Annotated in this window: 54 protein-coding genes and 1 tRNA gene; 27 read left to right on the top strand and 28 right to left on the bottom strand. The window is 68.9% G+C overall.

What is annotated here, in order from left to right; all coding sequences use genetic code 11:
• Positions 1–91 precede the first annotated feature (91 nt).
• From ACLF3G_RS23980 to ACLF3G_RS23970, 3 genes are all read left to right on the top strand, one after another.
• Positions 92–484 carry a hypothetical protein gene (locus ACLF3G_RS23980; RefSeq protein WP_430671920.1) on the top strand — a complete coding sequence of 131 codons (393 nt, stop codon included), beginning with the start codon at positions 92–94 and terminating at the stop codon, positions 482–484.
• A gap of 30 nt (positions 485–514) precedes the next feature.
• Positions 515–763: a hypothetical protein gene (locus tag ACLF3G_RS23975; RefSeq protein ID WP_430671919.1), complete on the top strand. Its 249-nt coding sequence runs from the start codon at positions 515–517 to the stop codon at positions 761–763.
• Positions 764–1,847: 1,084 nt separating this feature from the next.
• A complete protein-coding gene (locus ACLF3G_RS23970; protein WP_430671918.1) occupies positions 1,848–2,927 on the top strand; it encodes an acyltransferase family protein in 1,080 nt (359 codons plus the stop codon).
• Positions 2,928–3,328: 401 nt separating this feature from the next.
• On the opposite strand, the gene ACLF3G_RS23965 is transcribed toward ACLF3G_RS23970, so the two are convergent.
• Positions 3,329–3,418: transfer RNA gene (locus ACLF3G_RS23965), tRNA-Ser, on the bottom strand.
• A 962-nt stretch (positions 3,419–4,380) separates the two neighbouring features.
• Positions 4,381–5,157, bottom strand: coding sequence for an HpcH/HpaI aldolase family protein (locus ACLF3G_RS23960; protein WP_430671917.1), 777 nt, complete (start codon positions 5,155–5,157; stop codon positions 4,381–4,383).
• Between the two features lie 121 nt (positions 5,158–5,278).
• Here ACLF3G_RS23960 and ACLF3G_RS23955 point away from each other — a divergent pair, with 121 nt between their 5' ends.
• Both ACLF3G_RS23955 and ACLF3G_RS23950 read left to right on the top strand, forming a co-directional pair.
• The gene (locus ACLF3G_RS23955) at positions 5,279–6,070 is read left to right on the top strand and encodes an IclR family transcriptional regulator (protein WP_430671916.1); all 792 of its coding nucleotides are present in this window, start codon (positions 5,279–5,281) and stop codon (positions 6,068–6,070) included.
• A 69-nt stretch (positions 6,071–6,139) separates the two neighbouring features.
• Positions 6,140–7,042: a hypothetical protein gene (locus ACLF3G_RS23950; RefSeq protein ID WP_430671915.1), complete on the top strand. Its 903-nt coding sequence runs from the start codon at positions 6,140–6,142 to the stop codon at positions 7,040–7,042.
• A gap of 24 nt (positions 7,043–7,066) precedes the next feature.
• Here the strand turns inward: ACLF3G_RS23950 and ACLF3G_RS23945 are convergent, their stop codons facing one another.
• Genes ACLF3G_RS23945 through ACLF3G_RS23930 form a run of 4 tightly spaced genes read right to left on the bottom strand, consistent with a single transcriptional unit; the run spans position 7,067 to position 10,313 of the window.
• Positions 7,067–7,504: a nuclear transport factor 2 family protein gene (locus ACLF3G_RS23945; RefSeq protein ID WP_430671914.1), complete on the bottom strand. Its 438-nt coding sequence runs from the start codon at positions 7,502–7,504 to the stop codon at positions 7,067–7,069.
• A 15-nt stretch (positions 7,505–7,519) separates the two neighbouring features.
• Positions 7,520–8,503, bottom strand: a complete 984-nt coding sequence (locus ACLF3G_RS23940) for a Bug family tripartite tricarboxylate transporter substrate binding protein (RefSeq protein ID WP_430671913.1) — start codon at positions 8,501–8,503, stop codon at positions 7,520–7,522.
• Positions 8,504–8,529: 26 nt separating this feature from the next.
• The gene (locus tag ACLF3G_RS23935; RefSeq protein ID WP_430671912.1) at positions 8,530–9,339 is read right to left on the bottom strand and encodes an amidohydrolase family protein; all 810 of its coding nucleotides are present in this window, start codon (positions 9,337–9,339) and stop codon (positions 8,530–8,532) included.
• The gene (locus ACLF3G_RS23930) at positions 9,336–10,313 is read right to left on the bottom strand and encodes a Bug family tripartite tricarboxylate transporter substrate binding protein (RefSeq protein ID WP_430671911.1); all 978 of its coding nucleotides are present in this window, start codon (positions 10,311–10,313) and stop codon (positions 9,336–9,338) included. The genes ACLF3G_RS23935 and ACLF3G_RS23930 overlap by 4 nt, the downstream gene beginning before the upstream one ends.
• 170 nt (positions 10,314–10,483) lie before the next feature.
• Here ACLF3G_RS23930 and ACLF3G_RS23925 point away from each other — a divergent pair, with 170 nt between their 5' ends.
• From ACLF3G_RS23925 to ACLF3G_RS23895, 7 genes are read left to right on the top strand one after another with little or no spacing between them, the layout of a single operon-like run.
• Positions 10,484–11,488, top strand: a complete 1,005-nt coding sequence (locus ACLF3G_RS23925; protein WP_430671910.1) for an NAD(P)H-quinone oxidoreductase — start codon at positions 10,484–10,486, stop codon at positions 11,486–11,488.
• Positions 11,374–12,309 carry a DNA-binding transcriptional regulator gene (locus ACLF3G_RS23920; protein ID WP_430671964.1) on the top strand — a complete coding sequence of 312 codons (936 nt, stop codon included), beginning with the start codon at positions 11,374–11,376 and terminating at the stop codon, positions 12,307–12,309. The genes ACLF3G_RS23925 and ACLF3G_RS23920 overlap by 115 nt, the downstream gene beginning before the upstream one ends.
• Positions 12,310–12,337: 28 nt before the next feature.
• Positions 12,338–13,189, top strand: a complete 852-nt coding sequence (locus tag ACLF3G_RS23915) for an amidohydrolase family protein (protein WP_430671909.1) — start codon at positions 12,338–12,340, stop codon at positions 13,187–13,189.
• A 10-nt stretch (positions 13,190–13,199) separates the two neighbouring features.
• On the top strand, positions 13,200–14,024 hold the full coding sequence (locus ACLF3G_RS23910; RefSeq protein WP_430671908.1) for an amidohydrolase family protein: 825 nt from the start codon (positions 13,200–13,202) through the stop codon (positions 14,022–14,024).
• A 22-nt stretch (positions 14,025–14,046) separates the two neighbouring features.
• Positions 14,047–15,003 carry a Bug family tripartite tricarboxylate transporter substrate binding protein gene (locus tag ACLF3G_RS23905; protein WP_430671907.1) on the top strand — a complete coding sequence of 319 codons (957 nt, stop codon included), beginning with the start codon at positions 14,047–14,049 and terminating at the stop codon, positions 15,001–15,003.
• Between the two features lie 21 nt (positions 15,004–15,024).
• Complete coding sequence (locus ACLF3G_RS23900; RefSeq protein ID WP_430671906.1) at positions 15,025–15,798, top strand: SDR family NAD(P)-dependent oxidoreductase; 774 nt, start codon at positions 15,025–15,027, stop codon at positions 15,796–15,798.
• A 20-nt stretch (positions 15,799–15,818) separates the two neighbouring features.
• Positions 15,819–16,772: a Bug family tripartite tricarboxylate transporter substrate binding protein gene (locus ACLF3G_RS23895; RefSeq protein WP_430671905.1), complete on the top strand. Its 954-nt coding sequence runs from the start codon at positions 15,819–15,821 to the stop codon at positions 16,770–16,772.
• Positions 16,773–16,778: 6 nt separating this feature from the next.
• Here the strand turns inward: ACLF3G_RS23895 and ACLF3G_RS23890 are convergent, their stop codons facing one another.
• The gene (locus tag ACLF3G_RS23890; protein WP_430671904.1) at positions 16,779–17,843 is read right to left on the bottom strand and encodes a mandelate racemase/muconate lactonizing enzyme family protein; all 1,065 of its coding nucleotides are present in this window, start codon (positions 17,841–17,843) and stop codon (positions 16,779–16,781) included.
• Positions 17,844–18,016: 173 nt separating this feature from the next.
• Between ACLF3G_RS23890 and ACLF3G_RS23885 the strand changes: the two genes are divergently transcribed.
• On the top strand, positions 18,017–18,997 hold the full coding sequence (locus tag ACLF3G_RS23885; RefSeq protein ID WP_430671903.1) for a Bug family tripartite tricarboxylate transporter substrate binding protein: 981 nt from the start codon (positions 18,017–18,019) through the stop codon (positions 18,995–18,997).
• Positions 18,994–20,376, top strand: a complete 1,383-nt coding sequence (locus ACLF3G_RS23880; protein WP_430671902.1) for an MmgE/PrpD family protein — start codon at positions 18,994–18,996, stop codon at positions 20,374–20,376. Before ACLF3G_RS23885 ends, ACLF3G_RS23880 begins: the two co-directional genes overlap by 4 nt.
• Positions 20,377–20,384: 8 nt before the next feature.
• On the opposite strand, the gene ACLF3G_RS23875 is transcribed toward ACLF3G_RS23880, so the two are convergent.
• Together ACLF3G_RS23875 and ACLF3G_RS23870 are read right to left on the bottom strand one after the other, a co-directional pair.
• On the bottom strand, positions 20,385–21,290 hold the full coding sequence (locus tag ACLF3G_RS23875) for a DUF6282 family protein (protein ID WP_430671901.1): 906 nt from the start codon (positions 21,288–21,290) through the stop codon (positions 20,385–20,387).
• 26 nt (positions 21,291–21,316) lie between these two features.
• Entirely contained in the window at positions 21,317–22,162 is an 846-nt protein-coding gene (locus ACLF3G_RS23870; protein ID WP_430671900.1) for a DNA-binding transcriptional regulator, read from the bottom strand.
• Between the two features lie 284 nt (positions 22,163–22,446).
• Here ACLF3G_RS23870 and ACLF3G_RS23865 point away from each other — a divergent pair, with 284 nt between their 5' ends.
• From ACLF3G_RS23865 to ACLF3G_RS23850, 4 genes are all read left to right on the top strand, one after another.
• Positions 22,447–23,439 carry a Bug family tripartite tricarboxylate transporter substrate binding protein gene (locus ACLF3G_RS23865; RefSeq protein WP_430671899.1) on the top strand — a complete coding sequence of 331 codons (993 nt, stop codon included), beginning with the start codon at positions 22,447–22,449 and terminating at the stop codon, positions 23,437–23,439.
• A 15-nt stretch (positions 23,440–23,454) separates the two neighbouring features.
• Positions 23,455–24,441: a Bug family tripartite tricarboxylate transporter substrate binding protein gene (locus ACLF3G_RS23860; protein WP_430671898.1), complete on the top strand. Its 987-nt coding sequence runs from the start codon at positions 23,455–23,457 to the stop codon at positions 24,439–24,441.
• A 20-nt stretch (positions 24,442–24,461) separates the two neighbouring features.
• The gene (locus ACLF3G_RS23855) at positions 24,462–25,319 is read left to right on the top strand and encodes an amidohydrolase family protein (protein WP_430671897.1); all 858 of its coding nucleotides are present in this window, start codon (positions 24,462–24,464) and stop codon (positions 25,317–25,319) included.
• Between the two features lie 178 nt (positions 25,320–25,497).
• Entirely contained in the window at positions 25,498–25,896 is a 399-nt protein-coding gene (locus ACLF3G_RS23850; RefSeq protein WP_430671896.1) for a hypothetical protein, read from the top strand.
• A gap of 390 nt (positions 25,897–26,286) precedes the next feature.
• On the opposite strand, the gene ACLF3G_RS23845 is transcribed toward ACLF3G_RS23850, so the two are convergent.
• From ACLF3G_RS23845 to ACLF3G_RS23835, 3 genes are all read right to left on the bottom strand, one after another.
• Positions 26,287–27,264: a tripartite tricarboxylate transporter substrate binding protein gene (locus tag ACLF3G_RS23845; protein WP_430671895.1), complete on the bottom strand. Its 978-nt coding sequence runs from the start codon at positions 27,262–27,264 to the stop codon at positions 26,287–26,289.
• Between the two features lie 81 nt (positions 27,265–27,345).
• Positions 27,346–28,353 carry a hydroxyacid dehydrogenase gene (locus ACLF3G_RS23840; RefSeq protein ID WP_430671894.1) on the bottom strand — a complete coding sequence of 336 codons (1,008 nt, stop codon included), beginning with the start codon at positions 28,351–28,353 and terminating at the stop codon, positions 27,346–27,348.
• A 159-nt stretch (positions 28,354–28,512) separates the two neighbouring features.
• Positions 28,513–29,487 (bottom strand): Bug family tripartite tricarboxylate transporter substrate binding protein, encoded by a 975-nt coding sequence (locus tag ACLF3G_RS23835; RefSeq protein WP_430671893.1) that lies wholly within the window; start codon positions 29,485–29,487, stop codon positions 28,513–28,515.
• A 129-nt stretch (positions 29,488–29,616) separates the two neighbouring features.
• On the opposite strand from ACLF3G_RS23835, the gene ACLF3G_RS23830 reads away from it, so the two are divergent.
• The 4 genes from ACLF3G_RS23830 (at position 29,617) to ACLF3G_RS23815 (ending at position 33,419) form a co-directional block, all read left to right on the top strand.
• A complete protein-coding gene (locus tag ACLF3G_RS23830) occupies positions 29,617–30,633 on the top strand; it encodes a Bug family tripartite tricarboxylate transporter substrate binding protein (protein WP_430671892.1) in 1,017 nt (338 codons plus the stop codon).
• A gap of 4 nt (positions 30,634–30,637) precedes the next feature.
• A complete protein-coding gene (locus ACLF3G_RS23825) occupies positions 30,638–31,534 on the top strand; it encodes an SMP-30/gluconolactonase/LRE family protein (RefSeq protein WP_430671891.1) in 897 nt (298 codons plus the stop codon).
• Between the two features lie 29 nt (positions 31,535–31,563).
• Positions 31,564–32,295 carry an IclR family transcriptional regulator gene (locus tag ACLF3G_RS23820; protein WP_430671890.1) on the top strand — a complete coding sequence of 244 codons (732 nt, stop codon included), beginning with the start codon at positions 31,564–31,566 and terminating at the stop codon, positions 32,293–32,295.
• 431 nt (positions 32,296–32,726) lie between these two features.
• Entirely contained in the window at positions 32,727–33,419 is a 693-nt protein-coding gene (locus ACLF3G_RS23815; RefSeq protein ID WP_430671889.1) for a hypothetical protein, read from the top strand.
• On the opposite strand, the gene ACLF3G_RS23810 is transcribed toward ACLF3G_RS23815, so the two are convergent.
• From ACLF3G_RS23810 to ACLF3G_RS23800, 3 genes are all read right to left on the bottom strand, one after another.
• Positions 33,413–34,003, bottom strand: coding sequence for an NADPH-dependent FMN reductase (locus ACLF3G_RS23810; RefSeq protein ID WP_430671888.1), 591 nt, complete (start codon positions 34,001–34,003; stop codon positions 33,413–33,415). The genes ACLF3G_RS23815 and ACLF3G_RS23810 overlap by 7 nt on opposite strands.
• Before the next feature lie 342 nt (positions 34,004–34,345).
• Positions 34,346–37,525, bottom strand: a complete 3,180-nt coding sequence (locus ACLF3G_RS23805) for an efflux RND transporter permease subunit (RefSeq protein ID WP_430671887.1) — start codon at positions 37,523–37,525, stop codon at positions 34,346–34,348.
• 77 nt (positions 37,526–37,602) lie between these two features.
• On the bottom strand, positions 37,603–38,793 hold the full coding sequence (locus ACLF3G_RS23800; protein WP_430671886.1) for an efflux RND transporter periplasmic adaptor subunit: 1,191 nt from the start codon (positions 38,791–38,793) through the stop codon (positions 37,603–37,605).
• A 112-nt stretch (positions 38,794–38,905) separates the two neighbouring features.
• Here ACLF3G_RS23800 and ACLF3G_RS23795 point away from each other — a divergent pair, with 112 nt between their 5' ends.
• The 5 genes from ACLF3G_RS23795 to ACLF3G_RS23775 all read left to right on the top strand — a co-directional run bounded on the left by ACLF3G_RS23795 (position 38,906) and on the right by ACLF3G_RS23775 (position 42,869).
• Entirely contained in the window at positions 38,906–39,520 is a 615-nt protein-coding gene (locus ACLF3G_RS23795) for a TetR/AcrR family transcriptional regulator (RefSeq protein ID WP_430671885.1), read from the top strand.
• Positions 39,521–40,010: 490 nt separating this feature from the next.
• Positions 40,011–40,187, top strand: a complete 177-nt coding sequence (locus tag ACLF3G_RS23790) for a hypothetical protein (protein ID WP_430671884.1) — start codon at positions 40,011–40,013, stop codon at positions 40,185–40,187.
• A 99-nt stretch (positions 40,188–40,286) separates the two neighbouring features.
• Positions 40,287–41,540 carry a DUF5996 family protein gene (locus ACLF3G_RS23785; RefSeq protein ID WP_430671883.1) on the top strand — a complete coding sequence of 418 codons (1,254 nt, stop codon included), beginning with the start codon at positions 40,287–40,289 and terminating at the stop codon, positions 41,538–41,540.
• Positions 41,541–41,918: 378 nt separating this feature from the next.
• Positions 41,919–42,572, top strand: a complete 654-nt coding sequence (locus ACLF3G_RS23780; protein ID WP_430671882.1) for a hydrolase — start codon at positions 41,919–41,921, stop codon at positions 42,570–42,572.
• 174 nt (positions 42,573–42,746) lie between these two features.
• On the top strand, positions 42,747–42,869 hold the full coding sequence (locus tag ACLF3G_RS23775) for a MoaF-related domain-containing protein (RefSeq protein ID WP_430671881.1): 123 nt from the start codon (positions 42,747–42,749) through the stop codon (positions 42,867–42,869).
• A gap of 76 nt (positions 42,870–42,945) precedes the next feature.
• On the opposite strand, the gene ACLF3G_RS23770 is transcribed toward ACLF3G_RS23775, so the two are convergent.
• The 13 genes from ACLF3G_RS23770 to ACLF3G_RS23710 form a co-directional block, all read right to left on the bottom strand.
• On the bottom strand, positions 42,946–43,269 hold the full coding sequence (locus ACLF3G_RS23770) for a hypothetical protein (RefSeq protein ID WP_430671880.1): 324 nt from the start codon (positions 43,267–43,269) through the stop codon (positions 42,946–42,948).
• A gap of 68 nt (positions 43,270–43,337) precedes the next feature.
• A complete protein-coding gene (locus tag ACLF3G_RS23765; protein WP_430671879.1) occupies positions 43,338–44,009 on the bottom strand; it encodes an alpha/beta hydrolase in 672 nt (223 codons plus the stop codon).
• Positions 44,010–44,033: 24 nt separating this feature from the next.
• Positions 44,034–44,978, bottom strand: coding sequence for a ring-cleaving dioxygenase (locus ACLF3G_RS23760; protein WP_430671878.1), 945 nt, complete (start codon positions 44,976–44,978; stop codon positions 44,034–44,036).
• A 93-nt stretch (positions 44,979–45,071) separates the two neighbouring features.
• Positions 45,072–46,661 (bottom strand): MFS transporter, encoded by a 1,590-nt coding sequence (locus tag ACLF3G_RS23755; RefSeq protein ID WP_430671877.1) that lies wholly within the window; start codon positions 46,659–46,661, stop codon positions 45,072–45,074.
• A 1-nt stretch (position 46,662) separates the two neighbouring features.
• Entirely contained in the window at positions 46,663–48,546 is a 1,884-nt protein-coding gene (locus tag ACLF3G_RS23750; protein WP_430671876.1) for an amidohydrolase, read from the bottom strand.
• A gap of 76 nt (positions 48,547–48,622) precedes the next feature.
• The gene (locus tag ACLF3G_RS23745) at positions 48,623–49,021 is read right to left on the bottom strand and encodes a RidA family protein (protein ID WP_430671875.1); all 399 of its coding nucleotides are present in this window, start codon (positions 49,019–49,021) and stop codon (positions 48,623–48,625) included.
• A 104-nt stretch (positions 49,022–49,125) separates the two neighbouring features.
• A complete protein-coding gene (locus ACLF3G_RS23740) occupies positions 49,126–49,962 on the bottom strand; it encodes an alpha/beta fold hydrolase (RefSeq protein ID WP_430671874.1) in 837 nt (278 codons plus the stop codon).
• 161 nt (positions 49,963–50,123) lie between these two features.
• Positions 50,124–50,777: a hydrolase gene (locus ACLF3G_RS23735; protein ID WP_430671873.1), complete on the bottom strand. Its 654-nt coding sequence runs from the start codon at positions 50,775–50,777 to the stop codon at positions 50,124–50,126.
• A 215-nt stretch (positions 50,778–50,992) separates the two neighbouring features.
• The gene (locus ACLF3G_RS23730; RefSeq protein WP_430671872.1) at positions 50,993–51,367 is read right to left on the bottom strand and encodes a response regulator transcription factor; all 375 of its coding nucleotides are present in this window, start codon (positions 51,365–51,367) and stop codon (positions 50,993–50,995) included.
• A 124-nt stretch (positions 51,368–51,491) separates the two neighbouring features.
• Positions 51,492–51,839 carry a cupin domain-containing protein gene (locus tag ACLF3G_RS23725; RefSeq protein WP_430671871.1) on the bottom strand — a complete coding sequence of 116 codons (348 nt, stop codon included), beginning with the start codon at positions 51,837–51,839 and terminating at the stop codon, positions 51,492–51,494.
• A 115-nt stretch (positions 51,840–51,954) separates the two neighbouring features.
• Positions 51,955–52,578 carry a response regulator transcription factor gene (locus ACLF3G_RS23720; RefSeq protein ID WP_430671870.1) on the bottom strand — a complete coding sequence of 208 codons (624 nt, stop codon included), beginning with the start codon at positions 52,576–52,578 and terminating at the stop codon, positions 51,955–51,957.
• On the bottom strand, positions 52,575–54,194 hold the full coding sequence (locus ACLF3G_RS23715; protein WP_430671869.1) for an MASE4 domain-containing protein: 1,620 nt from the start codon (positions 54,192–54,194) through the stop codon (positions 52,575–52,577). The genes ACLF3G_RS23720 and ACLF3G_RS23715 overlap by 4 nt, the downstream gene beginning before the upstream one ends.
• A 1,262-nt stretch (positions 54,195–55,456) precedes the next feature.
• Positions 55,457–55,659, bottom strand: a 203-nt coding sequence (locus tag ACLF3G_RS23710) for a hypothetical protein (protein ID WP_430671868.1), incomplete at its 5' end; no start/stop codon positions are given.

Genomic DNA, 55,659 nt, shown 5'->3' with positions numbered 1-55,659 from the left:
TTGTGGGACCGGAAAACTGGCGGAAATCCGCCAATGTTACGGCGTTACGGTTCGCGAGCCCCCCTTTGGCGGAAGTTGAAGGTGCGGCGGCATGAACGGCCTCATCTCCGTCGGCGCGCGCCTCGCGAAGCTGCTGCCGCTGCTGGCGAGCGACCACCACGGCGAGGTGGTGGCGACCGCCGCCGCCATTACCCGCACGCTGGCGAAGGCCGGAGCGGACTGGCACGCACTGGCGGATCTAGTGGCAGGCGAAGCAAAGCGGCAGGCGGCGCCGGCCTTCACCTTCGCCGGCCTCGCCCCGAAGAAAGCGCGCAAGCAGATTGCGTTGCTTGCTTGGCGCATTGGCGTAAGTGCCGCGGACCGGGCGCGGCTGGAGCGCTATCGGGCATGGCTGCAGGGCAAGCCCGTTTCCACCCGGCTGCCGGCCGATGACGTCGCCTGGCTGGACGGTATTTGGCGGCGAGCCTTCGGCGAGACGGCATAGCCGCGGCATGAGCACGAGGAACCGGCAGCGATGACGCAGGCTGATCTGGTGGCGGTGATCGAGGTTGCCGGCATCCTGCGGGAGACCCGGCGGAAGCCGACAGCAATCGTGAGGGTCACGCTGGGGCCGCTGACAACCACCTTCGAGGTGGTGGTCCGGCGCTTTAATCAGCTTGTCCTTCGGGCGCCTCACGGGGCCGGTGGAGTGCCTGCCGCAACCGTCTCGGGAGACCTAGAGGCCGATATTATTGAGGCTGCCAGGCCGCATCTCACCCGCTGAGCGAAACGCGCGCTTGCTCGCGCGCGCGAGACCTGACACCTCGGCTGTCTGCTGCATCAACACAACCTTGCCTGCGGCGGCGCCCGTTGCAGCGCTGGGTCAAGTCTCCCGCATCATCACTTGGCCAGGTCGCGGCTGGCCCGTCCGCGTACGTCAGCCAGCGTGCGCCGACAACGGTAACGGTCGCACCGGTCTAGCCAAGCGCGGGGCTGCATCAGCCGCCCAGCCTGTAGTGGCACGGGCGGCGCGGTGAGCCTCGACCGGGCGGCAGGCGCGATGCTCTGGCGCATCCAGGCCCATCATGTGGATGGCCTCGCTCACAGTGAGGACGGAGGTGCCGTTGATGACGTCGCCGGGCTCTGCGGCGGTGGTCTGGCGCGTGGGGGCCGGTGCCAGCACGAGGAGGCCAGCACCGCGCAATCTACTCCAGCCCCTGCACTCTAGTTAATGCAAACATCTCGGCTGGTCTGCCGCCGCTCTTGATTGTGCAGCTGGGGCGTGAACTAGAATGCCTCCGCTCCGATCACTCCCCGTCGCCAGCAGATCGCGCGCAAGGACCTGTGAACACTCATGTGTTGTAGTGGTTCGGGGACGGTGTTACCGGTTGCCTATGATGTGCAACGCGCCGCCTTGAAGCCATAAATCTGGCACCCGCTAAGGGTGCCGGCTTTAGGCATCCGCAGGCTTGAAGCCTCGGACGCTTCCTGTTTGCAGGACGCATAGGCGGCCGCAGGCTACGCCCTTCTGCTTGGGGGCTGACCGCTCCGCTTCTGCTGCACATTCGCCCCGGCGCGGGCAACTGTCGGCAGTCCGGCGTTTCTGCACTTCCTGACGATGTGAAACCGGCCTGCTGCCTGCACGCGGTCCTGCCAATGCTGGCCCGGAGCACAGTTTCAGGGACTACCCGAACATGGCGGTCGGCCACGCCGCGTCGTCACCGTACTGCGTCAGCAGCTACACGGTGTAACGAGCTGGCGCTTTGTAGGACATCAGCCAAATGCCTAGCGTCGCATCATCAGCGCGCAACCAGTGGGCTAGGGCAATCTTTCGCTGCGCTCCGCCTGAAACATCCGGTGCGCCATTCTTGCATGCAAGCACCGGTCCGAGCACTACACCGCGTGTTGCGGAGCTGGATGCGCTGCGCGGCATTGCCGCTCTGGCTGTCGTGCTGACCCACTACCTCGACCGGTATGACGAACTGCATGGCCATGTGACCGATCCGCTGTTCTACCTGCCTTGGGGTGACCGGGGCGTGCAGCTGTTCTTCGTAATCAGCGGCTTCGTCATCTTCATGACGCTGCAGCGGGCGCGACATCCCATGGACTTCATCGTCTCCCGCTTCTCCCGGCTGTATCCCGGATACTGGGCGGCGATCATCGTGACCACGCTTACGGTGCACGCGCTGGACGTCGCCTATTACCAACGGCCGATGCAGGACGTGGTCCTGAACTTCACAATGCTGCAGAAGCTGTCGTTCATCCCGGCCGACGACATTGAGGGCGCTTACTGGACCCTGTATGTCGAGCTTTGGTTCTACGCCGGCATGCTAGCGCTGTTCACTCTGGGCTTGCTGCGCCACATCGAGGCGTTCCTGCTGCTCGGGCTCAGTGCCTCCCTGGCCTGGTGGGCGGGAGAAGAATGGGGCGGGGCGGGTTTCTGGGGCTGGAACCTCACCACCACCTTCGGGCTGGTGTTCAACCAAATCCCGTTCTTTGTCATCGGCATCGGGCTCTACCGGATCTACATGCAAGAGCGACCGCGGATGGCCCTGCTGATCATCCTAGCCGCGCTCGCCTGCATCACGGTGCTGCACCCACTGGAATACGTGGGCGCCGCGCTGGTCGCTATCGGCGCCTTCGCCCTAGTCCTGACCGGACGAGCCGGCTTCCTGCGCCAGCCTGTGCTGATCTGGCTCGGCGCCATCTCCTACAGCCTTTACCTCGTGCACAACTTCGCCGGTCGTGCATTGATCCTGCGGCTGCAGGAGGATGCCGGATGGTCAGCTAATGTCTCTATCGCAGCGGCGCTGGTGGCGTCGCTGATTGTGGCGACGGTGCTAACCTACCTGGTAGAGCGCCCGGCGCAGCGCGTGATCCGGCTCGCCTATGCCCACTGGCGCGGGCGCTTTAACCGGAAGCAACCGGCTATTACCGAAGCACAGTGAGACAAGCCAAAGTTGGACGCAGCGTATTCAGACGAAGGTAAAGTCGAACCGCGGCCCGTTTGACTTGCATTTCCCTAAACCCGGTTGCCAGCCGCGCCTGCGACGTGGAGAACGGTTGCAGATGATCTCTTTAACTCTGCGCCGATGACGGGTTTTTCTGTTCGAACTCAGATTAAAGGACTCGTTGCGGGCCTGCGGACGGGGCTGGACGTCGTTAAGCGCTTGGCGATTATGACAGCCGCATTCGGCTAGCCCGCACGCCGCCTGCGATCCGAGAACCGTCATGGCGCAAATCTCAATGGCCTACGGGGGCCGGCGCTGGTGGCGGTGCTGTGTTGTTGTGGACAAATTTGTGGACTTATTCGGCGCCGACCCTGAAGCCCAAGGAAATGGCCGACATTTGGCGGAGAGGGTGGGATTCGAACCCACGGTAGGCTTGCACCTACTTCGGTTTTCGAGACCGACGCGATCGACCACTCTGCCACCTCTCCGCGGGTGGTGCCGCCCTATAGACATGGGCCGCGCACAGCGCAACATCCGCTCACGAGCCTGCAGCGGTCAGCAACAGGTCTACGCCCTTGCCATGCCTGGCCAGTAGCCAGCTTTCCAATGCCACTTTGGATCCGGGACCTCGTCCCAACGGCACCCTATCGGGCTGCGGAGGTTTCCGGCTACGAGCCTGATCATCCTTGCGATAGCGGTCGGCGAGTAGCTTGGGGCGGGCCGTGACGCCCCGTTCGCCGCACCAGGCCGCCGAAAACTTCAGTGCCTGGCCCGGTCTGGCGGTGATCAGGCAGACGCTGCCGGCCGCTTCGGCAGGCGGATCAGGTTGCCGACCTCAGCGTCAGCCTCAGAGCAGAGCTACAGCCGCTGTTCAGATCGGACCGATCCGAGGGCCCGCAGCAGCAGCGCCCGCGACAGCTTCTCCGGCGCGATCGAGTCTCGCCTGCCGGTGGCAAAGCGCTTGTCGAAATCACCAAGACCCGCGCCATCGCCGCGTTCACCAGCGCGTGGATCGCCTGCCGCGGATGGTCAGGCGGCACCATTGCCGCCGGGCTGGGATTGTTGAAATCGACACGGTCTGCCGATCCGAACCGCGCATCAGTCAAGGCACCGCTGCCAACCGGCACCGCGCATCAGGTCACAGCCGTTCTGATCAGCCGAAGTTCCGCAGCCTACAAGTATCCTGGTTCCGTGGTCGCTCCGATGCGGAGGGTGCGCTGGCAGAAGCGGTGGATCGCGGTGAGGATGTCCTGGGCGGACCTGGTCCAGCGCAAGGGCCCGGGATCTGCATCGTGGGCGTCAATGAGAGCGATGATGTCGCGTTCCTGGCCCGGATTGGCCGGTGGATGCCAATTCTGGCTGATCCGGGAGGCGTTGGTCGGGGTGAAGTGGACGTGCCACCGGTGGCGCTTGGCAGCCGTCCCAGGCCAGTGAAGCGGGCCGCGCCGGGTCAGGCGATGCCGAGCCCGCGCATCTCCGCCAGCGCCTTGGCTGCGGCCGCCTTCATGAAACCCTGGTCGGAGGAATAGACGAAGGCGGTAGCGCCGATGCTGTTCAGCCACTCGGCCTCTTTCATCCCCCCGACGAAGACCATCACAGGCTTGCCGGCCCGCTTCGCGGCGGCGACGATGCGATCCACCGCATCACGGATCGGAGGGGCGTCATTGGTGGGTGCGCCGAGCGCTGCCGTCAGATCGCCGCGGCCAATGAACAGCGCGTCGATCCCCGGTGTCGCTGCGATGGCGTCGATCTCCTCCAGCGCCTCCGGGTCCTCGATCTGCGCCACGACGGTGGTCCCGGCGTCGGCCGCCTCGATGTAGTCCCACATCCGGCCGCCACCATAGCCCGCTGCGCGGACGCTGCCGGAATAGCCGCGCTTGCCGCCACGATAACGGCAGGCGGCGGCCACCTGGGCGGCCAGGGCAGCGCTGGCCACATGCGGCACCAGCACGCCGGTGGCGCCGCAATCCAGCACGGAGAGCAGGTGGTGCGGCGCCGGGCTGGGCACGCGAACCAGGCCCGCCGTGGCGGTGGCACGTGCGGCGAACAGCGCGGCATCCGTCGCGGCTCGGTCGAAGGGCGAATGCTCCTCATCCACCACGACGAAGTCGAAGCCGATGCTGCCGAGGATCTCGGTGGCGTGCAGCGTGGGCGTCTTGATGAAGCTGCCCACCAGGCGATCACCGCGGGCAAGGCGGGCGCGGAAGCTGCTGTCCAGGTCTGGCATCGGTCGGTCCTGCGAAGTGGGTTGACGGAGAAAACGTGTTCTGTTTATCAGAACATCTCTCCGTTCTTAGAAACACTGTCACGCCGGCGGCCGCTGTCAAGCCAGCCGAGGGAGGCACGCCATGCCGCGCATCGACGGACCGCAACGTGGGGAGGGGCTGCAGGCCGTCGCCATGGCGTTGCTGATCCTGGAACACCTGGCCCGCCAGCGCGGCGATGTCGGCGTCACCGAGCTCGCCCGCGCGCTGGAGACGACGAAAAGTCGCATCCACCGGCATCTGCGCACGCTGCTGGAGGCCGGCTACATCGTGCAGGCGCAGGAACGCTACCGCATCGGCCACCGGCTGGTGACGCTGGGCCGCGCCGTCTCGGAGAATTTCGACCTGGCCACGGTCGCGCGGGAGGAGATGCGCGCGCTGCGCGACCAGGTCGGGCAGACCGTGGTGCTGAGCCGTGCGGAGCCCGCTGGCGCCGTGGTGCTGGCGACTCTGCCGGGCCAGGATATGATCGAGATCTCCGCCAAGTCCGGCGCACTGATGGCGCTGCACTGCACGGCGCAGGGCAAGTTGACCCTGGCGCATGCGGACGCCCCGCTGCGCGAACGCGTGCTGCTCTCGCGCCTCGACCTGCGAACGCCGCACACCATCACGGACCCCGAGCAGCTGCGGCAGGAGCTGGAGCAAATCCGCGCGCAGGGCTGGGCGACGGCGGCGGAGGAAAGCCTGGTCGGCGTCAACGCACTCGCCGCGCCGATCTTCGAAGGCGGCGGCGGCATGGTCGGCGCCATCGCGCTGCTCGGCTCCATCCAGTTCATCCCGCGGCAACCCGCGGCGGCGCTGATCCGCGCCGTGCAGGGCGCGGCGGCGCGCATCTCCGCGCGGCTTGGGCAGGTTCTTGACAGCGATCGCCGCTGACCACCAAAGTGGATTTATGAAAGGAACGATGTTCCGTTCAGCAGAACAATTTTCAGTGGAGCAAACGCCATGGCCTATGATGCTTCCGACCCCCGCGCGGCGCTCGCCCCGCCCGCCGCGACGAAGATCGTGGATGGGCCCTACGCACCCGCCGACTACGCCAAATTCTACGAGACGCCGCCGCAGGAAGACGCCGACGGCATCCGCACCTGGCTGGTGCGCGGCCGCAACTTCATCATCGCCTATTCCGAAGTGACGGAAGGGGCCGTGCTGGCGCGGCGGGACCAGCCGGACGAGTATGTGCTGCTGCTGCCCGATCCCGGCCTTTCCGCGACGGTCACGGCCGGCGCCGAAACAAAGACGGTTGAAGGCAACTCGCTCGTCTTCATTCCGCCCGGCGAAAGCCGGATCACGGTGAACGGCAAGGGCCGCATCGTGCGCCTGTTCACGCCGCGCTCCACCGACCTCGCCGCGCGCTGCAGCAACGCGGCGCGCTACGAGGCCACGGACCCGCGCATTCCGCCGCTGCAGGATTGGCCGACCCCGCCCGATGGCTTCCGCATCCGCGACTATACGCTGGACGTGCCGAAGGAGCCGGGCCGCTTCGGCCGGATCTGGCGCTGCACCACCTTCATGGTGAACTACCTGGAACCCGCGCCCGGCCCGCGCGACATCCGCAAGCTGTCGCCGCACCACCATGATGATTTCGAGCAATGCTCGCTGGTGCTCAACGGATCCTACACCCACCACATCCGCTGGCCCTGGACGCCGGACCAGACCCTGTGGCGGGAGGATGAGCACGAGTTGTGCGGCGCCCCCTCCGTCACCGTCATCCCGCCGCCGAGCATCCACACCTCCCGCGCCGAGGAAGCCGGGCAGATGGTGGACATCTTCTGCCCGCCGCGACGCGACTTCTCCAACAAGCCGGGCTGGGTGCTGAACGCGGCGGACTACCCGATGCCCGGCGAGTAGCCACGCGCCCATCCCCGGCCGGCCTCAGCCCGAGGTCGGCCGGCTGCCCTTGAACAGCGGCTTCGTGGTGCGCGCGGCATAACGCCAGCGCCCATCCGGTCCGCGCACGCATTCATCGGTCACGGCGCCGATCAGGATCGGCGGCTCCGACAGCAGCGGTGGCGTGCCGTCCTCCGCATACAGGCACATGGTCCACTCGGCCGTGGCGTGGTCGGCATCCCGCACCGTGACATGGAAATTGTGGATCAGGTGCCGCGCCACGCGGTCGCCACGCCCCTCGCGTTCCGCATAGAAGACGCGGATCGCCTCCCGCCCCTGCCGCGCCTTGTGGCTGGTGGTGTAGATTCCATCCTCGGTGAAATGCTCATGCGCATTGCGACCCCAATTGGAATCCACATCGTGCCAGAAGGCGATGTTGAGGACCTCCAGCTCCTGCCGGATGCGCAGCTCGTCGACAGTCATGCAGTCCACTCCTGTTCAATCGACCGAGATGTTGGCGGCGGCGATGATCGGCCGCCACAGCTCGATCTCCGCCGCCATCCGCCGCGTTAGGTCGGCCTGCGTGCCACCCAGGGGCGTCAGGCCGAGCGGCTGCAGCAGCGACCGCGTCTCGTCCAGGCCGAGATAGGCGTTGCTCGCCGCGTTCAGCTTGGCCACCGCATCCGCCGGCATCCGCGCCGGTCCGAGCAGCGAGATCCAGCCGGTGGCGCGATAATCCGCCACGCCCTGCGCCTGCACCGGCGCCACGTTCGGAAGCTGCGGAATCGCCTCGGCCGCAGTGACGCCGAGCGCGCGCAGCGTGCCGGACTCGATATGCGGCAGATAGGTGGTGACCAGGTCGATCCCCATATCCACGGCGCCCGCCAGCAGGTCGTTGGTCAGCGGCGCGGAGCCGCGATAGGGCACCAGGTTCAGCCGGATGCCGGTGCGGTGCATCAGCAGCTCGATCGCCAGGTGCGCGGCGGAGCCCAGCGGCGGCGTGCCGCAATTGACCTTGTCAGGATTCGCCTTCGCGAATGCCACCAGCTCCTGCACGTTGCGGTAGGGCATCTGGCTGCGCGCCGCGATGACGATCGGCAGTTCCGCGAGCAGCGCGATCGGCGCCAGATCGGTGGAGGGATTGAACGGCATCGACTTGAACAGCAGCGTGTTGTTCGTGATCGGGCCGTTCGTGGTGACCATCAGCGTGTGGCCATCCGGCGCGGCGCGGGCGACGGAGGCGGCGCCGATATTGCCGTTGGCGCCGGAGCGGTTCTCCACCACGAAGGGCTGCCCGAAGCGCTCGGAGAAATTGCGGGAGACGGAGCGCGCCAGCACGTCGGTGGACCCGCCGGCCGGCCATGGCACGACGACGGTGACGGGACGGTTGGGCCAGGCCTGCGCGAGCGCCGGCCGCGCGGAGGCCGCAAGCCCGGCGCCGAACGCCAGGCCGCCGAGCCGCCGCCTTGTGAGAATGGACATGGTCGCTTCCCTTCGTCTTCTTGTTCTCAGGCGCTAAAATACAGCCGCATCGGCGTCTCGCCGGCGATCAGCCGCCGGGTCGCCGCATCGGGCACCCAGTCCCTTAGATCCGCGATGGTCTGCGCGTAGCTCACGCGGTCCTCGAAGGCGGCAAAGGGCCAGTCGCTGGCCCACATCAGGCGTTCCCCGCCGGAGACGCGCAGCAGCGTCTGCGCGGTGCTTCGTGCGGACTCCGGCGACGGCATGCGGAAGCCGCCGGACATCTTCACCCAGGTGCGCCCGCGTTCCACCGCCGCCAGCAGCGCCTTGAAGCCCGGGCAGTTCACGCCGAGCGTCTCGTCCGGTTTGCCGAAATGGTCGATCACCAGCTTCACGCCGGCGCCTTCCACCGCCTCGATCACCTCCGGCAGCATCGGGCTGCTGACCAGGGTGTGCACATGCCAATCCAGGTCGCGCACGCGGCGCAGCAGCAGCCGGTACTCCGGGCTGCGCAGATCGGGCGGGTCGGGCACGCGGCGGAAGAACAGGCGGATGCCGACAACGCCATCCGCCTTCATCCGCTCCAGCGTGTACATGTCCGTCTCCGGCTGCACGAAGACCGTGCCGCGCAGTCGCTTGTGCCGGCGGAGCGACCGGATGACGTAGTCATTGTACTGGCCGTGCAAGCTGGCCGCGGCGATCACGCCGAAGCCGATGCCGTGCTGGTCCATCACCTCGATGAACCGCTCGGCGGAGGCATCCTCCGGCGGGTGGTGCCACGCCCAGGAGGTCAGCGGCATGTCCTTCAGATAGACGTGGAAATGCGTGTCGACGAGCGGCGTATCGGTCTCGGTCATTCGCGTGGGATTCCTGCGCGGGTGGCAATGGATTGCCAGAGCGGCACCTCGGCCCGCATCCGCGCGGCCAGCGGCTCCGGCCCATCCAGCAGCGTCTCGGCGCCCAGCTCCGCCAGGCGGTTCGCCAGAGGCACGCCGGTGCGCAGCGGCGCCAGGTCCCGCATCAGCGTCGCCACCGCCTGCTGCGGCAGGTCGCGGGAGCCGAACAGGCCGAACCACAGCTCCACGCCGTCATAATCCGGCACCAGCTCCGTGATGCTCGGCATCTCCGGCAGCAGCGCGCTGCGCCGGCGCCCGCAGGTGGCCAGGGCGCGCAGGCGGCCGCCGCGGATATGCGGCAGCACCTCGATCGGGCTGAGGAAGCCGGAGGCAACCTCCCCGCCCAGCAGCGCGGTGGCGGAGGGGGCGGAGCCGCGATAGGGCACGTGCAGCAGGTCCAGCCCTGCCCTGGCGCGCAGGACCTCTCCAGCGAAATGCACCGTGGTGCCGATACCTGCGGTGCCGAAGCTGACCCGGCCCGGCTCCGCCTTCGCCCGCGCCAGGTAGTCCGCCAGGTCGCGAAATGGCGAATCCGCTCGCACCATCAGCAGGATCGGCGAGGCCGCCGTCTGCGTGATCGGCACCAGGTCGGCCAGCGGATCGAAGCCCGGGTCGCGTTGCAGCGCCGGCAGGATGGCGACGGCCGAGGTGGTGTGCAGCAGCAGATGCGTATCGGCCGCCTGCGCCACCGTGCGGATGCCCAGCGCGCCGCCGGCGCCGGAACGGTTCTCCACCACGAAGGGCTTACCGAGGCTTCGCGCCAGATGGTCGGCGATGATGCGCGCCGGGATGTCCGTGGTGCCGCCGGGCGCGAAGGGGACGGTGATGCGGACGCCCCGCGCCGGCCAGGCCTCCTGCGCCCAACCCGGCGTCGCGAAGGCGGCGAGGCCGGCGGCCAGCAGGCTCCGTCGGCGGCAGGGCGCACGGTACGGCATGAACGTCCTCCGCGGCGCGTTTTCCCGCGCCGTTCCAAGCAAGCTAGCGACTTCGCGCGCGCCATCCAGCGCGCCGAGCGTGCGTTCCGCATCTCGGAATGGCGCGCATCGCGGACCTGAAAGGGCGCAGCGCCATGCTTAGCTGAGGCGACGATGGAGGATGCCGACGCATGCGGGTGATCGAGATCAGGGGCAAGGGCGGGCCGGAGGTGCTGGCAGTGGCGGAGCGGCCCATCCCCGCCTGCGGAGCCGGGGAGGTCCTGGTCCGCGTGGCGGCCGCCGGGGTGAACCGGCCGGATGTGCAGCAGCGCAAGGGCCTGTACCCGCCACCGCCCGGCGTCACGGATATTCCAGGCCTGGATGTCGCGGGCGTGGTGGAGGCGGTGGCGCCCGACGTCACCTGGCCACGCCCCGGCGACGCGGTCTGCGCGCTGGTCGCCGGCGGCGGCTACGCCGAATACTGCGTCGTCCCCGCGCCACAATGCATGCCGATCCCGCGCGGCTTCAGCTTCGCCCAGGCGGCAACCTTGCCGGAGGTGTTCTTCACCGCCTGGAACAACGTGTTCTGGCTCGGCCGGATCGCGGAAGGTGAGACGCTGCTGGTGCAGGGCGGCACGAGTGGTGTCGGCATGGCGGCGATGCAGATGGCGCGGGAGCTGCGCGGCGCCACCGTCATCGCCACCAGCAGCTCCGCCGCCAAGCGTGCCGTCTGCCTGGACTACGGCGCGCATCACGTAGTGGATTACCGCGAGGCCGATTGGCCGGACCAGGTGCGCGCCCTTACCGGTGGCGCCGGCGTCGATGTCATCCTCGATGGCCAGGGCGGCGACTACACGCCGCTGGAGATGGCGCTGCTGGCGCCCGACGGGCGGCTGGTGCTGATCGCCAGCCACCGTGCGCCGAAAGCCGAAATCAGCACGCGGGACATCTACATCCGTCGCCTGACGCTCACCGGCTCCACCCTGCGTGCGCGCCCGGCCGCCTACAAGGGTCGCATCGCGCAGGAGCTGGTGGCGCAGGTCTGGCCGCTGCTGGAGGCCGGGCGCATCCGCACCCATATCTGCGCCACGCACCGGCTGGAGGATGCCGCGGCCGCACAGGCGGTGCTGGATGCCAATGCGCAGATCGGCAAGCTGGTGCTGACCGTCTCGGACCTGGCGGAGACGGTCCCCTGACCGAGGCGCCGGTCCAGTCCGTGCTGCGCGCCCTGTCGATCCTGCGCGAGCTGAACAGGCAGCAGAACACGACGGTGGACCAGCTGCACCGTGCCACGGGCCTGCCGAAGCCGACGGTGCTGCGCCTGCTGGGTACGCTGGCCGGGGCCGGGCTGGTGATGAAGGGCGAGCGCGGTATCGGCTACCGCGTCACCTCCGACGTGCAGGCGCTGAGCGCCGGGCTGCAGGGCGGGCCGCTGGTGGTGGAGGCCGGGCGCCCCTGGGCGGCGGAGCTGACGCGACGGCTGCGCTGGCCCGCGGCGATCGCGGTGCGGGATGGCGGCCGCATCGCCATCCGCCTCAGCACCGCGGCCAGCAGCCCGGTCTCCCCCTTCCACGCCACCATCGGCATGCGCCACAGCCTGGTGACCCGCGCCCTGGGCCGCGCCTATCTCGGCTGCTGCCCGGAGGCGGAGCGGCACGACCTGCTTCGCCTGCTCGCCGCCTCCACCGACCCCGAGGACCACCCGCCCGGGCTGGAGCGTGTGGTGCGCATGATCGTGGCGATGGTGCGCCGCCAGGGCTACGCGCTGCGCGACCCGAATGTGGAGCCGCGCAGTTCGAACACCGTCGCCGTGCCGATCCGCCTGGGGGACGCCGTGGCGGGCACCATCGGTCTGAGCTTCTTCCGCTCCGCCATCAGCCGGCAGGCGCTGGTGGAGGAGCTGGTGCCCGCGCTGCAGCAGGCGAGCCGGGAGATCAGCGCCGCGATGCTGCGGCTGCATTCCGGCATGCGGAACAGCGGCAGTTCCTCCTTCTGCCCCGGCACGCCGCCACACTAGCGTCCGCGCGACAAGCCGGGGGAAACACATGCAGGCCGAAGGCCAGGATTCCGCGCCACGCCAGGCGCGCTTCGCCGTACCGCCGCTGACCTGCGACGCGCATTGCCACGTCTTCGGCCCCGCCGCGCGCTTCCCCTATGCGCCCAGCCGCCGCTACACGCCGGAGGACAAGCCGAAGGAGGTGCTGGCCGCGCTGCACCGGCGGCTAGGTCTCGGCCGTGCCGTGATCGTGCAGGCGAGCTGCCACGGCACCGACAACCGCGCCATGGTCGATGCGCTGCGCAGTGATCCCACGCGCTATCGCGGCGTCGCGATGATCGACGACACCACCCCGGATGCCGAGCTGGAGGCGATGCAGGCGGCCGGCGTGCGCGGCATCCGCTTCAACTTCATCAAGGCGCTCGGCGGCGCGCCCGACATGGCCGTGTTCCACCGCGCCGTGGAGCGGGTCCGGCCGCTCGGCTGGCACATCGTCCTGCATGTGCAGGGCGAGGGCGTGGCGGAGATGGCGCCGGTGATCCGCGCGCTGCGCATGCCCGTGGTGATCGACCATATGGGCCGCGTCGATCCCAGTTTGGGTGTCGACGGTCCCGCCTTCCGCACGCTGCTCGACCTGCTCGCCGACGAGCGCATCTGGGTAAAGCTGAGCGGCGCCGAGCGGATGACGCTGTCCCCCTTCACTGAGGCCCTGCCTTTTGCGCGCGCCCTGCTGCGCGCCGCGCCGCATCGGGTGCTGTGGGGCACTGACTTCCCGCATCCGAACCTGACCACGCCGGTGGATGAGCTGGAGCTGCTGAACCTGGTCCCGGATTTCGCCCCGAAGGCCGAGGACCGCCAGCGCCTGCTGGTCGACAACCCTGCCACGCTCTACGGTTTCTGAAAGGCAACGCATGCCGGCCGTCGACTCCCACGCCCACGCCTTCGACCTGCGCCGCCAGGGCTGGGGCGGCGATCGCGGCTTCGACATCCAGCCGAACGAGCTCGGCACTGCGCCGCAATTCCTGCACATGCTGTCCAGCCACGGCTTCACCCATGGTGTGCTGAGCAATCCGCTCGGCGGCTATGGCGCCAACAATACCTACATGCTGGAGGCGATCGCGGCATCCGCCGGCCGGCTGAAGGGCGTGGCCCTGCTGCCGGATGCGACGCCGGAGCCGGAGATCCACCGCATGGTGGAAGGCGGCATCGTCGGCATCCGCTTCAACCTGGATTTCCCGACCAGCCCGCCACTGCTCGGGCCCGCCGGCGACCGCGCGCTGGCGCGTGCGCGGGAGGTCGGCTGGTTCGCGCAGCTTCACTATCACCACGGTGACTCGCTAATCGCCGCGCTGCCGACGCTGCGCGCGGCGAAGCTGCCGGTCGTCATCGACCATTGCGGCCGGCCGGAGCTGGCAGGCGGGCTGGACCAGCCGGGCTTCCGCGCCCTGCTGGAACTCGGCCGGAGCAGCGATGCCGTCATCAAGCTGTCCGGCATCTTCCGCTTCAGCGCGACGGACTCGCCCTATGCCGACACGGACCCCTTTGTTTCAGCGCTGATCGAGGCCTTCGGCACCAGTCGCTGCATCTGGGGTTCCGACTGGCCCTTCCTGCGCGCCCGGGCGCGCACGGATTTCGGCCCGCTGCTCGCCGCGCTGCATCGCGTCCTGCCCGATGCGGCGGATCGAGAGAAGGTGCTCTGGACCAATCCGGCGCGGCTGTTCCGCATGTCGGCCTGACCGGCAACAAGGGGAGGATCGCATGATCACGACGCGGCGCAACGTGCTGGCGGCGACGGGGCTGGTGCTGGGGGCTGGCCCCGCGCGGGCGCAGGCCTATCCGGATCGCGCGATCCGCGTGATCGTCCCCTATGCGGCGGGCGGCGCGGACCAGTTCATTCGGCCCCTGCAGGCCCGGCTGACCCAGGCGCTCGGCCAGCCCATCGTCATCGACTCCGTCACCGGTGGCGGCGGCGCGATCGGCGCCAACCGCGTGCGCGCCGCCGCGCCGGATGGCTACACGCTGCTCTTCGCCGGGACGGGCGCGCTGACGGCGGTGCCTCGGCTGCAGCGGCTGAATTATTCCATCGCGGATTTCGCGCCGATCGCGAACCTGATTGCCATCCCCTACGTTCTGGCGGCGCGGCAGGGTGCCCCCTTCACCGATTTCGCCGGCTTCCTGCACGCGGCCCGCGCCAGGCCGGAGGCGCTGAGCTACGGCACGCCCGGCGTCGGCAGCACGCCGCATCTGGTGGCGGAGGCGATGGCCAAGGCGGCCGGTGTGAAGCTGCTGCACGTGTCCTATTCGGGCGTGGCGACGGCGGTTGTCGGGCTGCTGGCCGGTGACATCGACCTGGTGATGGGCGCGCCCGGCAACATCATGCCGCTGGTGGATCGCGGCGTGGTGCCGCTGGCGCAGACCGGCGCGCGGCGCATCGCCGTGCTGCCCGACCTGCCGACGCTGCGCGAGGCGGGTCTGGCGGTGGACCTCGTCACCCGCTTCGGCTTCTTCGCGCCGAGGGGCACGGATGCCGCCGTGCTCGACCGCTGGTCGCGCCTGCTGCTGGAAGGCGGCGGCGACCCTGCCTATGCGCAGGCCATGCAGCGCGCCTTCAACGAGGTGGAGCTGCTGGACCGGACCCGCTTCCAGGGCTTCCTGGCGGCGGAGGACGCGGCCACGGCGGAGCTGCTGGCCGCCCTGAACCTGGCAGCCGGCTGAGACAGCACAAGGATCGCGCGGATGACCGAACTGAACCAGGGTGCCCTCGGCCCCTACAATCTGCAGGGCAAGGTCGCCGTCATCACCGGCGGCAGCAGCGGCATCGGCGCGGCCTCCGCCCGCCGGCTCGCCGAACTCGGCGCGACCATCGCCATTGGCTACAATAGCGGGCGCGAGCGGGCGGAGGCGCTGGCGGCGGAACTGCCCGGCGGCGGTCACATCCCGCTGTACCTGCCAATGGCGGATACCGCCGCCATCCGCGCCGCGGCGGCGGAGGTGGAGTCCCGGATGGGCCGCGCCGATGTGCTGGTGAATTCCGCCGGCACCACCCGCGCCGTGCCGCATGCGGATCTCGAGGCGCTGGATGACGAGACCTTCGACCGCATCCTGATCACCAATGTCCGCGGCCCCTATTCCACCATCCGCGCCTTCGCGCCGCTGCTGAAGCGCGGCGGCGATGCGGTGGTGGTCAACATCTCCTCCCTCGCCGCGGTGAACGGGCTGGGCAGCAGCATCGCCTACTGCGCCTCCAAGGCGGCGCTGGATGTGATGGGTGTCTCGCTGGCCCGCGTGCTGGGGCCGGAGATCCGCGTCATCGGCGTCTCGCCCGCCGCGGTGGATACCGGCTTCGTGCCGGGCCGCAGCCGCGATGCGGTGCTGAAGCAGGCGGCGCTGACGCCGCTGAAGATCGTCTGCCAGGCGGATGACGTGGCGCTCGCGGTGATTGCCGCCGTCACGCACCTGCGGCTCACCACCGGCACCTCGCTGCTGGTGGATTGCGGCCGGCATCTCTAAGCCAAGGAAGGACAGACCCGATGCCGCTCACGCGCCGTCACGCCATTGCCACCCTGGGCGCCGCGCTCGCCGCCCGCCCCGCCCTTGCCCAGGATTTCCCGAACCGTGCCATCCGCATCATCGTGCCCTATGCGGCCGGCGGAACGGACCAGTATGTGCGCCTGCTGCAACAGGATATCGCGCAGCGCCTGGGCCAGCCGGTGCTGATCGATTCCGTCGTCGGCGGTGGCGGTGGAATCGGCGCCAACCGCGTGCGGAGCAGCGCGGCGGATGGCTACACCCTGCTGTTCGCCGGCACCGCCGCGATCACCGTGGTGCCGCGCATCAACAAGCTGCCCTATTCCGCGGCGGATTTCGCGCCGATCTGCAACCTGGTGGCGCTGCCGATCATCGTCGCGGCGAAGCGGGACTTCGCGCATCGCACGGCACAGGACATGCTGGCCGCGGCCCGCGCACGGCCGGAGGGCATCTCCATCGCCTCCCCGGGCATCGGCAGTTCGCCGCATATGGCGGCGGAGGCGATGGCGCGGGCGGCGGGCGTGAAGCTGCTGCACGTGCCCTATCCGGGCATCGCGCCGGCGATGACGGCGCTGCTGGCTGGCGATGTCGATCTCGTGGTGGGGGCGCCCGGCATCATCCTGCCGACCGTCGAATCGCACGGCATCCTGCCGCTGTTGCAGACCGGCGCCACGCGCAGCGCCGCGCTGCCCAATCTGGTCGCGCTGCAGGAGATCGGGCTGGATGTGGATTTGGTGACCCGCTTTGGCTTCTTCGCGCCGAAACAGACGCCGGAGCCGGTGCTGGACCGCCTGGCCCACGTCTTCATGGCTTCCGCCGCGACGCCCGAATACGCCCAGGCGATGCGGCGCGCCTACAACGAGGTGCTGCTGCAGGATCGCGCGCAATTCGCCCGGGCCCTGGCCACGGAAGACGAGGTCAGCGCTCGGCTGGTGCGGGACCTCGGCCTGAGCTGAACCGCCTCAGGCATAGACGATGCCGCAGCCAGGGCCCGGCGGCACAGCGATCATGCCATCCGTGATCGGCAGCGGCGTGAAGGGGTCGTCGAGGATGTGGTCGTGCTCCGACAGTTCGCAGGCGAAGGGCAATTGCCGCAGCGATGCGGCGGCATGGGCGGAGGCGCCCTGCAGCAGCGCCGGGCCAAAGGCGGCGCCCATCCGCGTGGCGACCTGCCCGGCCTCCAGGATCCGCGCCGCGGTGACGAAATTGCGCACGCCACCGAGCTTGGTGAGCTTCAGGTTCACCACATCCGCCACCCGGCCTTCGACAACCCGCAGGACGTCGGCAATGGTCTCGACGCTTTCATCCGCCTCGATCGGCACCGGCAGGCTGCGCGTGACCAGCGCGAGCCCGGCCCAGTCCCCGGCCGGCACCGGCTGCTCGACCAGCGCGATGTCGTGCCGTTCCATCTGCCGCCAGGCGGAGAGAAAGCCCTTGGCGCTGTAGGATTGGTTCGGGTCGAGCGTCAGCGCCACCTCCCCCCCCACCGCCGCACGCACCTCCGCCACGCGCCGCCCATCCAGCACGGCATCGCCGGCCAGCTTCAGCTTCAGCGTGCGGTAGCCCTTGGCCACCAGCGCCGCCGCCGATTGCGCCATCTCAGCCGGCGCCTTGATCGGCAGGATGCGTGATTGCGGAATACTCTCCCGAAAGCGCCCGCCGAGCAGCGCCGAGAGCGGCAGGTTGGCACGCCGCGCCAGCAGATCGTGCAGCGCCATGTCGATGGCCGCCTTGACCGAGCGGTTGCCGACCAGCGTCGCCTCGACCAGATCCATGATCGCGCCGGCCTCCGCCGGATCGCGCCCGATCAGCAGCGGCCGCAGGAAGTGCAGCGCCGCCTCCGCGCCCGGCCCATGCGTGGTGATGGCGGGAATGGCATGGCAGTAGCCCAGGCCCGCCACGCCTTCCGCATCGGTCAGGATGATGACCCAGCCCTGCAACTCCGCCACCGTCGCGCGGGCGAATTTCCAGCCGGGATCGGCCTGCCGTTGCCGGCAGGGGCGCAATTCGGCCGTGACGATCTGCATCGCGATTCCCCCGATGATACGCCGTGGAAGCTGCCATGGCCGGGCCGCGGGACTCCCCCTGATTCCAACCGTTTTCCGGCAGGCGGAATGGCGGGAGATTGCCGGGCCGGCCAGCGAATCCCGTTCTAGATTGCGGCGGCGCATCCCCCCTTGCCCCCAATGGAGCGTCCAACATGCCCGTCCGAACTCCCTTGCCGCGCCGCTCCGCCCTGCTGCTGGGCCCGCTGCTGCTCTCGGCGGGCCTGGCGCGGCCTGCCTTCGCCGCCTATCCCGACCGGCCGGTGCGCCTGATCGTCGCCTATGCCGCCGGCGGCACTGGCGACCTGGTGGGGCGCCTGGTGGGCGAGGGACTCGCGGCGCGGCTTGGCGTGCCCGTGGTGGTGGAGAACCAGGGCGGCGCCGGTGGCGCCATCGCGGCGCGCGCGGTCAGCCGCGCGGCGCCCGATGGCCACACCATCATGCTGGCCGGCAACGCGATCTTTGCCATCCTGCCGCACCTGGCCAACGTCGGCTTCGACCCGGTGAAGGATTTCACCGCCATCGCCAACATCAGCGAATCGCAGCGGCTTCTCGCCGTGCGCAATACGCTGCCTGTCAACACGCTGGCGGAACTGGTGGCATACGGGAAGCGCAACCCGGGCAAGCTGAACTACGGGTCCGCGGGCATCGGATCGACCCTGCACGTGATGACGGAGATGTTCCGCCGCGAGGCTGGCTTCGATGCCGTGCACATTCCCTTCCGTGGCTCCGCCCCCGCCGTGCAGGCCATGCTGGGCGGGGATGTGGACTTCATGATCGACACGGGGGTGATCCAGCATGCGCAGCAGGGTCGGCTGCGCGGCCTGGCCGCCGTGGGCGACCGCCGCCTGCCGCAGTTCCCGGATCTTCCCACATTGGCGGAACAGGGCTTCCCGAATGTCCGCACCTCCGGCTGGCAGGCGCTGATGGGCCCGGCGAACATGCCGCGGGAGGTCGTCACGCTTCTCGCCGGCCATGTCGAGGCGATGCTGCGCGAGCCCACCTTCCTCGACCGCCTGTCCCGCGTCGGCGTGGTGCCCAGCTTCCGCTCGCCCGAACAGCTCGCTGGCGACCTGGCCGAGGATACGCGGCAATTCGGCGCCATCATCCGCACGGCCGGAATCTCCGCCGAATGAGCGACAGCCTGAACCGCCGCGCCGCCGATTGGGCAGCCGGCCTGACGCTCGACCGGGTTCCGGCGGAGGTGGTGGAGAGCACGAAGCTGCGCGTGCTGGACCTGATCGGCGTGATGCTGGCCGCGAAGCCGCTGGAACTGGTGGCCGCCGCGCGCCGCGCCGCGCTGGCGCTGGAGGGCTGCGGCGGCGCGCGCATCCTGGGTGAGGCGGAGACGGTGGCGCCGATGGCGGCCGCCTTCGTCAACGGCGTGATGACCGCGGTGCTGGAATTCGACGATACGCACATCGAAAGCTTCATCCACCCCACCGCGCCCTGCGTTTCCGTCGCCTTCCCGGAAGCCCAGCGCCGCCGCCTGTCCGGCCGCCGGCTGATCGAGGCCGTGCTGGTGGGCAGTGAGCTGACCTGCCGGCTCGGCCGCATCACGCCGGTTCGGCTGCACAATCTCGGCTTCCATCCCACCGCGGTTTTCGGCGTGTTCGGCGGTGCCTATACGCTGGCGAAGCTGCGCGGGCTGGATGCCGGCATCGTCGCCGATGCGATAGGTGCGGCAGGCAGCCTTTCGGCCGGGCTCAACGCCTCGTTCGAGGATGGCAGTTCGACCAAGATGATGCATGTGGGCTTCGCCGCCACCGGCGCGCTGCGTGCGGTGGCGCTCGCCGAGGCCGGCATCTCCGGCCCCGCCCCGGTCTTCGACGGCCGCTTCGGCTGGTTCCGCAGCCATGTGCAGGGTCGCGAGGATCTGCGCTTCGATGCGCTGTGCGACAGGCTTGGTGAAAATTGGGAAGTGCTGAACATCGCAGCAAAGGTGCATCCCTGCGCCTTCACCATGATGCCGCATATCGAGGCCGCCATCGCGCTGCGCAACACGCATGATCTGCGGCCGGAGGATATCGCGCAGGTGGTGGCGCGCATCGGCAAGCGGTCCTTTCCCACGATGTGCGAGCCGGTGGCCGACAAGCGCCGCCCCGCCACCACCTGGCATGGCCGCATCAGCCTGCAGCACACGGTGGCGGAGGCGCTGGTGCGCGGCCGCATGGACAAGGACGCCTATGCCGAGGCCAACCTGCGCGACCCGGTGATCAACGCGCTGGCCGACCGCGTTCTGCACGAGGACGACCCGGCGACCGAGGCCACAAGGTCCGGCGGCACCGTGATCGTCCGGCTGCACGATGGGCGGGAATTGACGCACCGCATCGACGACATGCGCGGCACCCGCGCCAATCCGATGTCACGCGATGACGTGGTGGCGAAGTTCCGCGCCAATACGCGCGGTGTGCTGAAAGCCGGCCAGGCCGATGCGGCGATCGACGGCCTGCTGCAGCTCGACACGCAGGAAGATGTCGCCCCGCTGTTCGAGGGGCTGTGCCCCTCGCGCTGATGCCGCCGCTACGCCGCCGTGTTGGCACCGATGCCGGCAAGCTGCGCGGCATTGGTGGAGACCATCTTCCGTACATCCTCCGGCGAATAGCCGATGGACAGGCACAGGCCGATGATCTGTCGGAAGCCTTCCACCGGCAGCGGCGCATTGGCCTGGCCGAGGTCGGAGCCGAAGAAGGTGCGGTCCACGCCGGCGGCCTCGACCAGCGCCTTCAGGAAGGCCTCGTCATAGACCTTCATCCGGTTCGGGATGAACATGCAGATCGAATGCTCGATCCAGGCGCCCATGCTCACCAGCTCCTTCACATCGGATAGTGACGCGCCGACGGTGTAGCTGGGGTGGTTGACCAGAAGCCGGTTGCAGCCGCGCTTCTTCGCCTCCTCGAACAGCGGCCAGACCTCGCTGATATGCAGATGGCCGCAGGACAGCACCACATCATGCTCGGCGATGATGTCGAGCACCTGCTTGACCGGATCCAGCAGGTCGCCACGCGCATCCTGCACGGAAAGCCCCACCTGCTTCAGCATCTTGCCCTTGGTCGGTAGCAGGGATTTGCGATGCCCCTCGCGGATGTGGTTGGCGGCGGAGACGGTGGGCATCCATACCACGCGGGCGCCGGTCTTCACCGCGGGCTCGACGGCGAAAGGATTGATGCCGCCGACCGAGTTGTTCAGCACGATGCTGCCGATCGGCTCCGCCTGCGTCGCCTTGCCCGCATCCTTCAGCACATCCACGAAGGGGCCGGTCGGGTAGTAGTGGTCCTTGAACAGTACGGCGCGCATGCCGGCCGCGGCACCTTGCTCCAGCGCCTGCTCATGGTTCACCGCGCGGGCCATGACGGAGGGGCCGCTGTGGCAATGCAGGTCGATGGCGCCTTGCATCAGGCTGTCGATCAACTGCGGGTCAGCATGCATCGAAAGGCTCCTTTTTCGCCGCGAGGCTAGGAGCGGCCGGCGCTGGCGGGGAGCATATTCTCGGCCTGTTCCGCATCGCGAAACGCAGCCGCCGGCGCCGCCTGCTGCAGCCTTTCCATGGAGGCGGTGATCTGCCGGCTGGCCAGTTGCAGCGCCGGCACCAGCTCCTCCGTCAGCACCGCATGGCTGACGACGGAGCGGAAATAGCTGAGGCCGAGCGTGCCGGCGACGGAATCGCCCAGAAGGATCGGCACCGCCACGGTGTTGGAATTGCGCGGCTCCACCTTCGGGTCGCGCTGCGCGTAGCCCTGCCGGCGCACCATGGCGACCATGCCCTGCACCACACGCTCGAGGTTCGGCGGGTTGTCCTCCGGGTCCGGGGATGCGGCGAGCAGGCGCAGCAGGATGCGGCGCTCCTCCTCCGGGCAGAAGGCGAGGTAGGCGCGGCCGATGGCGCGCGTCACCAGGCTGAAGCGCACGCCGACCGTGGCATGGAAGGGGGAGACGGCGCTTTCCGCCATGGTGCTGACGCTGATCACCACACGCCCCTGGTCCGGCACGGCAATCGCCACCGGCCATTTGAGCCGCCGCGTCAGGTCCACCGCCCAGGCACGCCCGGCTTCCGCCACCAGCGGCCCACCGTGGAAGCCGGAGCTGAGCGCCGCCACCTGGGAGGTGATGCGGTAGCCCAGCCCGCGTTCCCCCTTCGCCACCAGCCCGGCGGCGGCCAAGGTGCCGAGCAGGCGCATGATGGTGGGCTTGGGCAGGCCGGTGGCGCGGTGCAACTGGTCTACCGTGGTGTGGCGCTGGCGGTTCAGCTCCCGCAGCAGCTCCAGCGCCCGCAATACCGATTGGACGGGGGGGCCGCTCATGCGCTGCGCCGCGGCCTGGCGGTCCCGCGCGTGGTCACCTCGACTGGCATCGCTTCCTGCCCATTTCCCGCTACCGGCGCCTTCGTTTCGGACTCCGTGGCCCTTTGCCCCATTCCGATTCCCGGATGCCGCCCGAGTCAAGCTGGCCTTGCCTTCCACGATGCGGAATGCGGGCAGAGGCTGCTTGTCTCCGCCGCGGCGGGCTGGACAGGCTGCGGTCGGGCGGAAGGCACGGCGGGAAGACCGTGCCCGCCGCGCCCAACAACGTCCCGGGAGGACATGACATGACGCCGTCCCCAGCACCGACGTACGGCCGCCGCCGCCTGCTCGGCGGCGCCCTGCTGGGCGCTGGCCTGCTGCACGGCGCGCCCGGCCGCGCCGCCAGCTTTCCCACAGGCCCCATCCGCATCGTCATCGGCTTCGGCCCCGGCGGGCTGGCGGACCTCACCGCGCGGCTGGTGGGGGAACAGCTGTCGCAGCGGCTGGGCCAGCAGGTGGTGGTGGACAACCGCCCGGGCGCGGGCGGCGCGGTCGCCGCCCGCATCGGCGCCACGGCGGAGCCGGATGGCCAGACGCTGATGATCCTCAGCACCGGCAACGCCATCAACAAATCGCTGTTCCGATCGCTGCCCTATGACCCGGTGGCAGATTTCACCGCGATCTCCGCCATGGTGTCCTTCGACCTGCTGCTGCTCACCGGCGCCAATTCGCCGCTGCGCAGCGTGCAGGATGTGCTGGCGGCGGGGCGCAATGGCGGGCGGCTGGCGATCGGCACCATCAGCCCGGGCAGCACGCAGAACCTGGCAGCCGAATGGCTGCGCGTCGCCGCCGGGCTGGATGCCACCGTCATCCCCTATCGCACCACGCCGGAGGTGCTGACCGCGGCGCAGCGTGGCGATGTACAGATCGCCTTCGAATCCTACGCGGCGGCCCGCGGCGCGCTGGAGGGCGGTGTGCTGCGCGCCATCGCCGGCACCGGGGAAAGGCGCTCCCAGCTTCTGCCGGACCTGCCGACTCTGCGCGAGGCCGGGCTGGCGGATTACGCCGTCACCGGCTGGAACGGCCTGTTCGCCCCGGCGCGCACGCCGGCGCCCATCATCGCCACGCTCAACGGGCATCTGCGGGAGATACTGGCCATGCCGGCCATCCGCACGCGACTGCTGGCGCTGGGGGTGGAGCCCGCGCCCAACACGCCGGCCGAGATGGACGCGCTGCTGAAGCGCGACATCGGCATCTGGGCGCAGGTGATCGAGCGCGCCGCCATCGAGCGGCAATAGGCAGGGAGAGGCAACATGCCCATCACCACCCCCACCCGCCGCGGCCTGCTGGCCGGCGGCGGCGCGCTGGCGACCACGCTCGCCGCGCCCGCGGTCCATGCCGCGGGCTACCCGAACCAGCCCATCCGCCTGATCGTCCCCTTCCCCCCCGGCGGCACCGTGGATGTCACGGCGCGGCTGGTGATGGGCAAGGTGGCGGAGCTGCTGGGCGGCAACGTCATCATCGACAGCGCGCCGGGCGCCGGCGGCAATGTCGGCACCCAGCGCGTGGCGCGTGCCACGCCGGATGGCTACACGCTGCTGTTCACCGCGCCGAACCACACCATCAACCCCAGCCTTACGCCGAACAGCGGCTTCGACCCGGAGCGCGACTTCATCCCCGTCTCGCTGGTGGCCCAGATCGCGGAGCTGCTGATCGCGCCGCGCGCCGCGCCCTTCACCACCTTCGCCGACTTCGTGACCCATGCGCGCGCCAATCCCGGCAAGCTGACCTATTCCTCCGCCGGCATCGGGTCCCATCCGCATGTGACGATGGAGCTGATGCTGAAGCGGCTGGGGCTGGAGGTGCTGCACGTGCCCTATCGCGGCGCCGCGCCGGCCTTCACCGATCTCGTCGCGGGTCGCGTGCAGCTGAAGCTCGACAGTCTGGCGACCTCCGCCGCCAGCCTGGCGGAGGGCTCGATCCGGGCCCTGGCGATCGCCAGCAAGGAACGGTCGCCGAAGCTGCCCGATGTGCCGACCATCGCCGAGCACGGCCTGCCGGGCTTCGAGGGGATTCTCTGGATGGGGGTGGTCGCCCCCGCCGGCACGCCGGCCGAGGCAATCGCCGCGCTGTCCCGCGCGCTGATGGCGGCCGCCCGCGACCCGGAGGTGATGGCGCGGCTCGACCGCTCCGGCGTCGAGCCGGTCGGCACCACGCCGGAGGAATTCCGCGCCATCATCGCGCGTGAGATCCCGCTGTGGCGCCAGGTGATCCGCGACGCCAACATTCGCCCGGAGTGAGAGAGCCTTCCATGCCCCCAATGACGCCGCCGCCCGACCCGAACCCCGGAACGCCGCGCCTGGTCTGCCCGCCCGGATCGGTGGATGGCCAGGTGCATCTGTTCGGACCGGCCGCGCAGTACCCGTTCGATCCAGGCAGCAAATACATTTCCGAGGATGCGCTGCCGGAGACCTGCATCGCGCTGCACAAGGCGCTGGGGATCGACCATGCCGTGATCGTCAGCGGCGGCGGCTACGGCATGGATACGACGCATCTGGAACACACCCTGGCGCGCTTCCCGCAGCATTTTCGCGGCGTCGCGCTGCTGAGGCCGGAAACCAGCCAGGCGGAGATGGCGCGGCTGCACGGCCTTGGCGTGCGCGGCCTGCGTTTCGTCAGCCCGCATCACGGCGCGCATCTGCCGCATCTGTCGGAACGCGCAGCGGCGATGGCGGCGGAACTCGGCTGGGTGGTGCAGTTCTACCCCTCCCCGCGGGACCTGGAGGAATTCGCCGATCGGCTGATGGCGCTGCCCGGCCCGGTCGTACTGGACCATTTCGGTGCGGTGCCGGCCGCCGGCGGCGTAGACCAGCCGGCCTTCCGCACCATGCTGCGGATGCTGGACAGCGGACGCGTCTGGGTCCGGCTGTCCGGGCCGATGCGCTGCACGAAGGAGGATTTCCCCTATGCTTCCGTCACGCCCATCGCCCGGGCGTTGGTCACCCATGCGCCGGACCGGCTGATCTGGGGCTCCGACTGGCCGCATGTGAACATGCAGGGCCGCAGGATGCCGAACGATGGCGACCTGCTCGACCTGCTGCTGGACTGGGCGCCGGAGGAGATGGTGCGGAACCGCATCCTGTCAGACAATGCCCGCCGGCTGTACGGCTTCGCCTGACCCGCCGTCTGGTCTCGCCGGGCCCCGCTGAAACAGCGTGGGGTCCGGCGACCCGGAAGGGAACCCGCACCACCACCTGCGGGATCGGGCTGACGAGCAGTACCGCCTTGATGATCTGCTGCGCGATACTGGCGAGGGCCATGACGTGCGGGCCACTGTCTTCGTCCGGAGTGGGGTGATGTATCGCGCCACAGGCCCCGAGGAGGCGCGCTCCTTCGGCGAAACCGGGTTCGTCAACGGCATCGCCGCCGCGAGCGCCAGTGGCGCCTCCGGACCCACGAGGGCCTGTGCAGGCATCATCGGCTTCGCGGCCCTCTCGCTCGGCGCGCGCGTCGCGGTTCGAGGCGCACCTTGCAACGGCGCGGGCGAGGTTCCGAAGCGTCCGCATCCGTACGGCCTGGCAGCCTGCGTCGCAGTCGCGGTCCACCTGCTCACGCCGCCACCGGGTTCCTCGAAGATCCGCGCTTCATCAAAGGGGCGCGGCATCTCGCGGCACGCGGTCTCGTTCTCGATGGACGAGCCGACCAGACCCGATTGCGGCTCGTCGGGGCGGTCGCGCGGGCCGTGCCGGACCTGACCGTGGTGGGCGATCACTGTGGCGGACCGCTCGGCGTCAGCCCCGGGCGCTGCATGTTCGAGAGCAACGAAACCGCGGAAAAGAAGTATGTGCGACTACGGGGTGCTCTGAAACGCCTTCAAGCGCCTCGCCGCCCGCGCCGGAGAAGATGAGCGCGCCGCGCTGTTCGCCGGCACGGCCACGCGCATCCACCGCCTGCATTTCGCGGCCTGAGGCTCGATCGGGTGCGGTCGGTCGCTGCCCCGGAGCGCCCGCTCAGGGACAGCGCGCGAAGGCTGCGGCGATGTCGCCCGCAGCGGCATAGTTGGACGGGCCGAGCCGGCTCGTGATGCAGGGCCCGGACAGTTTCACCCGGGTGTTGCCGCGCACGGCGGCGCATCACGTCGCCACTCACTGCCACGGCGTCCGCTGCCAGATCCCCTGGTAGCGCGCGAATTGCGCCGGCATCTGCGCCTCCCACTCGGCGCCGCGCAGGAAGGACATCGCAAGTTCCAGCTGGCGCACCTTCTCAGCCCATTCCGGCGTGGCGATGACCTTCGCGATCGCATCCTCCAGCCGCGTCGCGACCTCGTCCGGGATGCCACGTGGCGCACCGAGCCCCCGCTCGCTGGTCATCTGCACGTCGTAGCCCTCCTCGCGGAAGGTCGGCACGTCCGGCATCAGCTCCCAGCGCCGCTCGCCCATGCCGGCGATGGCGCGGAGCAGCGGATTTTCCTGCCCCAGCATCCCGATCTCGCCGAGGTTGAGGCCAGCGATGTCGATCTGCTTGCCGAGCACGGCATTCCGCACGGGTCCCGCACCGGCGAAGGGCGCGTGGATGAACTCGGTGCCCGACGCGGCCTCGAACAGCGTCAGGCCGAGGTGGTCGTCGGTGCCGATGCCGGAGGAGCCGACGCTGATCGTGCCGGGCCGGCGCTTCGCGGCCTCGACCACGTCCTTCAGCGTGCGAAACGGTGAATCGCGGTGCACGACGAAGGCGCTGGGATCGTCCACGAGGCGCGCGATGAGGCGGATCTGGGCACGATCGTAGCGGACCCGGCGCTGGATGCCGAGCGATACGTATCCCGGCGTGTTGATGGTGCCGAGCGTGTAGCCGTCCGGGCGGGCGGCCTGCAGCGCGACATAGGCCGTCTCGCCTCCCGCACCGGGCCGGTTCGAGACGACGAAGTTGGCGCCGGGCAATTCGGCGGGGAGGAACTGTGCGAGGGCCCGCACCATGACATCCGTCCCGCCGCCCGGCGCGAAGCCGACAACGACTTCGATGGGTCGGCCGGCCGGCCAGGCGGGCTGCGCCAGCGCGGGCGTGGCCAGTGAGGAAACGCCGGCGGCAAGGATGCCGCGGCGCGTGAGGGCGGTGTGCGTGCTCATGATTTCCTCTCCATGTGGAACTGTTGAAGGGCAGGGAGACGCGCCGTCAGCGGATGGCGCGGCGCCTCGCTCGCCATCGTGTCAGGCCGCCGCGCGCAGGCCACCGGGGATCACCACGGCGCCCGGCAGGGCCGGCAGCCGGCCCGCCAGCACCGCGACGATGCTCTCGGCCGCGCCCGTGGACATGCCGACGGCGCCGAGCGGTGTGTTGGCCGCCAGGTGCGGCGTCGGCAGGACGCGCGGGTGGCCACGGAGCGGGCTGGCCGTATCCAGCGGCTCCTTCGCGAAGACGTCGAGGCCGGCCCAGGCGATGTGGCCGGAGTCCAGCGCTGCCAGCAACGCCGCCTCGTCCACGATACCGCCGCGGGCCGTGTGCACCAGGATGGCGCCGCGCGGCAGCACCGCCAGTTCCGCCGCGCCGATCATGCCGCGCGTCGTCGCATCCAGCGGGCAATGCAGCGACAGCACCTCCGAACGCGCCAGCAGGGTGGTGAGGTCGGCAGCGCGATCCCCGGGGCCTGGCAGCGGGCCGGCCGGCAGCAACGGGTCATAGGCGGCGATCCGCATGCCGAAGGCATCCGCGAAGCGCGCGACCTTGGACCCGATCGCGCCATAGCCGACGAGGCCGAGCGACACGCCCTCCACGTCGCGGGTCATGCGGGAGGTCTTCTCCCACAGCCCCTCGCGCATGCCGGAGGCGACCGAGGGCAGGTCCTTCAACAGCGAGAGCATCAAGGCCATCGCATGCTCCGCGACGGAGCGGGAATTGGCGCCGGCGGCGCGGGTCACCGTCAACCCGCGCGCCTCGGCGGCGGAAAGGTCGATGCCGTCGACGCCGGCTCCGTGACGCGCGATGACGCGCAACGCGGGCGCTGCCGCATCCATGACCGTGCCGTTGATGATCCCCTGCCGGTGCAGCAGCGCGACCGGACGGTGCTCGGCGATGGCGGCCAGTAGCTCGACCTCGGATGGGTAGCCGGAGGTGCAGGGCACGGCATAGCCGGCCGCCTCGAGGATCGCGACCGCCTCCGGAGCAAGCTTGGCGGCAGTGACGAGAACAACGGGCTTCGCGGCATCGGGCTGGGACATGAGGGATACTTTCGGAAGAGGTCGGTGCGCGGTCAGGGGAGGCCGTCGCGGTCCAGGCGGCGCTAGGTTGCGCCAACCGGGGCTATGACAGTTCTCTCCGCCCGATGGGCAAGTCGCAGAGCTGAGTCATCTTATGAAACCTGATTGCAGAATCGGCAGTCACTCTTTCCACGGACGCCGGGCCCAGAGCGCGCGGAGCGCCGCCTCGCCACCGAGCGCCGCCTCGCGATAGGCTGCGCCCACCAGGGGCTTGAGCGGCAGGCCGGCACGGGCGGCCGCCGCGGACCAGGCCGGATCGGCGAAGGTGGCCGCGAAGGCCTCCTCGATTTGCGCGCGGACCGCGTCCGGCAGGCCTGGCGGCCCGAAGATGCCCCGCCCGGCGGAGAAGACGACGTCCACCCCGCCCTCGCGGTAGGTCGGGATGTCCGGCGCGGTCGGGTCGCGTGCCGCGCTGGCCAGCGCCAGGCCGCGGATGGCGCCGTCGCGCAGCAGGGGTAGCGCTTCGCTGATGTTGAAGGCACCGACCTCGAGCTGGCCGCCGAGCAGCGGCACGAGGAGCTGCGAGGTGCCGTTGAAGGGGATGTGGTTCAGCCGGACGCCGGCGGCCTCCTCCAGCAGCAGGGTGGCGATATGGTCGTCGCCGCCGATGCCAGCGGTGCCATAGGGCAGGTCGCCCGGCCGCGCCCGCGCCGCCGCCAGCAGATCCGGGAGCCCCTTGAGCGGGCTGTCGGTACGGACAAAGAGCCCGCAGGCATCCTCGACGACCTGCGCGAGGTAGGTGAGCTCCGCCGGCCGCCAGCGGACCGGGCGTTCGATGGGTTGGCTGAGGATCGTGGGCGTCGCGCAGGCACCGAGCACATGGCCGTCCGGCGCGGCGTTCGCCACCACCTCGGTCCCCAGCTGGCCACCGGCACCGGCCCGGTTGCTCACGACAACACGGGCGCCTGGCAAGCGCGCGGCGAGGAAGGGCGCAACGGTGCGCGCCATGGCATCCATGCCGCCACCCGGCGCGAATGGCACCACGATCTCGATTGGGCGGGCCCCCGGCCAGCCGCGCTGGGCGAGCGCTGGGGTGGCCAAGACGGCAACGGCGCCGAGGAGGGCGCCACGACGGCCAATCTGGGTTTCTGGCATCCCGGAGACCTCCTTCCCTCTGCCCCGCCATTTCTTGACAGAGCCGGGCTGCGATCGCTTATAACGAAACGCGATTTCAAAATGCAAGCCTTCGTACAGCAGGGCACCCTTGGGAAGGAACCGCGTACCATGCTCTCCCGTCGCAACATCCTCCGCGCCGGCCTCGCCGCCATGCCGCTCACGCTTGGGGCGCTGCCGCGCTCCGGCCTGGCCCAAGGGAGCCAGGCCGGTGAAGCCTGGCCTTCGCGCCCGCTCCGCATCGTCGTCGCCTGGGCGCCCGGCGGCGCCGTGGACACCATCGCGCGGCGTCTCGCACCCAAGCTCTCCGAGAGCCTGGGCCGGCCGGTAGTGGTGGAGAACAAGTCTGGCGCGACCGGCACGATCGGCGCTGCCGACGTCGCGCGCGCCACGCCGGACGGGCACACGCTGCTGGCGATGGACAACACCTACGCCATGCTGCCCTATCTGTTCCAGCGCCTGCCCTTCGACCACGCGAAGGCCTTTCGCCCGGTGACGGTCAGTGCCTTCTCGCCGGTCATGATCGCGGTGCACCGCGACGCGCCCTGGCGTGACCTCGCCGCGCTGATCGCGGCCGCGAAGCGCGAGCCGGAGAGGATCACCTACGGCACCGGCGGCATCGGCAGCGCGCCACACTTCGCCACCGCCGCCTTCGCCCAGGCCGCTGGCATCCAGATGCTGCACGTGCCGTTCCGCGGCGCCGGCGAGGCGGTGACCAACGTGCTGTCGCGCCAGGTGGACGTCGTGATGGTCTCGCTCGGCTCGGCGCTCGGCCATGTGCAGGGCGGCCTGCTGCGGGTCCTCGCGATGAGCGGTGCGGAGCGCACGCCTGTCCTGCCGCAGGTCCCGACCTTCAAGGAAGCCGGCCTGGCCAACCTCGGCCCGAACGGAACGGGGGTGGTGAACTGGTCAGGAATCGCGGCACCGGCGGGAACGCCGGACAGTGTGGTCGCGCGGTTGCACGCGGCGGTGGCGGAGGCGCTGGAGGCGCAGGACATGCGCGACTTCCTGGCCTCGCTGGCATCCTCGCCGGGCGGAATGCCGCCTGCCGCCTTCGCGGCGCTGCTCGCCGAGGAGACGGCGCTGTGGCGCAATGTCGCCGCCACCAGCGGCATCGAGCGGCAATAGGCCGGTGCCCTTCTTCGCGCCGCCGCCGCGCATCGGGACCGAGGTCTTCACGCGGCTGCCGGACCGCTTCCGCCGGCCGCGTGCGACCGAATGGGCACGCTGGAACCGCGGCGGGCGCGAGATCGACAGCTTCCTGGAAGGCCCCAGTTTCGACGCCGACGGAAGGCTCTATGTCACGGATATCCCCTTTGGGCGCATCTTCCGCATAACGCCGGACGGCGAGTGGGATCTCGTCGCCGAGTATGACGGCTGGCCGAACGGCCTGAAGGTGGCGGCCGACGGCGCGCTGCTGGTCACCGACTACAGGCGCGGCCTGATCCGCGTCGATCCGTCCAACGGTGTGATCACGCCGGTGCTGGAGACGGCGCGTAGCGAGGGCTTCCGGGGGCTGAACGACCTGGCCCTCGGCGCCGACGGCAGCATCTTCTTCACTGACCAGGGGCAGACCGGCCTGCACGACCCGACCGGGCGCGTGTACCGCCTGCGCCCGGACGGCAGGCTCGACACGCTGATCGGCACGGTCCCAAGCCCGAACGGCATCGTCGTCGCGCCCGACCTGTCGCATTGCCTTGTGGCTGTCACCCGCGCCAACCAGATCTGGCGCCTGCCGCTGCACGGCGATGGCGCGGTCACGAAGGCGGGAATCTTCATCCACCTGCATGGCGGGCCCGGCGGCCCGGACGGGCTGGCCTGGGACCGGGACGGGAACCTGCTGGTCGCCCATACCGGTGTCGGCACGGTCTGGCGCTTCAATCCACGGGCGGAGCCGACGCTCGCGATCACCTCCTGCGCCGGCGCATCCACCACAAACCTCTGCCTGGGCGGGGCGGACGGGCGCGACCTGTTCATCACCGAGAGCGAGACCGGCAGCATCCTGCGCGCGCGGCTGGAATCGGCTTAAATGAGGCCGCAAGGCCGGAGGCGACCACAATGGAGAAGGGAAAGCAAAGACCGGCACTCGAGGGCGTTGCCTCGGCTGACCGTGCCCTGACAGTGCTGTCTGCGTTCCGCAAGGGAGACCACGCCCTTTCCCTGGCGGAGCTGGCGGAACGGACGGGGTTGGTGAAGAGCACCATCATGCGCCTCGCCATCTCGCTCGAGGAACATGGCTATCTCGCGCGCGAGGATGACGGTGCCTATCGGCTGGATGCCGAGGTTCTCCGCCTCGGCACGATCTACACCCAGGCCTTCCGGCTGGAGGCGCACGTCATCCCGGTGCTGGAGGAGCTCGTGGCGCGCACGGGGGAAACCGCGGCCTTCTACGTCAGGCGTGGCGAGCAGCGGCTTTGCCTGTATCGCGTGGACAGCCCGCACCTTCTGCGGATGCATGTCCGGGTTGGCGACGCATTGCCCCTCGACAGTTCCGCCATCGCCCAGGTGCTCCGCACCTTCGCCCCGCGGCCGCTGCCGCCCTATGTCGCGACGCTGGACCTGCCGATCGTCACTATGGGCGCGACGGATCCGCACACCGGGGCGATGGCCGCGCCGGTCTTCGGGCCGGGCGACAAACTCGCCGGGGCCCTCGCACTGTCCGCGCCGGTGATCCGCTGGACGCCCGATGCCCAGGCAGCCGCGCGACCGATTCTCGCTGAGGCGGCCGTGGCACTGACCCGACGGATCGGTGGCGAGATGCCGGAGTGGCCGCGCGTCGCGGCGGAGTAGGTCCGTCCAGTGGTCATCCGACACTGCGCGCACGCCAGAGAAGGTGGAAACGAGGTCCCACCGCTGCTCCAGTCGGTCTTCCGCCTCGTCCTGCCTCCTGCGTCGGATGGCGAACGAAGGTCCTCTGCACCACATGCTGGTGGACAGTGGCCGGAGCGGGGTGGCCGGCCCCCTATGGGCAATTCACGGATCATGAGGGACCTGGCGCGTGTTCTGGCCTGACCGTGCTGGCGTGGCGCCGCCAGCGCTCGCCTGACGATGCTTCTGCTTCTGGTCGCGGTGGCGTGCGCGGACTGGATCGGCGGCAGCGGCGGCACGTACCAGACCATCGGCAGCGTGCGGTATTCCGGGTGCGGCGGAAACGCGACGCCCCATTTAATCGCCATCTTGTAGACCGGCGAGCGTCGTGCGGCGTCCATGCGCAAATCAGCGTGCCGGTCAGCGCGATCGCGCTGATGGCGGAGTTGAAGCCAATGCTCATGGCGTTCTCGCGTTCGCCCCGCGCCCGCCGCTCAGCCGCGGTCGCGTCCGGCATCAGCCGTGACATCTCCCGCCCCATGATCGCGGGGATCATTTGGAAGGTGGAAGCGTTGCCGATGCCGGTCAGGGTGAACAACACCAGGAAACTGGCGAAGAAGCCGATGAAGGCGCCCGGCTCCTGCTTCGCGCCGAGGAAGTGGACGGCACGCAGCGTGCCCAGCACGATGCCGACGACGACCCGGAAGGTGACGCGCCCAGCGACCGGAAACCCAGCCGGTCATCGACCGAGCCAGCGCGCCGACCAGTGGCCCGAGGAATGCGAGCGACCGCACGTCCAGATATGGCTGCCATGCGCCGCGACCTGCCGGTCACCGGCCATGGCGCCGAACACGCTCATGGAAACCGCGAATTGCAAAGCGCTGACGCCGAGATTGCCGAGCCCCGCATTCGGCGCCAGCGAATTCCCCTTCTGCCGCTTCGGGAAGAAGAAGGCGATGGTTCATGTCCCGGTCAGGCTTGGTCGAGCGGAGGCGGAGATCCTGCATGAGATGCTCGACCTTGCTGCCGCGTGGATGCGATCCGTCACCGCGGGAACCAGGCGAGCACCCTTTCCTGCCCATTCGGCTCAGAGCCTCCCTCAATAGGGCGGCGCGCGATGATTGCGCTGCCGGCGTGCCGCCTCGGCCCACCATTCCAGATCCTCGGCAAAGCGTGGGAACGCCCGCATGAGCGCCGCGCCGCCCTCACCGGTTGGTGCTCCCGCCTCATCAAGCGATGTGGCAATCGGCCCGACCAGGAGCGTGCTCGAGATGACAACCATGCCCATCTCGGAAAGGGTGCCGTGCCAGACGAGATTAGAGCGAGCCCCACCCAGTCGGCCGGCGGAGTAGCTGGCGATGGCGGCCGGGCGCCAGAACCACTCCTCAAGGAAGTGATCCGTCAGGTTCTTCAGCCCCGGCTGAACACCCCAGTTGTACTCGCCGGCGACGAAGACGTAGCCATCGGCACCTCTGATTTTCATCGCCAGGCTTTCAAGCGCCTCAGGTGCCGCCCCAGGCGGATGCTCCTTGTACATCCGGTCCAGCATTGGAAGCCCGACCTGCTGCGCATCGATCAACTCGGCCTCCGCTCCACGCGCTGCAAACGCGGTGACGAGGAAGCGGGCGAGCCGAATGCCAGTGCGGTCGGAGCGATAGGAACCGTATAAAACGAGAAGCTTGGGGGCCATGGTGTCTCCGGCTTCTGGTTGCAAGTTCCCTAAGCTGTTGATGCGCCGCGTGGTTGCAGACGCGTCCGCCGGGACCTTCAAGCGCGATCGTTGGCCCGCGCCGTGCACTGAATGGCACGGTAACCCCGGAGCCAATCCCTGACGAAGAAAAAGATCGTGTCAGCATAATCTACGCGACAGTCCGTCGAGACGTCACCCGGCCATCGGCTATCGCAGCCCCGTGGCGTTCGGCCGCTTGGCCAGTTCGCACTGAACGTGTTGTCTTTGGAACCGGCAGCGGGTCAGGAGGGCACTAACGCCCTCCCGGCACGTCGTGATGCGGCTGTACAAGCGTTCGCCGCCTCACGCGCGTTGATGACCCTCTTCCGCGGAGGGGCCAGGCACGGTCGCGCCACGCCGTCGCGCCATGGCGCGCGCGACGACGTAGAAGACCGGCGTGAACAGCAGGCCGAACATCGTGACGCCCAGCATGCCGTAGAACACCGCGACACCCAGGCTCTGCCGCATCTCCGCCCCCGCGCCCGTGGCGATGGTCAGCGGCAGGACGCCCAGGATGAAGGCCAGGCTCGTCATCAGGATGGGCCGCAGCCGCGTACGGGCAGCCGCCACCGCCGCATCCCAGCGGCTTGCCCCGTCATCCTCCGCCGCGCGGGCGAATTCGACGATCAGGATGGCGTTCTTGGCGGCAAGTCCCACCAGCACCACCAGCCCCACCTGCACAAGCACGTTGTTGTCGAGCCCGGCGTAGCGCACGCCGAACAGCGCGGCGAATACCGACATCGGCGCGATCAGCACGATCGCGAGCGGCAGCAGCCAGCTTTCGTACATGGCCGCCAGCACCAGGAACACGAACACCACGGCAAGGCCGAAGGCGATCGGCGCCGTGTTGCCGACCAATTTCTCCTGCAGTGCGATCTCGGTCCATTCATAGGTGAAGCCCTCCGGAAGGCTCTCCGCCAGCACGCGTTCCATCAGTGCTATGGCCTGGCCCGTGGAGACGCCCGGCATCGCCGCACCCTGCAGTTCCACCGCGGGGAACAGGTTGTAGCGCGGCATGCGATAGGGTCCGGACGTCTCCTGGAACGTGGCGAGGCTGCCGAGCGGCACCATCGCGCCGGTATCGCTGCGGGTGCGCAGCCGTGCGATATCCTCGGCCCCGGTGCGATATTGCGCGTCGGCTTGGGCGGTGACGCGCCAGGTGCGGCCAAGCAGGTTGAAGTCGTTCACGAAGGCGGAACCGAGATAGATGCCCATCGCCTCATGCACGCGGTTGACCGGCACGCCCAGCATTTCCGCGCGCGTGCGGTCGATTTGGGTGCGGATCTGCGGCGTCGCCGTGTTGAACAGGCTGAAGGCGAAGGCGATTCCGGGCGTCTGGTTCGCCGCGCCCATCACCGCGTGCAGCGCGGATTCCATCGCCTGCGGGCCACGCCCGGCGCGGTCCTGGATCATCAGCTTGAAGCCGCCGCCGGTGCCGATGCCTGGCACGGAGGGAGGCGCCAGCACGAAGACCAGCGCGTCAGGGTCGGCCATCAGACGGCCCTGCAGATCGGCCAGGATGCCGTCCGCGGTGAGGCCTTGCGCGCTACGCTCCTCGAAGGGGGTGAGGCTTGCGAAGATCACGCCGGCATTTGGCGCGTTGGTGAAGGTGGCGCCGTCGAAGCCGACGAAGGCGATCGCGCTCTCGACGCCAGGCGTGGCCAGGATGGCGTCGGAGGCGCGGCGGACCACTGCATCGGTGCGCGCCAGGTTGGCGCCCGGTGGCAACTGGAAGGCCGCGATGAAGTAGCCACGGTCGAGCGGCGGGATGAGGCCCGTGGGCGTCGCCGTCACCATCCAGCCGGTCGTGGCCAGCAGGCCGCCATAGATCAGCATCAGCAGCACGGGAAGGCGCACCAGCCGCCGCGTCAGCCCGCCATAGCCGATGGACATCCGGTCGAAGAGCCAGTTGAAGCCGCGCGCGAAGGCGCCGAAGGGCCGTAGCAGAAGCGGGCGCGGCCCGGCGTGATGCACATGCGGCTTGAGCATGATCGCTGCCAGCGCCGGCGACAGGGTCAGCGACACGATGGCGGAAAACACGGTCGCCACAGCGATGGTCACGGCGAATTGCTGATAGAAGGCGCCGGCGATGCCGGGGATGAAGGCGGTAGGCACGAAGACCGCCACCAGCACCAGCGCGATGGCAATCAGCGCGAAGCCCACCTCATCCATGGTCTTGCGCGCAGCCTCCAGCGGCGACAGCCCATCGGCCATGTGCCGCTCGACGTTTTCCACCACCACGATTGCATCGTCCACCACGATGCCGATAGCGAGGATCAGGCCGAACATGGTCAGCGTGTTCAGCGTAAAGCCGAGCATCAGCAGCACCGCGAAGGTGCCGATGATGGAGACCGGGATGGCCAGCAGCGGGATCACCGCCGCGCGCCAGTTCTGGAGGAACAGCACCACCACCAGCACCACCAGCAGCACAGCCTCGGCGAAGGTGATGAGCACTGCCTCCATGCTCTGCGCGATGAAGCGCGTCGGATCATAGACGATGCTGTAGCCGATGCCGGAGGGGAAGCTGCGCGCGGCCTCATCCATGGTCGTTCGGACGGCGGCGGCGGTGTCCAGCGCATTGCTGCCCGGGCGCTGGAACAGCACGATGGCGGTGGCGAGCTGGTTGTTCAGCAGCGCGTTCACCGTGTAGTCGGCGGCCCCGATCTCAACGCGCGCGACGTCACGCAGGCGAAGGGGTGCGCCGGCTTCGCCGGTCGCGATGACCTGCTCGCCGAACTCCTCCGGCGTGGCTAGCCTGCCCTGGGTCAGCACCGCGAATTCAAACGCGCCCGCCGCCTCGGCGCGCGGCGCCTGGCCGAGCGCGCCGGCCGCGACCTGCACATTGGTCTCACGCAGCGCCTGCACCACCTCCCCCGCCGTCAATCCACGTGCGGCGATGCGGTCCGGGTCGAGCCAGACGCGCATCGCGTAGTCGCGCGCGCCGAACATCTGTGTGTCGCCGATGCCGTCGATGCGCGCCAAGCGGTCGCGGATGTTCAGCGTCGCGAAGTTTGAGATATATTCATGGTCGCGGCTGCCATCCGGCGAGGTCACGTGGATCACCATCAGGAAATCCGGGCTCGCCTTGCGCACGGTAATGCCGAGGCGCCGGACTTCTTCGGGCAGGCGCGGCTCGGCCACAGCCACGCGGTTCTGCACCAGCACCTGCGCCGCGTCGCCGTCGACGCCCTGGCGGAAGACGACCGTCACCGTCAGCCGCCCGTCGCCGGTCGCCTGGGAGGAGACATAGAGCAGGCCGTCCACCCCGTTCACCTCCTGCTCGATAGGGCCGGCCACGGTCTCGGCGATGGTCTCGGCGGTGGCGCCCGGGTACATCGCGGTGATCGTCACGCTGGGCGGCGCGATCTCCGGGTATTCGGACACCGGCAGGCGGAAGGCGGCGATGCCGCCGACCAGCATGATGGCGATGGAAATCACCGCGGCGAAGACCGGGCGGTCGATGAAGAAGCGGGCGAAGCGCATGGGGACGTGCCTTTGGCGTGACCGCGCTGCGCGGCCCTGGTTGGCGGGTCAGGTGATGGAAGCGTTGCCGGGCCGCCTCAGCGGATGGCGCCCTGGGTCACGGCAGCGAGTGGGCCTGGGCCGATGCTGCCGGGCTCCGCCATCACGCGCATGCCGGGCCGTGCACGATGCAGGCCGCCGATGATGACGCGGTCCTCGGCCACCAGCCCGCTGCGGACGACGCGCAACCCATCGCGGAGCTGGCCGAGCCGCACCTGGCGGGGGGTGACGGTGCCATCGGGTGCCACGGTCAGCACCAGCCGCCCGGTCTGGTCCGCCATGACGGCGGCATCGGGCACCAGCAGCGCGGGTTCCTCCCCCGTCGAGAGCCGGAGTCGGGCGAAGCTGCCGGGCGTCAGGAACAGGTCAGGGTTCGGCATCACCGCGCGGATGCGAATGGTGCCGCTGCGCGGGTCGAAGGCGCTGTCGACGAAATCCACGCGGCCTTCGCGGCTGAACTCGGTCTCATCGAGCAGACGGAGCTGGATCGGCAGGCTGGCGCCACGCAGGCCGGTGCGGGCGGAGCGGGCCTGGCGAAGATACTCGGCCTCGCTGGCATCGAAGGTCACATAGACCGGGTCGAGCGCAAGCAGCGTCGTCATCGCCGTCTCGCCCTGCTGCACGAGGTTGCCGGCATCCACCCGGCGGTCGCTGACGCGGCCAGGGCGCGGGGCGCGGATCTCGGTGAATTCGAGGTCCAGCGCCGCCTGGCGCTCGGCAGACTGCGCGGCCGCCAGTCCGGCCTGGGCCTCGCGCAGCGTCGCCCGGCGGGTGTCGAGTTCCGCCTGGGGGGCGATGCGGCTGGCGGCCAACGGCTCGTAGCGCGCCACCTGTTGCCGCGCGAGCAGCAGACGCGCCTCGTTGCGCGCCACCTCCGCCCGGGCGTTGTCGAGCGCGATGAGGTAGGGACGCTGGTCGAGCGTGAACAGCAGGTCGCCGGCGCGCACAATGGCGCCATCCGTGAAGTGCACCTCCGCCACCTGGCCGGACACCCGGGCGCGGATCTCGACGCGGGCGGAGGCTTCGATGCGAGCGGTGTGTTCCTGCCACTCGGTCACGGGTTGGGACAGCGGTGCGGCGACCGTGACGGACGGGACGGCTGGCTGTGCCAGTGCAACTGGCGCGGCGGCCATCAGGGCGGCGCCGAGGGCCGCACCGTTGAAGCGGGCCAGCCATGGCAGCCAGAGGCTCTGGTGGGGCGCGGTGGCCTTGCAGGTGGGGGGGGTCATGACCTATCTCCTGATGATACCGACCGGTTCGTACCTAAGTAGAGCGACCGGTCGGTATCATCAAGTGACCGATGATGCGTCGCCGCATGAACTTTTGTCAGGGAGAAACGCGATGACCGGCGCCACCGCCGCCAAGCCCGCCTCTGCAAAGCCCGCTTCCGCGAAGTCCAGGGCCGCCGAGCGCATCCAGGACGCGGCAAGGGCGCTGTTCGAGCGGCAGGGGATCCGTGCCACCGGCGTCGAGGAGGTGTGCCGGGTGGCCGGCGCCACGAAGATGAGCCTGTACCGCAGCTATCCCAGCAAGGATGCGCTGGTCGCCGCCATCCTGGCCGAGGATGCGGCCGGGCATGATGCCTGGCTCGAGGAATCGCTGGCGCAGGCCAAGGACGCGGAAGGACGGCTGCGCGCCCTGGTCGAGGCGACTGCGATGCAGGTCGAGACCCCCGGCGTGTGCGGCTGCCCCCTGCTGCTGGCGCAGGCCGAGTTCCGTGACCCGGAACACCCGACCTACCAGGTTGTCGCGGACTTCAAGCGAGGCGCTCACGCGCGCATCCGTGCCCTGGCGGAGCAGGCGGGCGCGCAGGATCCGGTGGCGCTGGCGGATCACCTCACCATCGTCATCGAGGGCGCGATCGCGGCACGAGGCTACCTGGGCGAACCGCGTGCGGCGGCGGCCCTCCGCGAAAGCGGGGCTGCGCTGATCAGCGTGGCATTGCCGCGGTCCTGACGGTGCTGGAACCAGGCTAGCAAGTACGGCGCCAGCCCGCAGCAGGAATACGGCCGCGTAGTCCTGGCTTCCGTCCTGGATCACCGCCGGCCGTCCGCCTCGTGCCGGGCGGCCACGAGGGATGCACCGACCTCGGCCAGCGCCGCATCCCGCCAGCATCGACCCAGGCAAGCTCGGCGCCAGCTGCGAGCAGCTGGCAGGGTGCTGGCAGTCAGGAACCGCTCATGCGGGCGCCGGCCGGCGGTCGTGCCGCTGGCACCGTCGAACACCGCGACGCCAAGCCGACCTCCGTGCGCCGCTTCGATCCTGCGCAGGCTGCCTTCAAGCTGCGCCGGCTTGCCGCGCGACGCGGCGCACGGTGCGACGGCGACCGCCCTGTGGACCTGCTGCCTCGCGAAGACCGGCCAAGCGGTCGGTCGGCGAAGCCAGCGCGCCCGTCGTGGACTCAGGAAGGATCGCCGCTGGTTGTTCCGACGAGGTCGGAAGCAACTTGATCGAATACCTCATTGCTCCACGTGCCCGGGATCGTGGGGGCTTCGAAGTTCGGCGTACCTTGCCTGTGCCGCAGCGGCAGATGGTTGGGCCGTTCATCTTCCTCGACCAGGCGACAGGTTCACCGTGGCGGCCGGCCGATGACCGCGACGAACACATCCCACTGGCGGGCTGACCGGCGCTGATGGAAGGATGGACCGCATGCATCCGGGTCAGCCCAGGACGGCATGACCGGCTCTCATGCAGAACTGATGCTGGATGGAGAGGAAGTGCGATGAGCAACAAGTGGCCCCGCCTTGATTACCTCAGCTGGCGCGAGACGTGCTCGGCGCTGCATCTCTATCTGCAGATCGCCGGCAAGTACCGGCTGGCGCATTCGCCGTGGCTCAACCATTCGTGGAATGCGACCTTTTATGTCACGCCAAGAGGGCTGGTATCCTCGCCGATCCCCGATGGTCCGGGCATCGAGATCGCGTTCGATTTCCACGACCACATGGTCGTCGGCACGTGCGGCAGCGGTCGTACGGCATCGTTCGCGCTTGGGCCGACCACGGTCGCGGCGTTCCGCGCGAACTTCGTGCAACTGATTGCCGACCTCGGCGGCACGCCGACCTTCAACGACACGCCGAACGAGGTGCCCAACCCCATCCCTTTCAGGGAGGATCATCGCGACCGGCCCTACGACCGGGAAGCTGTGCAGCGCTACCACCAGGCCCTGGTGGCGGCCGACAGGGTCTTCAACAGGTTCCGTACCTCGTTTCTTGGCAAGTCCAGTCCCGTTCACCTGTTCTGGGGGGCTCTGGATCTCGCAGTCACCCGCTTCTCAGGCCGGCGCGCACCGCTCCACCCCGCCGGGATCCCGTCCCTGCCGGACAACGTGGCGCAGGAAGCCTACGACCGCGAAGTGTCCTCGGCCGGCTTCTGGCCGGGCGGCAACGGCATCGACTATCCCGCCTTCTACGCCTACGCCTATCCGGCGCCGAACGGCTATCGGGGCGCGCCGGTCCGGCCGGATGCGGCATTCTGGCACGACGGCCTTTCGGAGTTCATGCTGCCCTACGATGCCGTGCAGTCGGACGCCGATCCCGATGCGGCGCTGATGGCATTTCTCGTGTCGACCTACGAAGCTGCTGCGGACCTGGGATCGTGGGACCGCGATCTGCTTGAATGTTCGCCGGGACAGCCGCGCAAGGTGCGGGCGCCGGATGCCGAACGGGCGAAGGTCTCGCCGGTGGCCACCGACGCTCCGGTCGAACGGGAAGATGGCGCATCGAAGGGACGCTACAGAATGATCCTCGACGGCGTCGAAGCGGAGATGACCTACAGCCGCGCCGGCGACGGGCTGATCATCATCGACCACACCGAAGTTCCAGCGGCGTTGCGTGGCCGCAAGGTGGGAGAGCGGCTGGTGCAACAGGCGGTCGAGGATGCCCGGCGCGAAAAGGTCGCCCTCATTCCGCTCTGCCCATTTGCGAAGGCGCAAATCGGCCGTCATCCGGAATGGCAGGACGTGTTGCGCCAGTCATAGCCTCACGACGATCGAGAATCGGCAAACCGACAGCAGGTCATGCAATCCTGCTGGAAATCGATCCCGCCCATGCGGATCTCATCGCGCGGCGTCGGTCCTGGAAGGCGCTTGCATCTTGGCCGATGTCGCGGCGGCGCGCGGCATCGTCGGTCATGATGTGATCCGGATCGCCGACCTGCAGAAGTCCTGCGCCGCCGCACCTTGCTTGGCACGCATCGCAGCGCAGCGGGTGTACCGGCCATGGCTGAGGGTTCATGGCGCCCGATACCTTCATACAATTGTCCCGCCCCAACCTGCTTCGCCACTTTCCGGCCTGGTCAGAAGCGACCCGGGCGAGCACGCCCGCGCGCAACTGCACCCGCAGCAGAGGGTAGAACCATGATTTTTCGCAACGGCCTCGCTTCGCTTCTTCGCCCCGAAGACTCGGTGCTCGTCCTGATCGATCACCAGCCCTACCAGCTCGCCAACCTGAACAGCCACGATCCGCACCTCGTGGTCAACAATTCGACCGCGCTGGCAAAGGCCGCCAAGGTCTTCAACGTCCCGACCATCCTGACGAGCGTGGTCGCTGATCGTGGCGGCCGCATCTTTCCGCAGATCACCGATGTCTTCCCGGGCCAGGAGGTGATCGACCGCACCTTCATCAACACCTGGGAAGATCCGAAGGTGGTGCACGTGGTGAGGGAGACCGGTCGAAAGCAGGTCATCATGGCGGGTCTCTGGACCGAGATCTGCGTCGCGATGCCGGCGATCCAGGCCGCGGGCGAAGGCTGGGATGTCACGGTCATCACCGATGCATCAGGGGCGGTTTCCGTCGAGGCCCATCAGGTCGCGATCCAACGCATGATCGCCGCCGGTGTGAACATGATGACCTGGATGGCGCTGGCAGCCGAGTGGCAGCGCGACTGGGCGCGGGCGGAAACTGCCCTCGCGCTGAACGCCGTGGTGCTTCAGCACGCGGCCGGCAGCGGCATCGCATATCTGTGGGAGCAGCAACTGCTCAACACGCCGGTGCCGCGCAACGCAGGCTGAGCTGAGCGGCGGTGATCTTCGCCAGCGGGCCAATCGCCTGCTGACATCGCGCAGTCGGCTGCGGTCTGGCGACCCGCTTCATCGCCGGATCGCCGTGGGCTCGGGGTGACAGGCTCAGGCATACGGTGCGGACCTTGCACGAGGCTGTGCGGTTGGGCCGCACAGGACGGGCCGTTGGCCCGCACCGAGACGGTTGCCATCGACGTCATGCCCCTCGGCAACAGCCTCTTCGCCGTGAGCTGGCAGGAGAAGGACGGCGCCACGGTCCGTCTGTCCAGGACCATGCTCGTGGCCTGATCCATTCGGCTGCCACCCTGCCTGACATCCGCTTCCTGCGAATGACCGGAACAGTCGTGGTCGCATGGCCCGCAGATCACGCCTCCGATGATTGCCCCCAACGCAACAGGCGCTGGTGCTGGAGGCGATGACCGCGCTGTTCCAGCGTCATGATGCATCGACCGTCGAGCGGGTTTTCCTGCCGAACTACATCCAGCACAAGCCCGACATTCCCCAGGGGTGCGAAGTGCTGCGCGCACTCGTTGCCGACCTGCCGAAGGGCGTCCACCAGGCCGTCATCGATCTTTTCCGCCTTGAGGATGGCAAGCCGGCCGGGCATTGGGACGTGCTGCAGAACGAGGTCCCGCCGGCAGCAGCCCATGGCGACATCTCGATGTTCGATTCCGATGAAGGCGTACATGCGGAAACGCACGCCGCGGGCATCCCGAGGTGCCGCGCGTCGCTGCGCGTGCATCGGACCCGTCGGCGTCAACCGCCGGTCCGTCCTGCCGACAGCTGCGCCAGCAGGTCCCGGATGTGCGTCACCTCGTCATCGTTGATGCCGTGCCCCATGCCCGGGTAGATCCGCTCCGTGACGGTGCCGCCGAGCCGGCGGAGAACGCGGGCGGTCTCGTGTACACGGAGCAGCGGGATGTGCGGATCGACGTCGCTGCAACCCAGCAACACCGGCGTGCCACCAAGGTCGCCCGCATGGTCCCGGGCCGTCCCATCCGGCCCGATCAGGCCACCGCTCAAGCCGACCAGGCCGCCATAGCGCCGCGCCCGTCGCGCAGCGTATTCAAGCGCCAGGCAGGCGCCCTGCGAGAAGCCGAGCAGGACCACGCGCCCGGGCGCGATCCCGGCCACCGAGAGATCCTCGAACAGCCCGTCCAGCATACCAAGCGCCGAACTCAGGAAGGGCTGGTTGCGTTCGGTCGGCGCCAGGAAGCTGTAGGGATACCAGGTTCCGCCCGCAGCCTGCGGCGCGAGATAGGCGAGGTCGGGCTGCGCGAAGACCTCGGCGAGGGAAAGCATGCCCGCGGCATCCGCGCCGCGGCCATGGACCATCACCACCGCCCCCCTCGCCTGGCCCAATGGCGATCCCGCCATGACGATCGGCTGGCCGGCATGCGGCCCGGTTCCTGCGGTCGTGTCAGACATCGCCCATTCCCCGCTCCCGGCGCATCAGAGCGGCTTCAGGCCACGCTCGATCGCGGCACGCTGCGGCTCCAGGAAGGGCGGCAGCGACAGGCGCTCGCCGAGCGTCTCGAGCGGCTCGTCCGTGGCGAAGCCCGGACCATCGGTTGCGAATTCATAGAGGATGCCGTTCGGCTCCCGCGTGTAGAGGCTGCGGAAGTAGAAGCGGTCCACCGGCCCGCTGGAGGGGATGCGCAGCCGCTTCAGGCGCTCCACCCAACCCTCGTACTCATCATCGCGCACCCGAAAGGCAACGTGGTGGACACCCCCTGCGCCCGGCTGCGCCTGCGGCAGGCCTGGCTCGACACGGACATGCAGTTCGGCCGCGGGGCCGCCCTCGCCCATCTCGTAGACATGGACGGCGGTGGCCGGCGCGTCCGCCGCCGCGTATTGCCGCACCGGGCGCATCGCCATGACATGAATGAGGAACTGCTCGGTGGGGCCGAGGTCGGGCACGCTGATGGTGATGGGGCCGAGGCCGCGGATCTGGTGCTGCTCGGGCACGGCGCTGCGCGCCCAGGGGTGGAAGGGGCCGGCGCCGCCATCGTCGAGCAGTGTCAGCCGTTGGCCTTCCGGATCCTCGAAATCGAGTTGCAGCCGCCCATCCACCTCACGCGCCGGGCCGTGCGCAACGCCGGCCTCGGTGAACCGCGCGGCCCAGTAGTCCAGCGCGGGCTGACCGGCGACGCGCAGGGCCGTCCGCACGATGGCATGCGTGCCACGACGTTCCCGCCCCACCGGCCAGTCGAAGAAGGTGAGGTCCGTGCCGGGCCTGGCCGCGCCATCCGCGTAGAACAGGTGGTAGGCGCTGGTGTCGTCCTGGTTGACCGTCTTCTTCACCAGCCGCATGCCGAGCACGCGGGTGTAGAAGTCGTGATTGCCGCGCGCATCGGCCGAAACGGCTGTCAGGTGGTGGAGTCCGTGAAGATGCATCGTGCCCTCCCTTGTCGCGGCCTTCGCCGTCCGCGCTGATGTAGGTGGCGTCAGCGCAACGGCATCGCAAGCATCCGCGTGGCCACGCGCCGCTCACAGCGCGATCAGGTGCATGACGCGCGGCGGTTCCGTCCCCTCGTGCAGCGCCCTGACCTTTTCCTGCAGTGCCTGGTCGGCGATCGTCACGCGATGATGCTGGCGCATGTGTTCGGCCCAGCTGGCGACAAGGAACCATTCGACGACGCGGTCCGGTGTTTCGACATCTGCAAAAACGCCCCAGGCCAGCGCACCATCCCGCCGACGCATCGCGCCGAGCGGTGCGATCGCGGCATGAAAGGCGGGCTGGCGGTCCGGTGCCACTCGATAGGCGATCTGCACGGCAACAGGCCCCCGGTCCGGCTCCAGCGGCATCGCGGCCTCGGGCTCCGCCCAGTGCCGCGACGGATCGAGGCTTTCGCCGCCGGCGGGCAGCGGCAAGGCCCGCATCGCGAGCGCGGCTGCGGCACCGAGGGTCGCCGCGGCCAGCAGGGCAGCGAGAACGCCGGTCAGCGTTGCCACCTGCCCCCACGCAAGGCTGCCGAGCGTCATGCCGCCCGAGAAGACGGTAAGGTAGATCGCCAGCCCGCGCGCCCGCACCCAATTGGGCAGGACAGCCTGCGCCGTGGTATTCACGGTGGTCAGCACTGCGATCCAGGCAACACCGGCCAGCACGCACAGCAGCACCGCCACGGCGCCGGACGTGGCCAGTGCCAGTCCCGCCTGTGCGGCGGCACTGCCGAGGGCGCCGGCCAGCATCAGCCCCTCCGCGCCACCCAGGCGCTGCCGCAGCCAGGGCAGAGCCAAGGCACCTCCCACGGCGCCGGCGCCGATCCCTGCGAGCATCACCCCGTACAGCGCCGGCCCGCCGCCCAGCACCTGGCGCGCCAGCAGCGGCAGCAGCGCCCAATGCGCGGCGCCGAAGATGAAGAACACGGCCGAGCGCAGCAGCACGCGGCGCAGCGGCGCTGAATTCGCCGCATAGCGCAGCCCGGCCCGCATCGCGCCCGGCAGCGTCTCGCGCGGGCCTTCCACCTCGGGTGCCTGCCGATGCCACCAGAGCAGCGCCGCGATGACGACGACGTAGCTGAGCGCATCCACCAGATAGGTCGCCGCGACGCCGAGCGTCGCAAGGATCAGCCCGCCGAGCGCCGGGCCGATCGCGCGGCTGACATTGATCCCCATGGAGTTCAGCGCCACCGCCGCGCCGAGGTCGGCGCGCGGCACCATCTCCGGCACCGAGGATTGCCAGGCCGGCGCCGCAAGCGCCGCGCCGACACCACCCGCGAGCACGAACACGATCAGCAGCCATGGTGCCATGACGCCCAGCGCCGTGAGGATCGCCAGCGACAGCGACACGACGCAGAGCAGGACCTGCACCCAGATCAACAGCAGTCGGCGGTCCAGCAGGTCGGCCAGCGCGCCGGCCGGCAATGCCAGCAGGAAGACTGGCAGCGTACCTGCGGCCTGGACCAGCGCCACCATCACCGGCGACGGCGCAAGGGTGGTCATCAGCCAGCCGGAGCCGACATCGCGCATCCAGGTTCCGACATTGCCGATGATCGTCGCCGTCCACAGCACGGCGAAGACGCGGTGCCGCAGCGGCGCGAGCGCACCCCCGGACGGATTGGCGAGGCCTGCGCTCATCTCAGGCCGCCCAGCAGGCGCAGCCGAGGGCGCCCCAGAATCCTCGCTGGTCGCGCACCGGTGCCTCCGGGCGGGCCCAGGCATGGGCGTGGCCATGGATGCCGCAGGCGTTGCCGCAACCGCACGCCGACGCGGCGCCGACACTTTCGGCGAACAGATTTCGGCGCGTAGTCCCGGTACGGCGCTGATAGCCGCCGAAGGTCCGCACCGGTGACCAATCCGGCAGCACCGGTGGCGGTGGCGGCGCCAGCGAGGCGAAGTCGCCGGCGCCATACACCACCTCGCCGCCGAGGATCGTCAGCACCGATTCAAGATGCGCGATTTCGCCCTCCGGCACGCCGAAATAATCGGCCGAGAGCACGGCAAGATCGGCGAGCTGCCCGGCGGCGATCCGGCCCTTCTTGCTGCTTTCGGTCGAGAACCAGGCATTCGCCTCGGTCCAGAGGCGCAGCGCCTCCTCACGGTCCAGCCGATTGGCAGGCGGATAGATCCGCAGCCCGCCCACCGTCCAGCCGGTCACCAGCCAGGCTAGGCTGACCCAGGGGTTGTAGGACGCCACGCGCGTGGCATCCGTCCCGGCGCCGACCGGCACGCCGGCTGCCAGCATGCGCCGGATCGGCGGTGCGCGCCCTGCCGCCTCGGTGCCGTAGCGCGCGGCAAAATCCTCGCCCTGATAGGCCATGCGGTGTTGCACCGCGATGCCGCCGCCGAGTGCGGCGACGCGGTCGATGTTGCGGTCGCTGATGGTCTCCGCATGGTCGAAGATCCAGTGCAGGTCACCGATGGGCTGGTCGCGGTTGACCTTCTCGAACACATCGAGCGCGCGGGTGATCGTCTCGTCGTAGGTGGCGTGCAGGCGCCACGGCCAACGGTTCTCGACCAGCTTGCGCACCACCGCCTCGAGCTGGCCTTCCATGGCCTCCGGCAGTTCGGGGCGCGGTTCGCGGAAATCTTCGAAGTCAGCGGCGGAGAAGACCAGCATCTCGCCGGCGCCGTTGTGGCGGAAGCTGTCGTCGCCCTGGCCGGGGCTGACCATGCGGCCCCAGCGGGAGAAATCCTCTAACTCCTCGCCGGCCTTTTGGGTAAAGAGGTTGTAGGCGATACGGAGCGTCAGCTCGCCATCGGCATGCAGGCTGCGGATGATCGCGTAGTCGTCCGGATAGTTCTGGAAGCCGCCGCCGGCGTCGATGACGCTGGTGATGCCGAGCCGGTTCAGCTCCCGCATGAAGTGGCGCGTCGAGTTTCGCTGCGCGTCGGGATCCAGCTTCGGCCCGCGCGCCAGCGTCGCGTAGAGGATGACGGCATTGGGCCGAGCCAGCAGAAGGCCTGTCGGATCACCGGCCGCATCGCGCTGGATTTCACCGCCCGGCGGGTCCGGCGTGTCCCGGGTGTAGCCCACGGCGCGCAGGGCGGCCCGATTGAGCAGCGCGCGATCATAGAGATGCAGGATGAACACCGGCGTGTCGGGCGCAGCCGCGTTCAGCTCATCGAGTGTCGGCAGGCGCTTCTCGGCGAATTGGTGCTCGGTGAAGCCGCCGACAATGCGCACCCAGTGCGGCGGTGGTGTCGCCTGCGCCTGGCGTCGCAGCATCGCCATGCCGTCGGACAGCGAAGGCACGCCGTCCCAGCGCAGTTCCAGATTGTAGTTGAGGCCGCCGCGGATCAGATGCGTGTGGCTGTCGATCAGGCCTGGAATGACACGCCGCCCGCCGAGATTGACGCTCCTCGTCCGTGCCGCGGTGAGCGCCATGGCCTCGGCATCGCCTCCGGCGAGAAGGATCCTCCCATCCTTGATCGCCACGGCCTGCGCCTGCGGGTTAGATGGGTCGAGCGTCGTGATCCTGCCGTTGAACAGGACGAGATCGGCGTCGAAAGTCTCCCGCACGGTCTGAGTCTCCAGGAATGGGCGGAATGGTCCGGCCGAGCCGACTGACGGCGCGGCGCGGGCAGTTACGGCATGACTATGTGCGGCCCGGGATGCGCGCGATCACCTTGATCTCGAAGTCGAACCCGGCGAGCCAGGTGACGCCGACCGCGGTCCAGCTTGGGTAAGGCGGTCCACGGAAGGCCTGGCTCTTGACCTTCATGACAGCCTCGAACTGGGCTTCAGGGGCGGTGTGGAAGGTGGTCACGTCGAGAATGTCATCGAAGCCGCAACCGGCAGCCTCGAGCGTGGCCTGGAGGTTGTCGAAGGCGCGCTGGACCTGACGTTCGAAGTCGGGCTCGGGGTTGCCATCCTCCCGACTGCCGACTTGGCCAGAGACGAAAACCAGGTCGCCGGATCGGATCGCTGCGGAATAGCCGTGCTTCGCGTACAGCGCGTGACGGCCGGGCGGAAAGATCGCTTCACGCGTGGCCATGAGCTTACTCCTTGGTCTGTTCCCGGCAGGGCGGCGCTGCGGCGACACGAGAAGGAGAACGCGGCCAGGGCCGAGGCACCACCCCCGCCCCGTCTGCGTTCTGGTCAGCCCCTGACGAAAGCCAGCAGGTCACGGTTCAGCACATCGGCGTTCACCGTAAGCATGCCGTGCGAGAAGCCCGGATAGGTCTTCAGCGTGCCGTTCTTCAGCAGCCGGACCGCGATCCTGGCCGAGTTGTCGATCGGCACGATCTGGTCGTCCTCGCCATGCATCACCAGCGTCGGCACGGTGATGGCCTTCAGGTCCTCGGTCTGGTCGGTCTCCGAGAACGCCTTGATGCCCTCGTAATGTGCCTTGGCGCTGCCGCTCATGCCCTGGCGCCACCAGTTCTGGATCACGCCTTCATGCGCCGCGGCGCCGGGTCGGTTGAAACCGTAGAACGGCCCCGCCGGCACATCCCGGAAGAACTGCGCACGATTGGCCGCCAGCGCATTGCGGAAGCCGTCGAACACCTCGATCGGCAAGCCGTTCGGATAGGCTTCGGTCTTGAGCATGATCGGCGGGATTGCGGAGACCAGCACGGCCTTGGCGACGCGGCCGGCGGGTTCGCCGTGCTTGGCGACATACCGCGTGACTTCGCCGCCGCCCGTGGAATGCCCGACATGAACCGCGTTGCGGAGGTTCAGGTGCTCGGCCACGGCGAAGGCATCCGCCGCGTAGTGGTCCATGTCATGGCCTTCGGAGACCTGGGCTGAGCGGCCATGGCCCCGCCTGTCATGCGCGACGACGCGGTAGCCGTGCTGCAGGAAGAACAACATCTGTGCGTCCCAATCGTCCGACGAAAGCGGCCAGCCATGATGGAACACGATGGGCTGCGCATCGCGCGGCCCCCAGTCCTTGAAGAAGATCTCGACACCGTCGCGGGTCGTCACGGTGGGCATGGTGGCTTGTCCTTCCGGGTTGGTGTTGCTCTGTGCTCCGGCAGCGCACGGCACGCCGGCGAGAGCGACCATCGCGGCCACTCCCAATTCGATGACCTGGCGTCGTGTCGGCGCCTGGCACATGGCGCAAGCCTGGTGTTCTGCCGGCATCGCGCCTCTCCTCAATGACCTTCCGAGGCGCCGAACATGGTCTTGGCGTAGATGATGCCGAGGCCGTAGGCGCCGCCGAGCTCGCGCGCGATGCCGGTCGTCAGCGCGTAGGTCTCGCCCCGTGCCCAGTCGCGCTGCAGTTCCAGCAGGTACTGCAAGGACGTCATGGGCCGGGCACCGGCCTGGATCATGCGCTCCATCGCGCGGTCATGCGCCTCGTCCGAGATGTCGCCGCAGGCATCCGCGATGAAGTAGACCTCGAAGCCCTGGTCAAGCGCCGAAAGCGCCGGGCCGACGATGCAGACCGATGTCCAGAGCCCGGCAAGCACGATGCGCTTCTTGCCGAGGCGGTTGACCTCGGCGACCACGGCCGCGTCCTCCCAGGTGTTCATGCTGGTGCGGTCCAGCATCGGCTTGTCCGGGAAGGCCGCGGCGATCTCGTCGAACATAGGGCCGGAGAAGCTGCTCTCCGCAACCGTGGTCAGGATGGTCGCGACGCCGAAGCCCTGCGCCGCGCGCGCGATGAGGGCCGCATTGTTGCGCAGCGCCACGGCGTCGATCGACTTCGTCGCGAAGGCCATCTGCGACTGGAAGTCGATCATGATGAGCGTGTGGTCGTGCGGCGCGAGCAGCAGCGCCCCAGGTTTGGTCGTGGCTTCCGGCATCGCCCGCATGCAATCGCTCCCTGATCGGAGAAGCGGGCGGACGTGCCCGGCCGCGGCGCTTCTGCATGGGGCGGAGCCTGGGGCAGCAGGTCGGCGCGGGACAATTATATGGTGGTATCGTGCGCCCTGGCCTTGGGGTTATCGACAGCCCGCTGCCGCAGCCTCCGCCTCCGCCTCCGCCTCCGCCTCCGCCAGCAACACGAAGATCGGCGCGCTCACGCTCTGTTCGCAAGCGCCTTCAGGATGCAGGCGAGCAACGCCTCCGGCTCCAGCGGCTTCGGCAGATAGCAGCAGACACCCGCATCCAGCGCGCTGGCTCGGCCCGCCTCCGTGGCGTGCACGGTCACGATAATTGTCGGCACCATCGTGCCGGCGCTGCGCAGGTGCTGATGCAGCGCAAGCCCCGTCATACCTGGCATCCACATGTCCACGAGCAGGCAGGCGGTCTGCGCAAGGCTGTCGGATTGCAGGAAAGCCGCCGCATCCGCGAATTCCGCCACCAGGAAGCCGAGGGATCGGACGAGGGCGGCGATGGCCTCGCGTGCCGATTCATCATCGTCAATGATCGCCACAAGCGGTCTGCTTCCCATCGGTCCCCTAGCCGATCGCGTCGGGCATCACGCGCGGTCGCGCGAGATCCCGGTCAAGCGCACACGGACCATCCACCTGCATCGGCCTCGGCGCGGAACCGTATTCCGCGCGGATGGCGGTCCTTCATCCTTCCGCAATCCGCCAATGCGGATAGGTGACATAGGCGGTCACCGTTTCTTCGCGGGCTTCGATCTTCACCGTCTCGCCCTTGGGCATGTGGACGATGTCGCCGGCGGCCGCCTCGACCGTGGCGCCATCGAAGGAAACGGCGAGCCGGCCCTCCAGAAGGATCATCACGTCATCCACCGCGAGGGTCAGCTCCAGCCGCTGGTTCTTCCCCCACCGGCCATAGCCGATGGTGATTGGACCGCCGTCGCGTTCATCGACCAGATTTCCCGTGAGGATGTCGCCCGACTGGCCCGGCGATCGCTCCATGACGGCGTCCTGCCGACTGAATTTGCGGATTTTCATCCTGTCCTCCTGGCGTGACGCCGCTCCTGCCGGGCCGCTGCCACGCGCGACAATCCCAGCGACATATCCTTGGTCGGCGGCTCAGGCAGCGACAATTATACCAAGGTATCGCGCGCTAGGCTTTCGGGCGGTCGGTGGACAGGCGGTCCGCCATGCGGACCAGCTCCGGCAAGGACCTTGCATGCATCTTCGCCATCACTTGGGCGCGGTGGACCTTCACCGTGACTTCCGCAAGCTGGAGCTCCGCGGCGATCTGCTTGTTCAGGCGTCCGGAAACGACAAGCGCCAGGACCTCGCGTTCCCTGGCCGTAAGCGAGGCGAAGCGTTCCCGCAACGCGGCCTGCGCCGTTGATGCGGCGCGGCGAAGGCTGTCGAGTTCAAGGGCACGATGGACGGCATCAAGAAGATCCTGGTCGCGGAACGGCTTGGTGAGGAACTCGATCGCCCCCGCCTTCATCGCGGCAACCGACATGGGCACATCGCCATGCCCTGTGATGAAGATGATCGGCAACAGGATGCCGGCGGTTGCAAGCTCTCGCTGAAGTTCAAGTCCGCTCTGCCCCGGCAGCCGTACGTCCAGTACGAGGCATCCCGCCGCCTCCGTCATGCGCTGACGCTGTTCGAGCAGGTCACGTGTGCAGGCGAAGGCTTCCACCTCGTGGCCCACCGAGCGCAGCAGGCTGTGCAGCGCCTCGCGTATCGCCAGGTCATCATCGACGACGTAGACGACGGATGTCATCTGACCGGCTCCTCCGCTGCTGGGTGCGGGCCTCTATCGCAGGGCAGCGTGAACTGGAAGATCGCGCCACGCGGCGCGTTGTCGGTGGCCCAGAGGCGCCCTCCATGTGCTTCCAGGATGAGCCGGGACACGGTCAGCCCCACGCCCAGGCCACTGGCCTTCGTCGTGAAGAAGGGCTCGAAGAGCCGATCGGCACGCGCCGGAGGCAAGCCGATTCCGGAGTCCGCAATTGCGACAAGCGCCTCGCCGCCGTCCAGCGCTGCGGAGCGGACCAGAAGCACCCGCGGCCCATCCGCCAGAGAACGCATGGCATCGATTGCATTCGTCACCAGGTTGCAGGCGACCTGTTCGATCTGCACGCGGTTGGCGGACACTTGCTGGAGATCCGGATCGAGCTCCGTCTGGACCGTCAAATGTGCCGTCCGAAACTCGTGCTGGTAGCGGTCGAGTACCTCTCGTAGGAGCGGGTTGAGGTCGAGCCGGGCGTGGTCCTGTGCGCCCTTGCTGAACGTGGCATGGATGCCTTTGATCACCTGCCCGGCGCGCTGCCCGTCCCTGGCGATGCGGGCCAGTGCTGCGCCGGCCTCGTCCAGGTCGGGCTCATTTCGCGCAAGCCAGCGCAACCCGGCATGTGCATTGGTGACCATGCTCGCCAGCGGCTGGTTGATCTCGTGCGCGATCGAGGCGGAGAACGCCTGCAGGGTCACCAGCCTCGCCTCCTGCGCGCGCCGCTCGGCCGCGACGGACCTGGCAAGCCGCGCCGCCAAGGAAGCAGCCTCGGCGAGCAGCACGAGCAGCACCACGCTGGCGGCGGTCAGGCTATAGAGCCGCCCGGCCCACCAGCCGACGCTGAGGCGCGTGCCGGAGCTGAGGAACGAAAGCAGGAAAAGGTCGATCGCGAGGGCGCAGATGACCACCGTCAGCCAGAGATCCAGGACCGACCGGCCGAACAACCCGAGCAGCACCACCAGCAACGCATAAAGGACGAGGGCAACGCCGGGGACATACATCCAGAGATCGGTGATCTGCCCGCTATCATCCGTGAAGTGCGGGAGCAGTTCCTGGTTTTCGAAGATGAACCAGGTGATGCCGACGACCGTCGCTGCGACCGATACGATGCAACCGACGATCAATGCCGGGACCAGCCTGCCTGGACGCAACTCCCTGCTCCCGCGCAGCATGGCGTAGGTCAGCAGGCAGAGGGGACAGCCGATGCGTCGGATCGCGGCAATCGAGGCCGTCGTCTGCTGCCCTGCCTCGGCGATGCCCATCGGGGCGAGCACGCCGGGGAAAGACAGGGCCCAGGGCACGGCCATGAAACCCGAGAACAGGTAGGCGGTCGCGAGCACCAGCAGCGCTGGAGACCGCTGGATGGCAAACAGCGACAGTAGCAGTGCCGCGGTGACGAGTTCGGTCGTGAAGACGGATGCCGTATAGGCCAGCACCAGGGGCTCGGTGCTTTTCAGCTCGTTCCGCGCAAACGGCGCGACCAGCAGCATCGCACCAAGCAGAAGGGCGATCACACCGGCAGCAACGAGTTTCTGCTGCTTGTTCGGTGGGGCGGTGGAAAGCAGCAGCGCGCGCTCAGTCCCCGGCCCTTGGCTGGCTGGTTCCACCCGGACCCCCGGTCTTGTGGTTCCGATCCGTCTGTCCGCCGGCAAGCCGCCAGCACCGAGGACCACGGCTATACAATGTTGATGACCCACGGCCAATAGATCAGCCTCGGCGCTCATCGGCATCCGTCGGGGCTGGCGTTCCAGACCTTCGCCGGGTGGCCATCGGCCGGTTTGGTGGGTGCCCGAATCTGGTTTTCGCGCGTATCAGGCCCTTGTATCGGACGAGGGCCGCGCAGCCGCGCGTTCAACCTCGATGCGGTGGCGTTGGTCAGTGATCGCGGGGTTGCGGTGGCGCTCAGGCCTGTCGCGACCTCGAGATCGCGGAGAGCGCGCTGCGCCGCCCAATGCGGGAGACCGAGGCTGACCCGCGACACGGGTTTGCTAGGCTTGGCCAGGTGAAGCGCGAGCAGCAGGAGATGGACCATATCCGCGGGCGGTCGCTGAGCTCAAGGCGACGCGTGACATCCTGGAAATCTTGTTGCGGGCCCCTATCGCGCCTGCGGGAGCAGAAACTGTGGTGCCAGCCTGGCCAGTGGGCTTCTCGTTGGAACAACCTGATAAGACGGATTGTCCATAGGGTCCTGCGCAGTCGAGAGTGATGACGCCCCCGCTGTGCTCCGGCTCAGGAAGTTGATCTTCTCGCGCAGCCCGATGAACTGCACCGAATTCGCCGGAGGCGGCGGCATGAACGACACCGAGCACCAGACAAGTTTCGCTCGCTGCGCCGAGTTGTGCCTGACGGCGGTGGTGGAGGTTCATCTCGGCGCGGCGACGGGGGGGGGGTGCGCCGGGTTCGGGCACGGGAAATGCTCGCCGGCACGGCAGGCTTCCCCGCGCTCAAGACTCTTCTAGCCACCGGCACGCCGCGGCAGCGGATCACCGAACTGGTGCGCCCTTTATGGAGCGCGCCGAGCACGTGGTGCTGCTCGGTCTGTCGCGGGCGTGGTCAGGCGACCCTGTTCTTTCAGGCCCGGCTGTAGGGCTCGTCCTACAGTCAGCATTGGAACGGCGACCGAGTCCAAAGCGGGTCAGATTTCGTCCGGCGTTGATACCCGACCAGCAGAGCTGACCTGCAGGGCTCGCAGAAACAGTACCGCGTCGACCAGCCCGGGACCATTTGGCCTGCCAAGTGGCGTAGGCGGCGGGACCTGGAGCGAATCCTGTACGGGTTCCGTGAGGGCGTCCTTGAGGATCAGGTCCTGGAAGCGCTGGGCAGCGAGATGATGCAGCCGGAGGCGGTGGCCAGGGTGTCTAAATTCGCGTCAGAGTGGAACCGCTTGGTCGGGAAGGCTGGCGCCGGTATCGAAGCCAGACGCCGCGAAGCTGAGGGCGCACGGCGCAAGCGCAACGTCCAGCACGAAGGACCACGGACAAATTGAGATCTTCCGGATCCTCGTGGCCACCTGGCACTCGTTTCTGCTTGGGTTGGTCAGCCACGTGGCGCTGATGCTGCGTGCGGCGGGGG

The organism is Falsiroseomonas sp. HC035, assembly GCF_050563525.1.
Lineage (GTDB): Bacteria > Pseudomonadota > Alphaproteobacteria > Acetobacterales > Acetobacteraceae > Falsiroseomonas.
The sequence above is the reverse complement of the archived record's forward strand: the minus strand, read 5'-3'. Positions and strand labels throughout refer to the sequence as shown.

Coding starts and splice junctions, on each gene's coding strand:
- ACLF3G_RS23980 (WP_430671920.1), top strand. CDS start 92: ATGAACGGCCTCATCTCCGTCGGCGCGCGCCTCGCGAAGCTGCTGCCG.
- ACLF3G_RS23975 (WP_430671919.1), top strand. CDS start 515: ATGACGCAGGCTGATCTGGTGGCGGTGATCGAGGTTGCCGGCATCCTG.
- ACLF3G_RS23960 (WP_430671917.1), bottom strand. CDS start 5,157: ATGCCAGACCTGGACAGCAGCTTCCGCGCCCGCCTTGCCCGCGGTGAT.
- ACLF3G_RS23955 (WP_430671916.1), top strand. CDS start 5,279: ATGCCGCGCATCGACGGACCGCAACGTGGGGAGGGGCTGCAGGCCGTC.
- ACLF3G_RS23950 (WP_430671915.1), top strand. CDS start 6,140: ATGGCCTATGATGCTTCCGACCCCCGCGCGGCGCTCGCCCCGCCCGCC.
- ACLF3G_RS23945 (WP_430671914.1), bottom strand. CDS start 7,504: ATGACTGTCGACGAGCTGCGCATCCGGCAGGAGCTGGAGGTCCTCAAC.
- ACLF3G_RS23940 (WP_430671913.1), bottom strand. CDS start 8,503: ATGTCCATTCTCACAAGGCGGCGGCTCGGCGGCCTGGCGTTCGGCGCC.
- ACLF3G_RS23935 (WP_430671912.1), bottom strand. CDS start 9,339: ATGACCGAGACCGATACGCCGCTCGTCGACACGCATTTCCACGTCTAT.
- ACLF3G_RS23930 (WP_430671911.1), bottom strand. CDS start 10,313: ATGCCGTACCGTGCGCCCTGCCGCCGACGGAGCCTGCTGGCCGCCGGC.
- ACLF3G_RS23925 (WP_430671910.1), top strand. CDS start 10,484: ATGCGGGTGATCGAGATCAGGGGCAAGGGCGGGCCGGAGGTGCTGGCA.
- ACLF3G_RS23915 (WP_430671909.1), top strand. CDS start 12,338: ATGCAGGCCGAAGGCCAGGATTCCGCGCCACGCCAGGCGCGCTTCGCC.
- ACLF3G_RS23910 (WP_430671908.1), top strand. CDS start 13,200: ATGCCGGCCGTCGACTCCCACGCCCACGCCTTCGACCTGCGCCGCCAG.
- ACLF3G_RS23905 (WP_430671907.1), top strand. CDS start 14,047: ATGATCACGACGCGGCGCAACGTGCTGGCGGCGACGGGGCTGGTGCTG.
- ACLF3G_RS23900 (WP_430671906.1), top strand. CDS start 15,025: ATGACCGAACTGAACCAGGGTGCCCTCGGCCCCTACAATCTGCAGGGC.
- ACLF3G_RS23895 (WP_430671905.1), top strand. CDS start 15,819: ATGCCGCTCACGCGCCGTCACGCCATTGCCACCCTGGGCGCCGCGCTC.
- ACLF3G_RS23890 (WP_430671904.1), bottom strand. CDS start 17,843: ATGCAGATCGTCACGGCCGAATTGCGCCCCTGCCGGCAACGGCAGGCC.
- ACLF3G_RS23885 (WP_430671903.1), top strand. CDS start 18,017: ATGCCCGTCCGAACTCCCTTGCCGCGCCGCTCCGCCCTGCTGCTGGGC.
- ACLF3G_RS23880 (WP_430671902.1), top strand. CDS start 18,994: ATGAGCGACAGCCTGAACCGCCGCGCCGCCGATTGGGCAGCCGGCCTG.
- ACLF3G_RS23875 (WP_430671901.1), bottom strand. CDS start 21,290: ATGCATGCTGACCCGCAGTTGATCGACAGCCTGATGCAAGGCGCCATC.
- ACLF3G_RS23870 (WP_430671900.1), bottom strand. CDS start 22,162: ATGAGCGGCCCCCCCGTCCAATCGGTATTGCGGGCGCTGGAGCTGCTG.
- ACLF3G_RS23865 (WP_430671899.1), top strand. CDS start 22,447: ATGACGCCGTCCCCAGCACCGACGTACGGCCGCCGCCGCCTGCTCGGC.
- ACLF3G_RS23860 (WP_430671898.1), top strand. CDS start 23,455: ATGCCCATCACCACCCCCACCCGCCGCGGCCTGCTGGCCGGCGGCGGC.
- ACLF3G_RS23855 (WP_430671897.1), top strand. CDS start 24,462: ATGACGCCGCCGCCCGACCCGAACCCCGGAACGCCGCGCCTGGTCTGC.
- ACLF3G_RS23850 (WP_430671896.1), top strand. CDS start 25,498: ATGTATCGCGCCACAGGCCCCGAGGAGGCGCGCTCCTTCGGCGAAACC.
- ACLF3G_RS23845 (WP_430671895.1), bottom strand. CDS start 27,264: ATGAGCACGCACACCGCCCTCACGCGCCGCGGCATCCTTGCCGCCGGC.
- ACLF3G_RS23840 (WP_430671894.1), bottom strand. CDS start 28,353: ATGTCCCAGCCCGATGCCGCGAAGCCCGTTGTTCTCGTCACTGCCGCC.
- ACLF3G_RS23835 (WP_430671893.1), bottom strand. CDS start 29,487: ATGCCAGAAACCCAGATTGGCCGTCGTGGCGCCCTCCTCGGCGCCGTT.
- ACLF3G_RS23830 (WP_430671892.1), top strand. CDS start 29,617: ATGCTCTCCCGTCGCAACATCCTCCGCGCCGGCCTCGCCGCCATGCCG.
- ACLF3G_RS23820 (WP_430671890.1), top strand. CDS start 31,564: ATGGAGAAGGGAAAGCAAAGACCGGCACTCGAGGGCGTTGCCTCGGCT.
- ACLF3G_RS23810 (WP_430671888.1), bottom strand. CDS start 34,003: ATGGCCCCCAAGCTTCTCGTTTTATACGGTTCCTATCGCTCCGACCGC.
- ACLF3G_RS23805 (WP_430671887.1), bottom strand. CDS start 37,525: ATGCGCTTCGCCCGCTTCTTCATCGACCGCCCGGTCTTCGCCGCGGTG.
- ACLF3G_RS23800 (WP_430671886.1), bottom strand. CDS start 38,793: ATGACCCCCCCCACCTGCAAGGCCACCGCGCCCCACCAGAGCCTCTGG.
- ACLF3G_RS23795 (WP_430671885.1), top strand. CDS start 38,906: ATGACCGGCGCCACCGCCGCCAAGCCCGCCTCTGCAAAGCCCGCTTCC.
- ACLF3G_RS23785 (WP_430671883.1), top strand. CDS start 40,287: ATGAGCAACAAGTGGCCCCGCCTTGATTACCTCAGCTGGCGCGAGACG.
- ACLF3G_RS23780 (WP_430671882.1), top strand. CDS start 41,919: ATGATTTTTCGCAACGGCCTCGCTTCGCTTCTTCGCCCCGAAGACTCG.
- ACLF3G_RS23770 (WP_430671880.1), bottom strand. CDS start 43,269: ATGTACGCCTTCATCGGAATCGAACATCGAGATGTCGCCATGGGCTGC.
- ACLF3G_RS23765 (WP_430671879.1), bottom strand. CDS start 44,009: ATGTCTGACACGACCGCAGGAACCGGGCCGCATGCCGGCCAGCCGATC.
- ACLF3G_RS23760 (WP_430671878.1), bottom strand. CDS start 44,978: ATGCATCTTCACGGACTCCACCACCTGACAGCCGTTTCGGCCGATGCG.
- ACLF3G_RS23755 (WP_430671877.1), bottom strand. CDS start 46,661: ATGAGCGCAGGCCTCGCCAATCCGTCCGGGGGTGCGCTCGCGCCGCTG.
- ACLF3G_RS23745 (WP_430671875.1), bottom strand. CDS start 49,021: ATGGCCACGCGTGAAGCGATCTTTCCGCCCGGCCGTCACGCGCTGTAC.
- ACLF3G_RS23740 (WP_430671874.1), bottom strand. CDS start 49,962: ATGCCCACCGTGACGACCCGCGACGGTGTCGAGATCTTCTTCAAGGAC.
- ACLF3G_RS23735 (WP_430671873.1), bottom strand. CDS start 50,777: ATGCCGGAAGCCACGACCAAACCTGGGGCGCTGCTGCTCGCGCCGCAC.
- ACLF3G_RS23730 (WP_430671872.1), bottom strand. CDS start 51,367: ATGGGAAGCAGACCGCTTGTGGCGATCATTGACGATGATGAATCGGCA.
- ACLF3G_RS23725 (WP_430671871.1), bottom strand. CDS start 51,839: ATGAAAATCCGCAAATTCAGTCGGCAGGACGCCGTCATGGAGCGATCG.
- ACLF3G_RS23720 (WP_430671870.1), bottom strand. CDS start 52,578: ATGACATCCGTCGTCTACGTCGTCGATGATGACCTGGCGATACGCGAG.